This is a genomic window from Mesorhizobium carmichaelinearum, from assembly GCF_900199455.1.
GTDB lineage: Bacteria > Pseudomonadota > Alphaproteobacteria > Rhizobiales > Rhizobiaceae > Mesorhizobium > Mesorhizobium carmichaelinearum.
Genome location: NZ_FZQR01000003.1, coordinates 228,074 through 283,977, shown reverse-complemented (window position 1 = coordinate 283,977; position 55,904 = coordinate 228,074). Strand labels below are relative to the sequence as shown.

The 55,904-nt window shown below is 63.5% G+C and carries 54 protein-coding genes (1 of these 54 cut by a window edge); 19 read left to right on the top strand and 35 right to left on the bottom strand.

The genetic code is table 11. The features are described 5' to 3' along the window. Positions 1-1,215 carry the 3' portion of a glutamate synthase subunit beta gene (locus CKW40_RS07980; protein ID WP_095199402.1) on the top strand. It extends 240 nt beyond the left edge of the window, so 1,215 of the gene's 1,455 nt are visible here — the last part of the coding sequence; its start codon lies off the left edge, out of view; it ends in the stop codon at positions 1,213-1,215. On the opposite strand, the gene CKW40_RS07975 is transcribed toward CKW40_RS07980, so the two are convergent. Next, positions 1,212-2,441: an SGNH/GDSL hydrolase family protein gene (locus CKW40_RS07975; protein WP_095199401.1), complete on the bottom strand. Its 1,230-nt coding sequence runs from the start codon at positions 2,439-2,441 to the stop codon at positions 1,212-1,214. The two genes, CKW40_RS07980 and CKW40_RS07975, sit on opposite strands and share 4 nt — an antisense overlap. Positions 2,442-2,565: 124 nt before the next feature. Next, a complete protein-coding gene (locus CKW40_RS07970; protein WP_095199721.1) occupies positions 2,566-3,789 on the bottom strand; it encodes a lytic murein transglycosylase in 1,224 nt (407 codons plus the stop codon). A gap of 212 nt (positions 3,790-4,001) precedes the next feature. Between CKW40_RS07970 and galU the strand changes: the two genes are divergently transcribed. After that, complete coding sequence (gene galU / locus CKW40_RS07965) at positions 4,002-4,907, top strand: UTP--glucose-1-phosphate uridylyltransferase GalU (protein WP_095199400.1); 906 nt, start codon at positions 4,002-4,004, stop codon at positions 4,905-4,907. A gap of 22 nt (positions 4,908-4,929) precedes the next feature. Here the strand turns inward: galU and CKW40_RS07960 are convergent, their stop codons facing one another. Beyond that, entirely contained in the window at positions 4,930-6,726 is a 1,797-nt protein-coding gene (locus tag CKW40_RS07960; RefSeq protein ID WP_179297877.1) for an outer membrane beta-barrel protein, read from the bottom strand. 208 nt (positions 6,727-6,934) lie between these two features. Between CKW40_RS07960 and CKW40_RS07955 the strand changes: the two genes are divergently transcribed. Further along, on the top strand, positions 6,935-7,936 hold the full coding sequence (locus CKW40_RS07955; RefSeq protein WP_095199399.1) for a KpsF/GutQ family sugar-phosphate isomerase: 1,002 nt from the start codon (positions 6,935-6,937) through the stop codon (positions 7,934-7,936). A gap of 189 nt (positions 7,937-8,125) precedes the next feature. Here CKW40_RS07955 and CKW40_RS07950 read toward each other — a convergent pair whose 3' ends face one another. The 13 genes from CKW40_RS07950 to CKW40_RS07890 form a co-directional block, all read right to left on the bottom strand. Then, the gene (locus tag CKW40_RS07950) at positions 8,126-8,590 is read right to left on the bottom strand and encodes an NfeD family protein (RefSeq protein WP_095199398.1); all 465 of its coding nucleotides are present in this window, start codon (positions 8,588-8,590) and stop codon (positions 8,126-8,128) included. Between the two features lie 23 nt (positions 8,591-8,613). Further along, positions 8,614-9,564 (bottom strand): SPFH domain-containing protein, encoded by a 951-nt coding sequence (locus CKW40_RS07945; protein WP_095199397.1) that lies wholly within the window; start codon positions 9,562-9,564, stop codon positions 8,614-8,616. A gap of 121 nt (positions 9,565-9,685) precedes the next feature. Then, positions 9,686-10,897 (bottom strand): NAD(P)/FAD-dependent oxidoreductase, encoded by a 1,212-nt coding sequence (locus CKW40_RS07940; protein ID WP_095199396.1) that lies wholly within the window; start codon positions 10,895-10,897, stop codon positions 9,686-9,688. A gap of 54 nt (positions 10,898-10,951) precedes the next feature. Continuing rightward, positions 10,952-12,016, bottom strand: coding sequence for a ferrochelatase (hemH, locus tag CKW40_RS07935; RefSeq protein ID WP_095199395.1), 1,065 nt, complete (start codon positions 12,014-12,016; stop codon positions 10,952-10,954). A 137-nt stretch (positions 12,017-12,153) separates the two neighbouring features. After that, positions 12,154-14,241: a bifunctional metallophosphatase/5'-nucleotidase gene (locus tag CKW40_RS07930; RefSeq protein ID WP_095199394.1), complete on the bottom strand. Its 2,088-nt coding sequence runs from the start codon at positions 14,239-14,241 to the stop codon at positions 12,154-12,156. 188 nt (positions 14,242-14,429) lie between these two features. Next, on the bottom strand, positions 14,430-14,807 hold the full coding sequence (omp10, locus tag CKW40_RS07925; protein WP_095199393.1) for an outer membrane lipoprotein Omp10: 378 nt from the start codon (positions 14,805-14,807) through the stop codon (positions 14,430-14,432). 182 nt (positions 14,808-14,989) lie between these two features. After that, positions 14,990-16,435 carry a homospermidine synthase gene (locus CKW40_RS07920; RefSeq protein WP_095199719.1) on the bottom strand — a complete coding sequence of 482 codons (1,446 nt, stop codon included), beginning with the start codon at positions 16,433-16,435 and terminating at the stop codon, positions 14,990-14,992. A gap of 131 nt (positions 16,436-16,566) precedes the next feature. Then, positions 16,567-17,505: a heme-dependent oxidative N-demethylase family protein gene (locus CKW40_RS07915; RefSeq protein WP_095199392.1), complete on the bottom strand. Its 939-nt coding sequence runs from the start codon at positions 17,503-17,505 to the stop codon at positions 16,567-16,569. After that, on the bottom strand, positions 17,502-17,789 hold the full coding sequence (locus CKW40_RS07910) for a YciI family protein (protein WP_095199391.1): 288 nt from the start codon (positions 17,787-17,789) through the stop codon (positions 17,502-17,504). Before CKW40_RS07910 ends, CKW40_RS07915 begins: the two co-directional genes overlap by 4 nt. A gap of 14 nt (positions 17,790-17,803) precedes the next feature. Continuing rightward, positions 17,804-18,466 (bottom strand): aminotransferase class IV family protein, encoded by a 663-nt coding sequence (locus CKW40_RS07905; RefSeq protein ID WP_095199390.1) that lies wholly within the window; start codon positions 18,464-18,466, stop codon positions 17,804-17,806. Next, on the bottom strand, positions 18,415-19,572 hold the full coding sequence (locus CKW40_RS07900; protein WP_439330974.1) for an aminodeoxychorismate synthase component I: 1,158 nt from the start codon (positions 19,570-19,572) through the stop codon (positions 18,415-18,417). Before CKW40_RS07900 ends, CKW40_RS07905 begins: the two co-directional genes overlap by 52 nt. Positions 19,573-19,743: 171 nt before the next feature. Next, entirely contained in the window at positions 19,744-20,523 is a 780-nt protein-coding gene (locus CKW40_RS07895; protein WP_095199388.1) for a helix-hairpin-helix domain-containing protein, read from the bottom strand. A 361-nt stretch (positions 20,524-20,884) separates the two neighbouring features. After that, a complete protein-coding gene (locus CKW40_RS07890; protein ID WP_179297876.1) occupies positions 20,885-22,723 on the bottom strand; it encodes a M3 family oligoendopeptidase in 1,839 nt (612 codons plus the stop codon). A 172-nt stretch (positions 22,724-22,895) separates the two neighbouring features. Here CKW40_RS07890 and CKW40_RS07885 point away from each other — a divergent pair, with 172 nt between their 5' ends. The 3 genes from CKW40_RS07885 (at position 22,896) to CKW40_RS43690 (ending at position 27,121) form a co-directional block, all read left to right on the top strand. Beyond that, a complete protein-coding gene (locus CKW40_RS07885; RefSeq protein ID WP_095199717.1) occupies positions 22,896-24,428 on the top strand; it encodes a sigma-54-dependent transcriptional regulator in 1,533 nt (510 codons plus the stop codon). 501 nt (positions 24,429-24,929) lie between these two features. Then, the gene (locus tag CKW40_RS07880) at positions 24,930-26,765 is read left to right on the top strand and encodes a peptidoglycan L,D-endopeptidase MepK (RefSeq protein WP_179297875.1); all 1,836 of its coding nucleotides are present in this window, start codon (positions 24,930-24,932) and stop codon (positions 26,763-26,765) included. 179 nt (positions 26,766-26,944) lie between these two features. Continuing rightward, positions 26,945-27,121 carry a hypothetical protein gene (locus CKW40_RS43690; protein ID WP_095199386.1) on the top strand — a complete coding sequence of 59 codons (177 nt, stop codon included), beginning with the start codon at positions 26,945-26,947 and terminating at the stop codon, positions 27,119-27,121. Positions 27,122-27,213: 92 nt separating this feature from the next. Here CKW40_RS43690 and CKW40_RS07870 read toward each other — a convergent pair whose 3' ends face one another. Continuing rightward, positions 27,214-28,107, bottom strand: coding sequence for an AraC family transcriptional regulator N-terminal domain-containing protein (locus tag CKW40_RS07870; protein ID WP_095199385.1), 894 nt, complete (start codon positions 28,105-28,107; stop codon positions 27,214-27,216). A 130-nt stretch (positions 28,108-28,237) separates the two neighbouring features. Between CKW40_RS07870 and CKW40_RS07865 the strand changes: the two genes are divergently transcribed. Next, positions 28,238-28,987, top strand: a complete 750-nt coding sequence (locus CKW40_RS07865) for an SDR family NAD(P)-dependent oxidoreductase (RefSeq protein WP_095199384.1) — start codon at positions 28,238-28,240, stop codon at positions 28,985-28,987. Between the two features lie 12 nt (positions 28,988-28,999). Here CKW40_RS07865 and CKW40_RS07860 read toward each other — a convergent pair whose 3' ends face one another. Next, positions 29,000-29,638: a 2-dehydro-3-deoxy-phosphogluconate aldolase gene (locus tag CKW40_RS07860; RefSeq protein WP_095199383.1), complete on the bottom strand. Its 639-nt coding sequence runs from the start codon at positions 29,636-29,638 to the stop codon at positions 29,000-29,002. A 231-nt stretch (positions 29,639-29,869) separates the two neighbouring features. Between CKW40_RS07860 and trhO the strand changes: the two genes are divergently transcribed. Both trhO and CKW40_RS07850 read left to right on the top strand, forming a co-directional pair. Next, positions 29,870-30,799, top strand: a complete 930-nt coding sequence (gene trhO / locus CKW40_RS07855) for an oxygen-dependent tRNA uridine(34) hydroxylase TrhO (RefSeq protein WP_095199382.1) — start codon at positions 29,870-29,872, stop codon at positions 30,797-30,799. Between the two features lie 118 nt (positions 30,800-30,917). Continuing rightward, positions 30,918-31,655 carry a tellurite resistance TerB family protein gene (locus CKW40_RS07850; protein ID WP_095199381.1) on the top strand — a complete coding sequence of 246 codons (738 nt, stop codon included), beginning with the start codon at positions 30,918-30,920 and terminating at the stop codon, positions 31,653-31,655. 42 nt (positions 31,656-31,697) lie between these two features. On the opposite strand, the gene CKW40_RS07845 is transcribed toward CKW40_RS07850, so the two are convergent. Further along, complete coding sequence (locus tag CKW40_RS07845; protein ID WP_095199380.1) at positions 31,698-31,958, bottom strand: hypothetical protein; 261 nt, start codon at positions 31,956-31,958, stop codon at positions 31,698-31,700. Here CKW40_RS07845 and CKW40_RS07840 point away from each other — a divergent pair. Further along, the gene (locus CKW40_RS07840) at positions 31,957-32,712 is read left to right on the top strand and encodes an SDR family oxidoreductase (protein ID WP_095199379.1); all 756 of its coding nucleotides are present in this window, start codon (positions 31,957-31,959) and stop codon (positions 32,710-32,712) included. The genes CKW40_RS07845 and CKW40_RS07840 overlap by 2 nt on opposite strands. A 33-nt stretch (positions 32,713-32,745) precedes the next feature. On the opposite strand, the gene CKW40_RS07835 is transcribed toward CKW40_RS07840, so the two are convergent. Beyond that, on the bottom strand, positions 32,746-33,120 hold the full coding sequence (locus CKW40_RS07835; protein ID WP_095199378.1) for a YciI family protein: 375 nt from the start codon (positions 33,118-33,120) through the stop codon (positions 32,746-32,748). A gap of 150 nt (positions 33,121-33,270) precedes the next feature. Continuing rightward, complete coding sequence (locus CKW40_RS07830) at positions 33,271-34,455, bottom strand: pyridoxal phosphate-dependent aminotransferase (RefSeq protein WP_095199377.1); 1,185 nt, start codon at positions 34,453-34,455, stop codon at positions 33,271-33,273. A gap of 83 nt (positions 34,456-34,538) precedes the next feature. On the opposite strand from CKW40_RS07830, the gene CKW40_RS07825 reads away from it, so the two are divergent. The 4 genes from CKW40_RS07825 (at position 34,539) to denD (ending at position 37,529) form a co-directional block, all read left to right on the top strand. Continuing rightward, the gene (locus tag CKW40_RS07825; protein ID WP_095199376.1) at positions 34,539-35,225 is read left to right on the top strand and encodes a GNAT family N-acetyltransferase; all 687 of its coding nucleotides are present in this window, start codon (positions 34,539-34,541) and stop codon (positions 35,223-35,225) included. A 25-nt stretch (positions 35,226-35,250) separates the two neighbouring features. Further along, the gene (locus CKW40_RS07820; protein WP_439330973.1) at positions 35,251-36,237 is read left to right on the top strand and encodes a cation diffusion facilitator family transporter; all 987 of its coding nucleotides are present in this window, start codon (positions 35,251-35,253) and stop codon (positions 36,235-36,237) included. Between the two features lie 89 nt (positions 36,238-36,326). Next, positions 36,327-36,539, top strand: a complete 213-nt coding sequence (locus CKW40_RS07815; protein WP_095199374.1) for a hypothetical protein — start codon at positions 36,327-36,329, stop codon at positions 36,537-36,539. A gap of 12 nt (positions 36,540-36,551) precedes the next feature. Next, positions 36,552-37,529, top strand: coding sequence for a D-erythronate dehydrogenase (denD, locus tag CKW40_RS07810; RefSeq protein ID WP_095199373.1), 978 nt, complete (start codon positions 36,552-36,554; stop codon positions 37,527-37,529). A gap of 14 nt (positions 37,530-37,543) precedes the next feature. On the opposite strand, the gene CKW40_RS44565 is transcribed toward denD, so the two are convergent. The 5 genes from CKW40_RS44565 to CKW40_RS07785 all read right to left on the bottom strand — a co-directional run bounded on the left by CKW40_RS44565 (position 37,544) and on the right by CKW40_RS07785 (position 42,231). Then, complete coding sequence (locus CKW40_RS44565; protein ID WP_244571128.1) at positions 37,544-37,897, bottom strand: hypothetical protein; 354 nt, start codon at positions 37,895-37,897, stop codon at positions 37,544-37,546. Positions 37,898-38,037: 140 nt separating this feature from the next. Next, on the bottom strand, positions 38,038-39,267 hold the full coding sequence (locus CKW40_RS07800; protein ID WP_095199372.1) for a nickel/cobalt transporter: 1,230 nt from the start codon (positions 39,265-39,267) through the stop codon (positions 38,038-38,040). Then, the gene (locus CKW40_RS07795; RefSeq protein WP_095199371.1) at positions 39,264-39,932 is read right to left on the bottom strand and encodes a DUF1007 family protein; all 669 of its coding nucleotides are present in this window, start codon (positions 39,930-39,932) and stop codon (positions 39,264-39,266) included. Before CKW40_RS07795 ends, CKW40_RS07800 begins: the two co-directional genes overlap by 4 nt. A gap of 199 nt (positions 39,933-40,131) precedes the next feature. Then, complete coding sequence (locus CKW40_RS07790; RefSeq protein ID WP_095199370.1) at positions 40,132-41,031, bottom strand: LysR family transcriptional regulator; 900 nt, start codon at positions 41,029-41,031, stop codon at positions 40,132-40,134. A gap of 3 nt (positions 41,032-41,034) precedes the next feature. Next, the gene (locus CKW40_RS07785; RefSeq protein ID WP_095199369.1) at positions 41,035-42,231 is read right to left on the bottom strand and encodes an amidase; all 1,197 of its coding nucleotides are present in this window, start codon (positions 42,229-42,231) and stop codon (positions 41,035-41,037) included. A gap of 542 nt (positions 42,232-42,773) precedes the next feature. Between CKW40_RS07785 and odc2 the strand changes: the two genes are divergently transcribed. Beyond that, the gene (gene odc2, locus CKW40_RS07780; protein WP_010911321.1) at positions 42,774-43,907 is read left to right on the top strand and encodes an ornithine/lysine decarboxylase; all 1,134 of its coding nucleotides are present in this window, start codon (positions 42,774-42,776) and stop codon (positions 43,905-43,907) included. 99 nt (positions 43,908-44,006) lie between these two features. Next, positions 44,007-44,579, top strand: a complete 573-nt coding sequence (locus tag CKW40_RS07775; RefSeq protein ID WP_095199368.1) for a GNAT family N-acetyltransferase — start codon at positions 44,007-44,009, stop codon at positions 44,577-44,579. On the opposite strand, the gene CKW40_RS07770 is transcribed toward CKW40_RS07775, so the two are convergent. The 5 genes from CKW40_RS07770 to CKW40_RS07750 all read right to left on the bottom strand — a co-directional run bounded on the left by CKW40_RS07770 (position 44,547) and on the right by CKW40_RS07750 (position 47,852). Next, on the bottom strand, positions 44,547-45,386 hold the full coding sequence (locus CKW40_RS07770; protein WP_244571127.1) for a hypothetical protein: 840 nt from the start codon (positions 45,384-45,386) through the stop codon (positions 44,547-44,549). The genes CKW40_RS07775 and CKW40_RS07770 overlap by 33 nt on opposite strands. A 260-nt stretch (positions 45,387-45,646) precedes the next feature. Then, a complete protein-coding gene (locus tag CKW40_RS07765; protein WP_013529756.1) occupies positions 45,647-45,931 on the bottom strand; it encodes an SCP2 sterol-binding domain-containing protein in 285 nt (94 codons plus the stop codon). A 203-nt stretch (positions 45,932-46,134) separates the two neighbouring features. After that, positions 46,135-46,671 (bottom strand): hypothetical protein, encoded by a 537-nt coding sequence (locus CKW40_RS07760; protein WP_095199367.1) that lies wholly within the window; start codon positions 46,669-46,671, stop codon positions 46,135-46,137. Between the two features lie 130 nt (positions 46,672-46,801). Continuing rightward, complete coding sequence (locus tag CKW40_RS07755; protein WP_095199366.1) at positions 46,802-47,227, bottom strand: hypothetical protein; 426 nt, start codon at positions 47,225-47,227, stop codon at positions 46,802-46,804. 13 nt (positions 47,228-47,240) lie between these two features. After that, positions 47,241-47,852, bottom strand: coding sequence for a rod-binding protein (locus CKW40_RS07750; RefSeq protein ID WP_179297874.1), 612 nt, complete (start codon positions 47,850-47,852; stop codon positions 47,241-47,243). 438 nt (positions 47,853-48,290) lie between these two features. Here CKW40_RS07750 and CKW40_RS07745 point away from each other — a divergent pair, with 438 nt between their 5' ends. Beyond that, positions 48,291-48,962 (top strand): ankyrin repeat domain-containing protein, encoded by a 672-nt coding sequence (locus CKW40_RS07745; protein WP_244571126.1) that lies wholly within the window; start codon positions 48,291-48,293, stop codon positions 48,960-48,962. A gap of 26 nt (positions 48,963-48,988) precedes the next feature. Further along, the gene (locus tag CKW40_RS07740; protein ID WP_095199363.1) at positions 48,989-49,501 is read left to right on the top strand and encodes a YHS domain-containing (seleno)protein; all 513 of its coding nucleotides are present in this window, start codon (positions 48,989-48,991) and stop codon (positions 49,499-49,501) included. A 31-nt stretch (positions 49,502-49,532) separates the two neighbouring features. Here the strand turns inward: CKW40_RS07740 and CKW40_RS07735 are convergent, their stop codons facing one another. From CKW40_RS07735 to flhA, 4 genes are all read right to left on the bottom strand, one after another. Beyond that, entirely contained in the window at positions 49,533-51,716 is a 2,184-nt protein-coding gene (locus tag CKW40_RS07735) for an adenylate/guanylate cyclase domain-containing protein (protein ID WP_244571125.1), read from the bottom strand. 337 nt (positions 51,717-52,053) lie between these two features. Next, entirely contained in the window at positions 52,054-52,437 is a 384-nt protein-coding gene (locus CKW40_RS07730) for a hypothetical protein (protein WP_095199362.1), read from the bottom strand. Between the two features lie 2 nt (positions 52,438-52,439). Next, positions 52,440-53,192 (bottom strand): flagellar biosynthetic protein FliR, encoded by a 753-nt coding sequence (gene fliR, locus CKW40_RS07725; protein WP_095199361.1) that lies wholly within the window; start codon positions 53,190-53,192, stop codon positions 52,440-52,442. Beyond that, positions 53,189-55,276, bottom strand: coding sequence for a flagellar biosynthesis protein FlhA (gene flhA, locus CKW40_RS07720; protein WP_095199360.1), 2,088 nt, complete (start codon positions 55,274-55,276; stop codon positions 53,189-53,191). Before flhA ends, fliR begins: the two co-directional genes overlap by 4 nt. 172 nt (positions 55,277-55,448) lie before the next feature. Here flhA and CKW40_RS07715 point away from each other — a divergent pair, with 172 nt between their 5' ends. Then, on the top strand, positions 55,449-55,748 hold the full coding sequence (locus CKW40_RS07715; RefSeq protein WP_095199359.1) for a putative quinol monooxygenase: 300 nt from the start codon (positions 55,449-55,451) through the stop codon (positions 55,746-55,748). Positions 55,749-55,904: the final 156 nt, after the last annotated feature.

Below are 55,904 nucleotides of genomic sequence, written 5' to 3'. Positions count from 1 at the left end.
GCGATCCGCAACCTGCATTCGACCAACAATTTCCCGGAATTCACCGGCCGCATCTGCCCCGCACCTTGCGAGGAAGCCTGCACGCTGAACCTCGAGGACATTCCGGTCGCCATCAAGACGGTCGAGCAGGCGATCGCCGACAAAGCCTACGAGACCGGCCATATCCGGCCCTATCCGCCGGAGAAGAAGACCGGCAAGCGGGTCGCCATCATCGGCTCCGGCCCGGCCGGCATGGCCGCTGCCCAGCAGCTCGGCCGCGCCGGCCATGACGTCCATGTCTACGAGCGCGAAAGCCGCCCGGGCGGGCTGATGCGCTACGGCATTCCCGACTTCAAGATCGAAAAGCACTATATCGACCGGCGCATCGAACAGATGCAGGGCGAGGGCGTGACCTTCCATTGCGGCGTCAATGTCGGTGTCGACAAGCCCGTCGCCGAACTGCTCGCCGAACATGATGCCGTGCTCTATTGCGGCGGCTCGGAGACGCCCCGCGCGGCCAACATTCCGGGCGACGATCTCGGCGGCGTGCATGACGCCATGCCGTATCTGGTGCAGCAGAACCGCCGCGTCGGCGGCGAGCCGATCCAGTCGGTGGCGTGGCCATCGCACCCGATCATCGCCGGCGGGCAGCATGTCGTCGTCGTCGGCGGCGGCGATACCGCCTCCGACTGCGTCGGCACCGCTTTCCGCCAGGGTGCGGTGCGCGTCACCCAACTCGACATCCGCCCGCAGCCGCCCGAGAAGGAAGACAAGCTCGCCGTCTGGCCCTATTGGGCGACCAAGATGCGCACCTCGTCCTCGCAGGCCGAGGGTGCGGAGCGCGAGTTCCAGGTGGCGACGCTCGAATTCATCGGCGAAGAAGGCCAGCTGACCGGCGTCAAGTGCTGTGAAGTCGACGAGAAGCGCAAGCCGATCGCCGGCACCGAATTCGTCATCCGCGCCGATCTCGCCTTCATCGCCATCGGCTTTGCCGGGCCGGCCGCAGCCGGCGTGGCGAAGGAACTTGAGGGTGAGATGAAAATCACCACCGACAGCCGCCGCTCCCGGAATGTCGAGGCCAATGATCGCGACTACAGGACCAGCGTCGACCGGCTCTATGCGGCGGGCGATGTGCGCCGTGGCCAGTCGCTGGTTGTCTGGGCGATCCGCGAGGGCCGCCAGGCGGCACGCTCGATCGACGAGGCGTTGATGGGGTCGAGCGTCCTGCCGCGTTAAGGGGTGATCGCTGTCGTCGTGTCGGCGGCCGCGGCTGTCGCCGGCGGCTCGGCCTTCGGTGGCCAGGAGAAATCGTCGGCGCGTCCGGGCGAAGCCTCCGGCGCCTTGCCTTCGATCACCAGTTTTTCCCCAGGGAGAGCCGGATTGGCTTTTGCCGGCGGGGCGGCGCCGAGCAGTTCGGTGCCACCGTCGAGTGCCGGATCGCTGAGCAGCATCGGTACGGTGCGGTCGATGACAATGGGTGCGGCGGCCGGCGCCGGTGCCTCGACCGGCGCGCCTGCCGGTGCTGTGGCCGGGGCCACGCTGCCGGGCGCGGCGAGACCCAAGATCTTCATCAGCGGCTTTTCGGTATAGAAGGCGAGTTTGCGCTTGCCGGCCTTGGAGACGTTGATGCCGTCATCGGCGCGCAGCCGCACCGGCTGGCCGTTCATGTCGGGGCCGGTGGTGATGAAGGCGCCGTTCTCGTCGACGAAGCCGTCCCAGACATCGACGAATTCGCCGCCATGGCTTTCGGCGGCTTTGTGGTAGATGTCGTTGAAGGCCAGCATGTCGGACGTCATCTTCGGCACCCGGAATGCCGGCATGCCGACCCACAGGAAAGGTACCTTGGCGGTGGCGATGGCCTTGCCGAGTTCGTCGGTGCGGCGCTCATATTCCTTGGTCCAATTCTCCGACCGGGGCTGCTCGCGCACATCGCCCACTTTCATCTGCTGGCGATCGTTGGAGCCCAGCATGACGACCACCGCGGCCGGTTTCTCGGTCTCGATCAGCGATTTGATCTGTTCTGGCCAGTTGTAGAAATCATCGCGCACAAAGCCGGATGAACCATTGGAGCGGACGACGATCCTGACGGCTGGGTTGTCGGCAAAGGCGGTGTCCAGGCCTTCGGCGAGACCGGACGCCATGAAGTCGCCGACCACCAGGACAGTACGGGCGTCCGGCGCCTTCTCAACTATCGGCACTTGTGGTTCGACCGACGCACGTGGCACCCGGGGTTTGCGAGGCTTCGGCTTTGCCTTCTGAGTGTCGAGCGGCGGCTCAACGCGTTCGCTGCGGCGCGGGAATAGAAGATCGCGCAACGACCAGCCACGATTTTGCTGCGGCTGCTCCTGCGCCATGGCCGGCACATGGAAGGCACCGGCGGTGCCAATCGCCAACAGGACGATCGCCAGAAAAAGGATCGGCGTGCGACGAACAAGCAACGCGATGCGCGCGGCCGAAACCAATCACTCCTCCATCCCCTTGTGCCTGGTCCCGCAAACCGGAGCCGGTTTTGCGGCCGGGCGCAAGTTCAAAGTGCCATCGCGCCTGATATGTGCGCTAGAAATGCGCGCGGCGCCGTGGTCGGCTCTATTTTTGTCTGAGCCATTTGAGCACTTCCATGCTCGGATAGCCGTCCTGGGTCAAGCCGACCTTCGCCTGATAGGTCATGATGGCCGTCTTCGTGCCGTCACCGATCTTGCCGTCGAACTTGCCGTCATAAAGCCCGTGCTGAGAAAGCCGCTTCTGCAGCTCCTGCCTTTCCTCGAAGGAGAGCTTGGTGAAAGGCCGCTGCCAGTCCTGAACCAGACCGTTGCCACCGGCGATCTCGTCGGCGAGAAGGCCAACGGCAAGGGCATATTTGTCGGCATTGTTGTAGGCTTTGATGACCGAAAAATTCCTGATCATCAGGAAGGCCGGCCCGCCACGGCCGTCCGGCACTTTCAGCGTCGCCTTGTCGGTGAGGGTCTTGAACGGCTTGCCGCTGGCCCTGACGACGCCGAGCGCCTGCCATTGTGCCAGCGTCTTCGAGCCGGCGGGCAGTTTGCCGGCCGGCAGCGTGACTTCGTAGCCCCAGGTCTTGCCGGCCTGCCAGCCATTCTTCTTCAACAGATTGGCTGATGTCGCCAGCGCATCGGGAATGGAATTCCAGATGTCGCGCTTGCCATTGCCGTCCATGTCGACGGCATAGTGCTGGTAGCTTGTGGGGATGAACTGGGTCTGGCCCATGGCGCCGGCCCAGGAGCCCATCAGGTGGCTTTCATCGATGTCGCCGGTCTGCAGAATCTTCAGGGCCGCGACCAACTGGGTGCGGGCATATTTGGATCGCTTCGGGTCGCCATAGCCCAAAGTCGCCAGCGAACGAATGACGTTGCGCATGATGTCGTCGCGCTTGAGGATCTCGCCATAGTTCGATTCCATCGACCAGATGGCGAGCAGAATATAGCGGTCGACGCCGAACCGCGCCTCGATCTTGTCCAGCCATGGCTTCCACTTTTTCGCCATCTGCTGGCCGACGGCGACCGACTGGTCATGGACGCGGTTGTCGAAATAATCCCAGGCGGGTGCGGTGAATTCGGGCTGCGTGCGGGCCTTTTCCAGCACCACCGGATCGGGCTCCTTGATGTCCCTAAAAGCCTGGTCGTAGACAGCGCCGGAAACGCCGCCCGCGACGGCGGTGGCGCGGAAGCCGGCGACCCATTGCCGGAAACCGGCGTCGGCGAAGGCGGGTCCGGCGGGCATCAGCAGAGCGAGTGAGAGGCTGGCGACCGTCATGACGCTGGTGAAACGTTTTGCGGCATTGCGAACGGACATGTTTTCCTCCTTCTCTGTCTCAGGAAAGACCATTCATCGCCGAACCGGGTTAGGAATTAGTTTACCATAGGTGTCGCCTGGAACGAAAAGACACCCTCGATGCTTTAACCGGTGGAAGTTTCCCTCGCCCGCCCCAGTAATCTTCAATTCCGGCGTGAAAATGTCGCGAGACGGGGATTGCGGAGCCGGCCAGCAAACGGATAATTGAAAGTATGAAGAGAGTTCGCAAAGCAGTTTTCCCGGTCGCCGGTCTCGGCACGCGGTTCCTCCCGGCCACCAAGGCTGTTCCCAAGGAGATGCTGACGGTCGTCGACCGGCCAGTCATCCAGTATGTGGTGGATGAGGCGCGCGAGGCCGGCATCGAGCATTTCATCTTCGTGACCGGCCGCAACAAGGCGGTCATCGAGGATCATTTCGATATCCAGTTCGAGCTCTATGACACGCTGGCCCAGCGCGGCAAGGACGAGCAGCTTGCCCGCCTGCAGCGGCTGCAGCCGGCGCCGGGGCAGACCAGCTTCACCCGCCAGCAGGTGCCGATGGGGCTCGGCCATGCCGTCTGGTGCGCGCGCGAACTGGTCGGCGACGAGCCGTTCGCGCTGCTGCTGCCCGATATGATCATGCAGTCGGAAAAGAGCTGCATGAAGTCGATGGTCGAGCTCTACGAGGAAACCGGCAACAACATCATTGCCGTGCAGGAATGCGACCCGGCGGAGGCCCACAAATACGGCATTGTCGGCCGCGGCGAAGACACGCATCACGGCTTCCGCATCACCGAGATGGTGGAGAAGCCGAAGACCGGCACCGCGCCATCCAACCTCTACATCAACGGCCGCTACATCCTGCAGCCTGAGATCTTCAAGATCCTCGAAGGCCAGGAAAAGGGCGCCGGCAACGAGATCCAGCTGACCGACGCGATGCTGAAGCTGGAGAAGCAGCAGGCTTTTTACGGCTACCACTATCAGGGCCGCACATTCGACTGCGGTTCGCCCGAAGGCTTCGTCGAGGCCAATGTCGCCTTCGCGCTGTGGCGCAGCGACATGAACGAGAACATGGCCGGCGTCATCCGCACGCTTCTTGATGAAATGAAGCCGTCACAGCGGCGCGGGGCCGCGTTCTAGGCCCTACGCCGATCAGACGTCCTCAGCGTTGCACTTTCACGCCGAGGTAGAGGCTGTTGGCGGTGTAGTCGCGGCCGGGCAGGTTGCTGGTCAGCTTCTCGGTTCTCAACCGGGTGGTGAGGCCGGCATAGCGGTTCAGCCACCAAGTCAGCCCGGTCTCGGCGCTCAAGATCCTGTCATGGCCATCGATGCCGACATAGTGGCGCCAGTCGAGGCCCAAAGCCGCATTCGCGGTGAGATTGGCGCGGATCTGGCGTTCGGCGGTCAGGCGGCCGGAGTAGAGGATGTCGCCGCTTTCCCCTGATGTGGTCGTGGTCTCGACGGTCGTCTTGCCGGTCAGGCCGATCGTGGTGCCGCGTTCCGGCGACCATTTGAGGTCGGCGTTGACGGTGGCGCCCGAAATCGCCTCCAGGCTCTTGTCGTCGATCGCTTCCCTCAGCCAGCCCGCCGAGAATTCACCGGACAGTTTCTCGCCCATGTCGAGTTGCAGGCCGGCGCGAGCGCCGAGCCGCGTCGAGGAACGCTCGAAGCCTTCATTGTCGATGCGCTGATCGTAGGCCCGGCGACCGACCTCGACTTCGGTGAACGGGGTGAGGGCCGGGGAGATTTCGTAGCCGGTGCGCAGGGTCGCCGTGTAGAGCGTGTTGTCCTGATCCTTCTGCGACAGCGACGTGCCGTCCGAAAGCTTGGCGTCGCCATAGAAGTCGTGCGAGACCGCGCCGGTCAGCGTGTACTGCATCTTGCCGATGTGCTTTTCGACTCCAAGGCTGCCGTCGATTGTCTGTCGCAGCGGCTGGGTGCTGACGCCGGCAATGGCATCGGGCGAAGAGGCGGATTCCGGCACGGCTTCATAGCCGAGCTTGGCGATGGCGCGCAGTTCGTTGTCGAGGTCGACATTGAGCTGGCCTTCGATGCGGCCCTGCGCATTGTGAACTGGGTAGCCCGACACCGTCTCGCGGAACAGGCCGTAGCCGTCGATGGTGGCGGAGTTCTCACGCCAGTCGGAAACGGCGGTAAAGCGCAACGCCGTCTCCGACAGAAGCGCCGACGTGCCGGCACTGCTCGAATCGCCGTTCGTGGTGGCGGTCAGGCCCTGTTCGATCGACGGGCGGATGACGAAGGAACCCCATTTGACGCCGGTAGGGGCGAACGGATCCTCTTCGGCTTTCTTGTTCTGGCCTTCAATGGCGGCGGTGCGCTCGGCGCCTGGGTCGAGCTTCTGCCTGTCGGTGCTGTCGACGGTGAGCGCGCGGCGGTTGGCCGTCTCCTCATCCTTGTCGGTCGTGCCGGCAGCGCCCGTCGCGGAGGCGGTCGTTGAAGCGGTGGTGTCGGTGGTTGCAGCCGTCGTTTTTTTCTTCTTTTTCAGCTTGTCGGCCGTCTTGGTGCCCGCTTTGGTCTTGTCCTGATCCGCCGCGTTCTGCCCGGCGCTCGATGGCCGGCGGCGGGGCTTGGGCGGCGTTGCATTGTCGCTGGACGTGTCGTCGGTCGCCTGCAGCGGATCGAAAATGCTGCCGGTGGCGGCATCGGCGTTCGTGTCGTCGGGGACGGCGCCGGCGCTGGCCGGCAAATAGGTGCGCGGCGGCGTATCGTCCTGCGCGCTGCCCGGCGCCTGCTGGCCCTGGGCGGCAAGGGCGAGCTGCCTTGCCTTGCGCTGCTGGTCGGACAGGATCGCCGATTCGGAAACCTCGCCGCGCAGCTCGGTTTCCTGGGCGTGAAGGGCGCTCGGGCGCAGCAAGGCAAGCATGCTGGTCGCCAGCAGCAGGGCGCAGACCGCCTTGCCCTGTCGTCCTCTCGATTTTTCTGGCTGGGCCCCGGACATCGCCACCACTGCTTGCGCGGCGCTGTGCGCGCCATACTTACCGAACCGTAAATGGGGATGGTTAACGGAGGGTTGAGGCGACGATCGTTCGCCCGGTTAAAGTGCCGCTGTTTGCGGGGTCGTGTGACCTGTCCGAAGCCTCCGCCGCCTGGGCATCGGCGCCATTTCTGTTGGACAGGCGGGCGGCAACGCGCTAATCGCATCATCCATGCATGCGAGATCCCTCGATAAGAAGCCCCTGGACAGGCAAGCGTCGATTGATTCGGCACTGAGAACGGTGGCAACCGAGCAGGCCGGAATCGCCGCCCTTGCCGAAGCGCTCGAGAACGGACTGGCCGCGCCTTTCGCGCAGGCCGTCGACATGATCTCGAAGATCGAAGGCCGGCTGATCGTCACCGGCGTCGGCAAAAGCGGCCATATCGGCTCGAAGATCGCGGCGACGCTGGCTTCGACCGGCACACCGGCTTTCTTCGTTCATCCCGTCGAGGCCAACCATGGCGATCTCGGCATGATCGCCAAGGACGATGCCATCATCGCCATCTCATGGTCCGGCGAGAGCAAGGAGATGCTTGGTATCGTCGCCTATTCCAGGCGTTTTTCCATTCCGCTCATCGCCGTCACATCGGGCGAGACATCGGCACTGGCGCGCGCGGCCGACGTTGTGCTGCTTTTGCCGCGCACCCCGGAGGCCTGTCCGCACGGCCTGGCGCCGACGACGTCGACGCTGCTTCAACTGGTCATCGGCGATGCGCTGGCGATCGCGCTGCTCGAGGCGCGCGGCTTCACGCCGGACCATTTCCGCACCTTCCATCCCGGCGGCCAGCTCGGCGCCAATCTGACCATGGTTTCCGAGATCATGCGGGTCGGCGACCAGATGCCACTCGCCGTGCTCGGCACCAAGATGCCGGAAGCGGTGATGACCCTGTCGCAGAAGAAGGTCGGCTGTGTCCTGATCGTCGACACCAATGGCGAATTGGCCGGGATCATCACCGACGGCGATGTCGCGCGCAACCTGCACCGCAATCTGGCCGACGTCATCGTCGACGAGGTGATGACCCGCACGCCCAAGACGGTCGACCCGCAGACGCTTGCCGGCACGGCGATCGCGCTGCTCAACGAGCACAATATCGGCGCGCTGGTGGTGACCAGGAACAACATGCCGCTCGGCGTGGTGCATTTCCATGACCTGCTGCGCATCGGCGCAGCCTGAGGTGCATTCATATTCAGGTGAGGCCGGCCTGCGAACGGCAGCTTTCTGCGCTTCCCCGTTCTATTGCGTCGCAATAGAACTGTGCTCACGTACCTAAGTACGCTCCGCTCCGGTTCTTGAAAGCCATCGTTCTCGGCTCGGCCTGACCTGAATCTCAATACACCTTGCGCGTCGGCGCTGTCTGAAAATTCAGACCCGTTCCACCGTCAGTTCCAGGTCCGTATCCGCGGCGCTCGTCACACGCACCTGCGTGCCGGCCGGCAGGTCCGGGCCGGAGACGCGCCACAGCGTGTCGCCGAGCTTGATGCGGCCGCGACCGTCCTTGATTGGTTCGGCAAGTGTCGCCATGCGGCCGACCATCTGGGCGCCGCGGCGGTTGAGCAGTGGCTGGTCCGTCGGATCATGGCGTCCGCCGACCAATCTCTTGCCGACATAGGCCGAGACCAGCGACAGCGCCAGGAAGGCGAGGACCTGGATCTGCCAGGTCCAAATAGCCGCATCCCAGATCAGCAGTGACACCGCGCCGATGATGAGCGCGGCGATGCCGATCCACAGCATGAAGATGCCGGGCGCGATGATTTCCATCACCAGCAGGACGAAGCCCAGAACCATCCAGCTCCACGGGCCGAGTTCGGAAATGACACGATCGATCATGGTGTTCTCCTATGTTGGAGACTTTAATTATCGGTCGGACGAACGACTGGCGGGCGGGCGGCCTGCCTTTGCGCGCCGCTCGTGCCTTCGGTGCGGAAGACTTCTTTGGCGATTTCGCCAATGCCGCCGAGCGAGCCGATTAGCGACGATGCCTCGAAGGGCATCAGCACGATCTTGCTGTTGGTGGCGGTGCCGATCCTGCCAAGAGCTTCGGTGTATTTCAGCGCGACGAAGTAGTTCAGCGCCTGCACGTCGCCCTTGGAAATCGCTTCCGACACCACCTGGGTGGCGCGGGCTTCGGCCTCGGCTGAGCGCTCGCGGGCCTCGGCGTCGCGGAAGGCGGCTTCCTTGCGGCCCTCGGCTTCGAGGATCTGCGACTGCTTGAGGCCTTCGGCGGCGAGGATCTGCGCACGCTTGTTGCGCTCGGCGGTCATCTGGCGGCCCATCGATTCGATAAGATTGGCCGGCGGGTTGATGTCCTTGATCTCGACGCGGGTGATCTTGATGCCCCACGGATGCGCCGCCTCGTCGACGACGCGCAGCAGACGCTCATTGATGGCGTCGCGGTTGGATAACAGCTCATCGAGGTCCATCGAACCCATGACGGTACGGATGTTGGTCATCGTCAGGTTGAGGATGGCGTTCTGCAGGCCGGCAACCTGATAGGCGGCCTGTGCCGCATTGAGGATCTGGTAGAAGGCGATGCCGTCGACACCGACGATGGCGTTGTCGCGGGTGATGATCTCCTGGCTCGGAACGTCGAGCACCTGCTCCATCATGTTCATCTTGGCGCCGATGCGGTCGACGAAGGGTGTAATGATGTTGAGGCCGGGGCTCAGTGTCCTGGTGTAACGACCAAAGCGTTCGACCGTATAGTTGTAGCCTTGCGGAACTGTCTTGATGCCTTTGAAAAGCACCAGTACGACAAGCGCGACAAGAACAATGACCGCAATATCGAAACCACTGAAATCCATTTGGCTCTCCCTCAGAAGCAGGCCGCGAGAGCCATTCCCGCGCAGCCGACTTCACCAAAGACTTAAGTGTGTTTCAGATACGTTACAATCAGGTGATGAAGGATTGTTTGTAGATCTGCTATCACCGGTTGAAGGCAAACAGGCTTGCATCCGCGTCGGCGAGTCCTTTGATCGAAGCCGAAATAATTTCGGAAGCGATCCGCGAGAAGGTGATGCCATTACCACCGTAACCCATGATCGCATGGATGCGCGGTCGCCTGGGGATGGCGCCGATATAGGGCAGGCCGGTGGATGTGGTACCGAACGAGCCGGTCCAGGCGAACTCAGGCTTGACGTCGAGATGCGGGAATAACCGGCCGAGTTTTTCGGCAATAGGGGCACTCTTGTCGGGGATCAGTTCGTCGCGCCGCGTCTCGTCGACAAAATCCTCGTCCTCGCCGCCGCAGATGACGCGGCCGTCGGCCGTCGCCCTGATATAGAGATAGGGATCCGACGCTTCCCAAATGAACGCCGGACCCGGCCACAGCTTTCGCGGTTGCGGGCGTGTCGCGATCGCCCAGGTCGAGATGATCCGGTGGGCGGTGGCCGGCACGATATCGACCAGCTCGTAGCCGGTGGCCAGGACAACATGCCGTGCTGTGATGGTGGGGCCGTCTTTCGTGGCCACGGTCACCTCGTCGGTACTGTCCGTGATCGCCGTCGCTTCAACGGGCGTGTAGAAACGTGCCTTGCGCTCCAGCGCCTTCAACAGCAACCCGGCAGTCAGCTTGCGCGGGTCGAGCGCGATGTTACCGTGGCTGAGGATGGCGCCGCCGCGGTCGATGCCGAATGTCTCCGCCAGCGGCTGCGGCGTCAGATAGGTGGCGGCAATGCCCGCTTGACGCCGCGCTTCGGCTTCATCGCGCAGTTCCGACGGGCCAAGCACCGTGCCGGCCAGATATAGCGACTGGGTGCGGCTCAGGCGACAGTCGATTGCGAGATGCTCGATACGGCCAGCCAGGTTGGAAACAGCGAGCCGTGAGCGTCGCCAGGCCTGCTGTGCCTTGGCCTTGCCGATCATTTTCGAGAGTGTTGAAAGCGGCTGGTCGATTTCGAATTGCACCAGCGCCGTGGTCGCGGCGGTCGAGCCTTTCAGCGGTCCGCGCCGGTCGATGCAGATGACCTGATGGCCGTCCGCCGTCAGCGCCTCGGCCATCATGGCGCCGCTGATGCCCATGCCGATGACCAGCACGTCGGTCTTGGCGTCGCGGGTCAGCCCCGATGTCGGCACGGCAGGTGCGCGATAGGCGGACCAGACGGGCCGGCCGGTTCTGAGGTCGAGTTTGCGGGGCATTCAATTCTCCGGAAGGTGCGCCTCAACGCTCCGGAGTGGCCGTTGTTCCGGGTGCTAGATCCAGCCGGACAGTTCGCGCCGCACCATCGCCTCGATCACCGCCATGCCTTCGGCGCTGTCGTTGAGGCAAGGAATGTGGGCGAAGTTCTTGCCGCCGGCGTGATGAAAAGTCTCGGCCGCCTCGCGGCCGATCTCGTCCAGCGTCTCGATGCAGTCGACGGAAAAGCCGGGATTGACGATGGCGATCGATTTCACCCCGTCCTTGCCGAGTTTCTCCACGGTCTTGTCGGTGTAGGGCTGCAGCCATTCCTGCGCGCCGAAGCGCGACTGGAAGGTGGTGATCAGCTTCTTATCGTCCCAGCCGAGCCTGTCGCGCAACAGCCGCGTCGTCTTCAGGCAGTGGCAATGGTAGGGATCGCCCTTTTCGAAGTAGGGTTTTGGGATGCCGTGGTATGAGGCGATGACCACTTCCGGCTCGAAATCCAGCGTCGCGAGGTTCTGCTCGATCGAACGCGCCAGCGCCTCGATATAGACAGGCTCGTCATAGTAAGGCGGCACGCTGCGGATGGCGGGGGCTGCGCGCATCTTCATCAAGGCGCGAAACAGCTGGTCGTTGGCGGTTGCCGTCGTGGTCGCCGAATATTGGGGATAGAGAGGGAACGAAAGAATGCGGTCGCAGCCTTTGTCGACCAGTCCCTGAGCCACGCTAGCGGTCGAAGGATTGCCATACCGCATCGCCCAGTCGACGACGACTTCGGGCAAATCGCGCAGCGCCTCGGCCAGCTTTTCGCTCTGGGCGCGGGTATAGGTGCGCAGTGGCGACTCGTTCCTTTCCCGGTTCCAGATACGGGCATAGTTGGCTCCCGACTTCTTCGGCCGCGTGGTGAGCACGAGACCGTAGAGGATCGGATACCAGATCGCCCTGTTGAGCTCGATGACGCGCGGATCGGACAGGAATTCCCTGAGATACCGCCACATCGGCTTGAAGTCGGTGCCGTCAGGCGTGCCGAGATTGACCAGCATGACACCGACCTTGCCGGTCTTGACCGGCGGATGCCCGGCCGGCCGTGGGCCGAGGGCCTTCGCGGCTTTGGGATCGACAGGAATGGAAAGCGTCATAAGGGTTCTCCGGACACGGCGTGAAACTAGCGATGGCGCGCCGGTTTTCAATGCAACGTCTGGCCGCACCTTAGCAGAGAACGAAAAGCCCGCCCGGTTTCCCGGACGGGCTTGGCGTCGGAACAGGCGAAGTGACTTTACTTCGCCGGGATGGTCAGCGTCGCGCCGGGCATAAGCCGATGCGGCCGTTGACCCTTGTTGGCTTCATAGATCAGCTTCCACTTGGTCGCGTCGCCATAGGCCTTCTTGGCCAGATCCCAGTAGGTATCGCCGGTGACGATGACATGACTGCCCGTGGCGGGCGCGGTTTCAGCGGGCTTTGCCGGTTCGGCAGGCTTGGCGGGTTCTGCCGGCGCAGGTGCCGCTTCCGCGGGCTTTGCCGGTTCGGCAGGCTTGGCGGGTTCTGCCGGTGCAGGTGCTGCTTCGGCGGGCTTTGCCGGTTCTGCAGGCTTCGCGGGTTCGGCTGGTGCAGGTGCTGCTTCAGCGGGCTTCGCCGGTTCAGCTGGTTTGGCTGCCTCGGCCGGTGCGGGCGCCGGGGTTGCCGGCGCTGCCTCGGCCGGCTTTGCCGGTTCGGCTGGCTTGGCAGGCTCGGCGGCGGGGGCCGCCGCTACAGTCGCGGCGATCTCGGTGATGCGGCCGTCGAGCTTGGGCGTGTAGGGCCGGTGGGCGCCGAGATAGTCGGCAACCACCTGTTCGAGGCCAGGGCCGTAATCATAGGCGTTCTTGGCCTTTTCGGCGAAGACCTTGTAGCCGTCACCGCCCTGGCGGACATAATTGTTGGTGGCGACGAGATAGTCCTTGTCGGGCTTGATCGGCGCCCAGGCGCCGTTCTCCATCACCTCGACCGACTTGACGCGGCCGGCATTGGGCGCGACCGACTTGTCGAAGGAATATTTGAGGCCCGCCACCTGCGGGAAGCGGCCGGCGCCGTCCTCGATCTGGCTGAGACCGCCTTCGAGACCGGCGACCAGGTCCTTGCCGGAAATCTGGAAGGTCGCCAGCGTGTTCTGGAACGGCAGCACGGTCAGCACCTCACCCATGGTGACGGTGCCCTTGTCGATCGAGGCGCGCAGGCCGCCGCCATTGGAGATGACGATCTCGACGCCCTGTCCCTTGACGCGGTCGAGTATAGCGTCGGAGACGAGGTTGCCCATCGCGCATTCCCTGGCGCGGCAATTGTCGCGGCTACCGTCGATGACATCGGTGGTCTCGGCCACTTCCTTGTTCTTCAGGGCCTCGATCGGCGCGCCGAGTTCCTTGATGCGGGCGAGCACGGCGGGATCGGGCGTGATCGACTTGTCGAGAAAGATCGGGTCGCCGCTCGCCGATTTGACGACGCCATTGTCGTCGAACACCACCTTGAACTCGCCGAGATATTTCGAATAGGAGGCCGCCTGCACCACCGGCACCTTGTAGCCGTCCGGGTTGTCGACCATCGTCGGATAGGGGCCTGCCGCCTTCGGATCGGTGTTCGACAAGAGCGTATGGCTGTGGCCGCCGACAACGACGTCGATGCCCGGGATCTTGGCGATGATATCGCGCTCCCTGTTATAGCCGATATGGGTCACGGCGATGATCTTGTTGACGCCTTGCGCCTTGAGCTTCTCGACTTCCGCGGTGATCGACTTGACGTCGTCCGCGATCGCGATGTTGGGGCCGGGGGAGGCGAGTTCAGGCGTGTCGTTGGTGACGGCGCCGACGATGCCGATCTTCTGTCCGCCGACTTCGACGACGATCGACGGCTTGATCTTGCCTGCTGCGCCGGACTTGTCGTTGGGCACGACATTGGCGCTGACGACCGGGAACTTCGCCTTGTCGAGGTAAGGCACCAGCGCGCTCTCGCCGTCGTCGAATTCGTGGTTGCCGAGCGTCACCGCGTCGGGCTTGATCTGATTGAGGAATTCCTCTTCCACGGCGCCCTTGTAGGTGGTGTAGAACAGCGATCCCTGGAAGCTGTCGCCTGCATTGAGCAGCAGCACGTTCTGCCCTTCGAGCTTCTTGCGTTCCTGGGCAATCGCCGTGATCAGCCGGCCGGCGCCGCCAATGCATTCGCCCTTGGTCTCCTCGTCGGCTGAACAGGTCGACTCGTATTTGTTGTTGCCTTCGATGCGGCTGTGCCAATCGTTGAAATGCAAAATGTTCAATGTGTAGTCGGCAAAGGATGCGCCGGCCGACAGGCCAAGCGTCGATACGGACAAGGCGGCAATAGCGGCAAGCTTCTTCATCTTCGTCTCCCGGTAGGCTGATCAGAGGCGTTTAATGCCTGTGCTTGACTGGGATATAACAGCCAGCGTTTTGACCATGTTCCCATCGCGTTCCGGCTGACGCAAGCGGAAATGCCAGCTGTGTTTGCAAGCGCAAAAAAGAACGGCGGCCTGTGGCCGCCGTCCCGATGAGTCCGATGTTTGCCGGTTCAGGCGCGTCGCGTCAGGACAAAATTCTGGCCGGACGAACTGGTGCAGTTCAGCTGGCTGGTGGAGATCAGCAGGCAGTTGAAGCTGACCGGTGTCTGCCGGATCAGCGACGTCCCGTTGATCTCGACCGATGTGGCGCCGGTCATCGTGTAGCTTCCATCGGCAAGCTTCTGGCCGGTGTCGGTGGCGACGGTCGTGAACTTGCCACCGGTGAAGGTCGACAGGCCGGTGCCCTTGGCATCGATCCACGAGCCCTCGACGCCTTTCGGCGCGGCTGCCATCGGCGGCTGGTCAGGGCCGCTGGTCGTGCAGGCAGCGAGCATCATGGCAAAGGAACCCGCCACGCCCATCGAAAGAACTTTGCGCGCAATAGTCATCTGAAATCCTCTCCAAACGCATCGGCCCAAAAATCGGTTTCGATTTTGGCAGGCACGAGGCGAACGTCCAAAGTGCTGGAGCGGGCGCGCGTCCCGCAAGACGCACGCTGCCCCAGGCCGCATCTCTTCAATCGCCCGATTTCCGGGCGATTGCAAGGCAATGGCGTATGGTGCGCAGGGTGCTATCGGACGAGGATGTTGCGGAATTGCCACGGGTCGCTGCGGTCGAGGTCCTCCGGGAAGAGGCCCGGGCGCCTGTCGAGCGGCGTCCAGTCGGTGTAATGGCCTTCGATCGGTCCAAGATAGGGCGACTGCACTTCCAGGCAGCGCTTGTAGTCCATCTCGTCGGCCTCGACGATGCCGGCATCCGGGTTTTCCAGAGCCCAGACCATGCCGGCCAGAACCGCCGAGGTGACCTGCATACCGGTGGCGTTCTGATAGGGCGCCAGCTTGCGCGCCTCGGCGAGCGAGAGGTGCGAACCGTACCAGTAGGCATTCTTGTCGTGGCCGTAGAGCAGGACGCCGAGCTCGTCGACGCCGTCGACGAGTTCATTTTCGTCGAGCACGTGGTGCACCGGCTGAGGCTTGCCGGCGGCGCCGAACATCTCGTCCAGCGACAGCATCGCGTCGTTGCAGGGATGGTAGGCATAGTGGCAGGTTGGCCGGTACTGCACCTTGCCCTTCTTGGAGCGCACTGTGAAGAAATCGGCGATCGAGATCGCCTCATTATGCGTCACCAGCAGGCCGTATTGCGGGCCCGGTGTCGGGCACCACGAGCGCACGCGGGTGTTGGCGCCGGGCTGCTCAAGATAGATCGCGGCCTTGGAGCCGTGCTTGTGCTTCTTGGCGTTCTTCGGCATCCACTTCTCATGCGTGCCCCAGCCGAGTTCGGCCGGCTGCAGGCCCTCGGAGATGAAGCCCTCGACCGACCAGGTGTTCCAGAACACATCCATCGGCTTCGGCTTCTTGGTGCGCTGGGTGTCGCGTTCGGCGATGTGAATGCCCTTGACGCCGGCCTTCTTCATCAGCTTCGCCCAGCCCTCGCGGTCCTCCTGCGCCGGCTCCAAAAACTCAAGGCCAAGATCGGTGGCGAGGTTGACCAGTGCCTGCTTGACGAACCATGAGACCATGCCGGGATTGGCACCGCAGGTGGAGACGGCGGTAGCACCACCGGGCTTGTCCTGCTTCTCCTGGATCATCGCCTCGCGCAGCGCATAGTTGGTGCGGCTGGCATTGTCGGCCTTGGCGTCGAAATAGAAGCCGAGCCACGGCTCGACGACGGTGTCGATGTAAAGCACGCCGAGCTTGCGGCAGAGCCGCATCAGGTCAACCGAGCCGGTATCGACCGACAGGTTGACGCAGAAGCCCTGGCCGCCGCCATTGGTCAAAAGCGGCGTCAGAAGCTTCTTGTAGTTCTTCTCGGTCACCGCTTCCTGGACGAAGGCGATGCCGCGCTCGTCGAGCAGCTTGCGGTCGGTGTCGCGTGGGTCGAGGACCGTCATGCGCGACTTGTCGAACTTGAAATGGCGTTCGATGAGCGGCAGCGTTCCCCGTCCGATCGAGCCGAAGCCGATCATCACCACAGGGCCGGTGATCTCACCGTAAACGGGCCAGTTTTCATTCGCCATTTTATCGAGCACTCCTTCAAACATCTGCAAAAGCCAGGCAAACACCCGCAAAACCCGGGCATTTTCGCCCGACGGTCATGCGCTACATCACAGATCATTGTCATAAACCAGCGAAAAGCGCCAACCCGCGGCTAGCCGCCCTTGGCCATGTGGTTAAGGACGGCGATCAGCCGGTCGCGGTCCGATGTCAGGCCCTTGTAGTCGAGCTGGTCGAGGTCGAGCGTTTCGAGCTGGGCGGCAAAGGACAGTGCCAGCGTCGCCCGGTCCGGATGCCGCGCCAGCACGGCGAGCGGGTCGAGATGGATGCGGATGGTGAACAGGATGTCGCGCGAGGACGGCAGCTTGCGCAGCGTCTGACGCTCGACGCGGATGAAGGCGTGCGCCTTGACGTCGCCGTCGGGGAAGCGTGTCGGGCGGTTGGTGGCGCGGTCGATGCGTTCGATGTTGGACAGCGGATGGTAGAGCGCATTGTCGGCCTGGATCGACCAGTTGAAGCGCTCGACCGCCTGGCCCTGCAGGCCATCGAACATGCGGTTGATCAATGCAGCGGGACGCGTGCCCGGGCCGAAGCCCGGCACGGGCTCGTGGATCCGCTGCAGCGGCTTGCCGAACTTTTCGAGCAGCGACCAGGACGAGGGAAAACACAGCGAGCCTGCGGCCAGCCGCCAGCCGCTGTCGTCGCGACGCATCAGGATCAGGTCTTCCTGGACCAGCAGCGAGGCCGCAACCAGCGGCGCGTCGGCAAGACCCGGAGGCAAAGCTGGGTGGTTCGCCGCACCCACCACCGCGATGCCCGCATCGGTGCGGCGATGGGTGTCCGGAAATCGCTCCGGCAGATACGCACCGAGCAAGTCGAGCACTTCCTGCTGAGCGCCCCGTGTGCCGTCCTCCTCGACGAAAACCCGCTCCGGGATCTCGCCGTAGAGTCGACGCTTCTCGACCAGATAGGGCAGGAGATGGCCGTCGACCTCGATCCAGTTTGCCGGCTCAAGCGGTTTCAGCCCGATGTTGAACAGCTTCGACGAGCCATCATAAGGGGTGTGGGTGGGCAGGGCCTCGACCAAGCTCATGCTTCCTTGAAAGCGTCGAGACCGGGGGCGGTCATCCTGGCCAGGAATTCGGTGACCTCGTAGTCCGCGGCGCCTGCATTGGCGAAGGGGTCGGCAGCCAGCCTGGCGTCGAGGACCTCGCGCGGACATTGCGCGATGATGAGGCCGCCGGTCCGCGGTTTCTTCGGCCCGGAGGCGATGAAGACGCCCTCCGCATAGCAGGCCTTCAGCCATTCGATATGCGCCGCCTGCAGGCGGTCGATCTCGGTCAGAGGCACCTTGTAATTCAGCGAAACGACGAACATGGCGTTCTCCCTGGTCACACCTGCCTTGCGGGAATCAAGCCGCGCAGCGAATTGCCGACAAAGAGTGCCTTGGCCGACTTCAGATCGTCGTAGCTGTAGATCGCTTCTTCAGCCCGGCCTTCATCCAGAAGCTCGGCGCGCAATACGCCAGGCAGCAGGCCGCAATCGAGCCGGGGCGTTGCCAGCACGCCGTTGCCGAAATCGGCGAAGACATTGGTGATGGTGCCTTCGCAGATTTCGCCGCGCTCATTGGCCAGGATCACCTCGTCGGCCTGAGTGACGAGATATTCGGAGCGGGCATGGGTGTAGAGCTGGCGCCGGCTGGTCTTGTGGCGCAGCAGCGTGTTTTGCGAATCGAGCCTCGTCCGCGCCAGCTGCAGCGTCCAGACCTTGTCGGCGGCGAGCGGTTCGTAGGGTTGCGCCGAAGCTGTCGCTTCGCCGTTGCGCGCCAAAGCGAGCCGCGTGCGCATGGCGGTTCGGGAGCCGTCGACCGCCTTGCCCAGCACGGCGCCTATTCCCTGCGGATCGCAGGCAAAGCCAAGCTCCGCCGCCGAGCCATAGAGGCGCGCAAGGTGGCGATCGAAGCGCAGGAAGCCCGTCTCCGGCTGCCAGCGCATGGTCTCGATCAGCTCGAAATCGGCGGTGTCCCCGTCGCGAAGCGGGCTTTGAGCAGACACTCCTGATACTCCTCCTCAGGCGTCGAATCGAAGACGATGCCGCCGCCGACATTGTAGACGGCCTCGCCACTGGCAAAGAGCGAGATGGTGCGGATCGCCACGGAAAAGCGCATCGTGCCGCCGGGCGCGATCCAGCCGATGGCGCCGCAATAGACGTCGCGCGGCGTGCCTTCCAGATCGTGCAGGATCTCCATGGCGCGGATCTTTGGCGCGCCGGTGATCGAGCCGCAGGGAAACAGTGCGGCAAAGACCTGGCGGATAGTGAGGCCCGGCAGCAGCTTCGCCCTGACGTCGCTCACCATCTGGTGGACGGTCGGGTAGCTCTCGATGCGGAACAGTTCCGGCACTTCCAGCGTGCCGACCTCGCTGATCAGCGAGATGTCGTTGCGCAGGAGGTCGACGATCATCCGGTTCTCAGCCTGGTTCTTCTCGTCATTGCGCAGGAAATTCTTCTGCCGCTCGTCGTCGGCCTTGGTCGCGCCGCGCGGGGCCGTGCCTTTCATCGGATGCGTCTCGATCATTCCAGCCGCATCGATCTCGAAGAACAGTTCGGGCGAGCGCGACAGCACGATCGGGTCACCCAGCGCGACCAGCGCGCCATACTTCACCGGCTGGCGCTCGGTCAGCGCGTCGAAGGCGACCAGTGGATCGCCGGACCATTGCGCATTCACCGGAAAGGTCAGGTTGCCTTGGTAGCAATCGCCTTGCCTGATGTGCTGGTGCAGCCGCGAGAAGCGTTTCTCGTAGTCCTCGAATGACCAGGCCGCCCTGGCATCGAAGATCGGGCCGTTCGGAGTTGCCGCATTGCGCGGCGGTACCGCTTCTTCGGCCGGAGCATCGAAGACACCAAGGCAGACCAGCGGCGCGCGACGTCCCTTCGGCAGCAAGGGAACGAGTTTCGGTTCGAGCAGGTAGCCGGCCTCGTAGGAAAAATAGCCGGCCAGCCATTTGCCGGCGTCGTGGGCGGCCTGCGCTGCCTCCAGCGCCGGCAAGAAATCCCGGGCCTCATGCGCCACGATGATGTCGGCCGGCCGGTCGAAAACGAGCTGGCGCGCGCTTTCGTCGTTGCGGAAAATGGCGGCGGGCAGGGACATGGGGACCGGGATCGATGAAGCCGTCGATCGCTCTATATGGGGGGCCGTCCGCGCGCAATCGAGGGAACGGCACCTTGCCCCTCAAAGCCGACCTTTTGGGTCGACCTCTGGGCTGACCTTGCCGGCAAAACAAATCGGCGGCGCCATGGCGCCGCCGGTCGTAATTTGTCCTGCCTCAGCCGATCAGGTGTTGCTGGCGGTTCCGGCTGTCGGAAACTGCTTGGCGAATTCCTTCTCGTCACCGGCGGCGAGCAGCTTGGCCTGCTCGATCCAGCGTTCGCGCGCGATGCGGCCATCGAAGTTCATCACGTCCTCGATCCGCTTGATGTCGGCTGCGGTCCAGGCGGCGATCTGGGCGTAAGTGGTAACGCCTTGCGCCTTGAGCAACCTCTCGTTGACCGGGCCGATACCGATCAGCCGGCGCAGATTGTCGGGTTTGGCCGCGGCTGGCTTGGCCGCCGCCGGTGCAGCCTTCTTGGTGGCTGCCGGCTTGGGCGCGGGCGAACTCTTTGCCGCCGAAGCCGTGGAGGCTGCTGCGGGTTTGCTCGCGGCGGGTTTGGCGGCCGCTGGCTTCGGTGCTGCCGACTTGGCGGCGGTGGCTTTCGCTGGCGCGGCCTTCGCAGCGGGTTTGGCCGGCGCAGCCTTGGCCGCCGCCGGTGCGGATTTGGCCGCGGCCGGCGTCGACACCAGGGCTGCCGCCGGTTGGCTTGACGCCTTTGCGCCGCCACCCGTTGATGCTTGCGCGTCGCGCAACTGGCGCTCGAGGTCGGCGCGGGTCTTGCCGCATGCATTGAGCTCGCCGGTCAGGCGGTCGCTGTCGGCACGCAGCCGGTCGCGCTCGCTGCGGGTGCGGTCGAGGTCGCCGCGCAGACTGTCGAGCTCACCGCGCAGGCGACCCCAGATGAACCAGCCAACCAACACGCCTACCAGGAACGCCAGGACCACGTAGAAAAAAGTGCCCATTGTCTCTCTCCAGTCAGATCCGTCTGCCGTGGGTCATGGCCTTCGGCGATGGACTACTCGATGATGGTTCCGCGGGTTCGCAGAACAGCCGGCTTCGGTTCGAGCAGTCGGCGATCGGCTTTGCTTGCCCATGGCCAACGGCCGTTGTCGCGTTCGCCTGAGCGTCACGGCCGGCTGAGATTTTCCCTCGCCGATCCGCATGCGCTCCGGCTGAGCTTGGAGCGAAGGCTATCATAGAGCTTGTGGAAAGCTATGGGAAAAACTTCTGCCGAGAGTTCTTCAAGAACAAATATTTAGCGCAATAATAGTGCGATCCCGACATGCATTCCGGCTAAACTGTTCTGTCCATGCGAGAGGCATCTCAGCTGTCGAGGGATTCCAGCTCGTCGATGAGGCCACTGATCACGCCAAGCCCGATCTGCCAGAAGGCGGGATCGGTGGCGTCGAGGCCGAAGGGCGCCAGAAGCTGCGAATGATGCTTGGTGCCGCCGGCGCGCAGCATCTCGAAATACTTGTCCTGGAAGCCGCGCTCGGCGTTCTGGTAGACGGCGTAGAGCGAGTTCACCAGGCAGTCGCCGAAAGCATAGGCGTAGACATAGAAGGGCGAGTGGATGAAGTGCGGGATGTAGGTCCAGAACACTTCGTAGCCCTCGCGCAATTTGATCGCGGGGCCGAGGCTTTCGGCCTGCACTTCCAGCCAGAACTGGCCGAGCCTGTCGGATGTCAGTTCGCCGTTGCGGCGCTCGGCATGCACCTTGCGCTCGAATTCGTAGAAGGCGATCTGGCGGACCACCGTGTTGATCATGTCCTCGACCTTCTGGGCGAGCATGGCCTTGCGCTCACGCTTGTCGGTGGTCTGCTCGAGCAGCGAGCGGAAGGTCAGCATCTCGCCGAAGACGGATGCCGTCTCGGCCAGAGTCAGCGGCGTCGAGGCCATCAGCGCGCCCTGGCCGGCGGCCAGCACCTGGTGCACGCCGTGGCCGAGCTCATGTGCCAGCGTCATCACGTCGCGCGGCTTGCCCATGTAGTTGAGCAGCACATAGGGGTGGGCCGACGGCACGGTCGGATGGGCAAAGGCGCCGGGCGACTTGCCCGGGCGCACCGGCGCGTCGATCCAGTTGCGGTCGAAGAAGGTGCGCGCGATCTCGGCCATCTCGGGCGAGAAGCGCTGATAGGCGGACAGCACGGTGTTCCTGGCTTCGTCCCAGCCGATCACTGCTTGCGGCGTCTCCGGCAATGGCGCGTTGCGGTCCCAGTGGTTCATCACCTCCATGCCGAGCCAGCGCGCCTTCATCGCGTAGTAGCGATGCGACAGGCGCGGATAGGCCTCGCGCACCGCGGTGGCGAGCGCATCGACCACGCCGCGCTCGACGCGGTTGGCGAGATGGCGGGAATCGGCAATGTCCTCGAAGCCGCGCCAGCGGTCGGAAATTTCCTTGTCCTTGGCCAGCGTGTTGGTGATCAGCGTGAAGGTGCGCAGGCTCTTGCGGAAGGTCGCGGCCAGCGCCTCGGAGGCGCGGCGGCGCACCTCGCTGTCGGCATCCTGCAGGCGGTTGAGCGCCGGCTCCAGCGTCAATTCCTCGCCATCGACGTCGAAGCGCAGGTCGGTCATCGTCTCGTCGAACAGGCGGTTCCAGGCGCCGCGTCCGGTGATAGACTTCTCGTGGAAAAGCTGCTCGACGCGGTCCTCGAGCTGGTATGGCTTGTCCATTCTGAGGTCGAGCACCCAGGGCCGGTAGTGGCCGAAAGCGGAATCGGCGGCTAGCGCGCTTTCGATCGCGGCGTCCTCGATCAGGTTAAGTTCGAGCGCGAAGAACAGAAGATGTGCACTGGCGTCGGTCATCTTCTCCTGGATATCGCCATAGAGCTTGGCGCGCTGCGGGTCGGCAGTGTTGCCGGCATAGACCAGGCCGGCATAGGAGACGATGCGGCCGATCAATTCCTCCAGCGCCTCGTAAGCGACCAGCGCCTCGCCCAGCCTGCCAGCGTCGCCGCGCCCAGCTTCGGCTGCGAGCGTGCCCTTCCAACGGGTCTCGAAAGCGATCGCGTCAGCGGCGGCCTTGGCGATGTCACGCTTCAGTTCCGGGGCTTCCATGCCGGCATAGAGGTCGGCAAGGTTCCATTCCGGCAGATCGCCAAGCTCGGCCGCGCCCTGACCGGACGCCGGTGCCGCAAGCCGCCGACCAAACATCATGCGCATCGACAATACCTTCTGTGAATTATGGGGTCAGAATCAAGCAGCAGAATCAGGGGGAACAGGGAAGCCGGTCAAATCCTAAGGAATTCGTTCACCGGGTTTTTTGAAACCTTATTTAGAACCCTGTGCCAAGATGATCCATGGGGATTTCGAGCGCGGGCAGTTCAAGACAGTCATGACAGGTTCCATACTCATAGTCGATGACGATCCCGTGCAGCGCCGGCTGCTCGAGGCGGCGGTGACGCGGTTCGGCCACACGGCAATCGTCGTCGACGGCGGCGCCGCCGGCCTCGAAGTGCTCGACGGGACTGGTGCCCGCGACGTCTGCGTGGTCATCCTCGACCTCGTGATGCCCGGTCTCGACGGCATCGGCGTGCTGAAGGCGATGCGTGAACGCAACATCACCGTTCCGGTCATCGTCCAGACCGCCCAGGGTGGCATCGAAACCGTCGTTTCGGCAATGCGCCACGGCGCTTTCGATTTCGTCGTCAAGCCGGCTTCGCCCGACAGGCTGCAGGCGTCGATCGCCAATGCGCTCAAGGTCGAGGCGGTCGAGGGCGAGGTCAAGCGCACGTCGCGCAAGCGCGGCGGCCTTTTGACCTTCAAGGATATGATCACCCACAGTCCGGCCATGGACAGGGTGATCCGCCTTGGCCAGAAGGCGGCCGGATCCAACATCCCGATCCTGATCGAAGGCGAATCCGGCGTCGGCAAGGAACTGGTGGCGCGCGCCATCCAGGGCAGTGGCGACCGCCGCTCGAAACCCTTCGTCACCGTCAATTGCGGCGCCATTCCCGACAATCTGGTCGAATCGATCCTGTTCGGCCATGAGAGAGGCTCGTTCACCGGCGCCACCGACAAGCACACCGGCAAGTTCGTCGAAGCGCATTCGGGCACGTTGTTCCTCGACGAGATCGGCGACCTGCCGCTGGATGTGCAGGTCAAGCTGTTGCGCGCCGTGCAGGAGGGTGAGGTCGATCCGGTCGGCGGCCGCTCGACCGTCAAGGTCGACATCAGGCTGATTTCGGCGACGCACCGCAACCTCTTGCAGCAGGTCAAGGACGGCAAGTTCCGCGAGGATTTGTTCTACCGGCTCAACGTCTATCCGATCTTCGTGCCGCCGCTGCGCGACCGCCGCGACGACATTCCGCATCTGGTCACGCATTTCATGGAGAAGGTGGCGCCAGCCGATCCGCGCCGTCGCCTGCACGGCATTTCGGCGGCAGCGCTTGGCGTGCTGCAGGCCTATGACTGGCCCGGCAACATAAGGCAGCTCGAAAACGCCGTCTTCCGCGCCTCGGTGCTGTGCGACGGCGACGTGCTCGACGTCGATGACTTTCCGCAGATCCGGGCGCAGGTGGAAGGCACCGTCAATCTCGAAACGGACGACACGGCACCTCATTTCACATCGCCGCCGGGGCTCCGCGATGAGGAGGTCCCGGCCGGCGATACCGCGGTGGCCGAGCCGGATCGGCCGGCCGTGCTCCAGCCCAGATTCGGCACGCTGCGGGCGCTCGACGAACGCGGCAATGTGCGGGCGCTGGCCGATGTCGAACTCGAGATGATCAAGCTCGCCATCGACCATTACAACGGCCAGATGAGCGAAGTCGCGCGCCGCCTCGGCATCGGCCGCTCGACGCTTTACCGCAAGCTCAAGGAATACGGCATCGACCCCGAAACCGGTCGTGTCGATCGCCTCGCATCCTGAAGCGCGTCACGTCGAAACGGAACCATGCGACGCGTTCCAGGTCCTCGGCTTTCATGCGTATCGTTCGCCCAAGACCCGGCGTCTTTTGGGTGACATGCATTGGATGCAAGGCCGGGACCAGCTTGCAATGGCAGAATTGGCCCTGTATCGGGGGTTTCGGCTGGAATATGGCGAGCCTGTGGACAGCTCTGTTCACGCATTAAGGCTAACGGTAACAGATCGTGTTCGGCCAAAGCCGGAATCCTGATCTAAACCAGCGGTTTACCAAGAAGTCTTGTGAACAATTTTTGACGGGATATCGCCATGGTGTTACCGCATTTCGGCTTCAATAAGCGATGATTAACCATTAGGATCGATATTCGGATGTGAAAACGACACATCCGTTTGGGCAAATCCGGGGACAAACGGCAGCCTGCAAGGCCTTTTGATTTGAACAGAATCGAACGACTCAGAAACGGGCGTCATGATCATTTGAGCGTCTGGCCGAGATGGCTGGCAGCGATGATTGTCGCTTTTGGTTTTGTTGCCGCGGCCGCCACCGGCGCCCAGGCCGAAGTTCGTTCGCTGAAGCTCTACCACCTCCACACGCATGAGAAGGCGGAGATCGTCTACAAGCGCAATGGCCGCTACGATCCCGAGGGCCTGCGCAAGATCAACATCATCCTGCGTGACTGGCGCCGCAACGAGCCGACCAAGATGGATCCGCGCCTGCTGGACCTGGTCTGGGAGGCCTATCGTGAAAGCGGCGCCACCGACTATATCCAGGTCGTCTGCGGTTACCGTTCGCCGGCGACCAACTCGATGCTGCGCAGCCGCAGCCGGGGCGTCGCCGAGAAGAGCCAGCATATGCTCGGCAAGGCGATGGATTTCTATATTCCCGGCGTGCCGCTGAAGAAGCTGCGCAACATAGGCCTGAAGATGCAGGGCGGTGGCGTCGGTTACTATCCGACCTCCGGTTCGCCTTTCGTCCATATGGATGTTGGCAATGTGCGCCATTGGCCCGGCATCAGCCGCCAGGAACTGGTCAGCCTGTTCCCCAACGGCAAGACGCTGCATGTGCCGAGCGACGGCCGGCCGCTGCCCGGCTATGAACAGGCAATGGCGGCCTACAAGGCACGCAAGGGTTCGGGTACGCCCAATGTCGAGATGGCCAGTGTCGGCGGCGGTAAGAAGTCGGGTGGGTTCCTGTCTGCTCTCTTTGGTGGCGGCGGTTCCGACGAAGCCGACGACAGCGCCGATGTCGAGACGGCTTCGGCAGAGCCCGCGCCCAAGGCTCGGAACCTGAAGCCGACTGCTGCCGCCAAGAGCAGCAACCTGCCGGGCATCGCCATCGTCGCGCCCGAGAAGGCGCAGCGCGCCAACATTCCGCAGATTGCCGACGAGCAGGCTCCGGAGCCGGAAAAGGATACGCCGGAGACGATCATCGCTGCGCTGCCGGCCAAGGAGATTCCGCTGCCCGATTTCGCGCCGCGGCCGAAGGTCGATGTCGGCGCGCAGCCTGAGAATGTTCCGTTCGCCACGGCGGACGCGACGTCGACCACCGAACAGGCCGTGGCGACCGCGCAGGCGCCGGCGAACATGCCTTTCGGCAAGGCTGACCCCGTGGCGGTCACGGCGGCTGCCGCGGCCGATCCGGCACAGGTTGCCGTCAACAACATCCCCGTGCCGACATGGCGTCCCGAACGCACGCTGCCGGCGGAACTCGCCCCGCCGCCCAGCAAGGATGTGCTGATGGCGCTGGCGGATACGGCCGACCAGGGCAAGACCGCGACCGATGCGTTCTCGGTGCTGCCTTCGGCGCGGCCCGAGCCGGCCAAGCCGGACGCCGTCAAGGCCGTGCTCGACGAGGCCAACGCCCAGGTCGGCAATGCCGTCGAATACAAGCAGGTCGGCAATGCCGACGAATACAAGGTTGCGTCGCTGGCCGAAGAGCCGCGCTCGGCCTTCAACGACCCGTCTGATGTCAATGCCGCATCGCCGCGCCAGGCGGTTGCCGCCCGTCCGGCCGGTTCCGATCCGGCCGCCGCGATCGGCGCCGGCGTGAAGACGACCCGCAAGGAAGCCAGGGCGACCGCCCGTGACCAGAAACCCGGCCCCAGGGCCATGGTGGTGGCCGCGGCACCCCAGGCCGCCCGCTGGGCGCTGACCAGCGGCGATAACGTCGCCACCGTTTCGAGCGCGACGACGGCGCCGGGCTACGCCTACAATATCGTGCATACGCCGCCGAGCGAGGTCTATACGGCCGGTTTCCAGACCGACGCCCAGGCGCCAGATCCCAGCCGCTTCACCGGCAACGCCGTCAAGTTCCTGTCGGTTGCCCGCTTCCAGACGAAGTAGCCGGCTGTCCAGATAAAGCGGAAGCCGCGCAGGGCAACCGGCGCGGCTTTTTGCTTTTCAGGGTGCGGCAGATGCGATGCCGCGATCCTGCGGATCACACGCGGCTGAACTTCTCGTGAAGCCGGAACGGCTCCCTCATTTCCGGGTTAGTGTGCGTACGTTCCAACCTGGGGATATTCATGAAGAAGATTCTACTGGCATCCGTTCTGGCATTGGTTGCAGCATCGGCCGCGATCGCTCCATCGCAAGCCGAAACCGTGATCATCAAGAATGGCCGGCATCACTGCAGGACCAAGCTGGTCACGCATTGGGTTCACCATCACAGGGTGACCGAGACGGTCAAGGTCTGCCACTGATCCGGAACCGATGGATCCGGAGAATTGGCCCGGTCGGCGCGAGCCGGCCGGGCTTTTCATTGGTAGCGTGTAGTCACTTTGGGCGAGATGAATCAGTCGATTTCCAGCGTGGCGGCTTCGCCCCTGGCCAGAAGCCGCGCGGCGTCACGCGCCGGCGGCAGTCCGAAATGGCGGGCATATTCCCGGCTGAACTGGGATGCGCTTTCATAGCCGACGGCAAACGCGACGCGCGCGGCGCTGCCTGGCTCCACGATCAGCAGATGACGCGCCTCCAGCAGACGGACCTGCTTCTGGTACTGGATCGGGCTCATGGCGGTCGCCGCCTTGAAGTGGCGGTGAAACGAAGCGTTGCTCATATGCGCGAGCTTGGCCAGTTCCGTCACATCGATGGGTTCGTTGTAGTGCGATCGTATCCATCCGGTGGCGCGGCGGATCTGTGACAGGCGGCCGTCAGCGCGCGCCAGCTGGCGCAGCTTCCCGCCTTGCGGACCTTGCAGCAAACGGAATGCGATCTCGCGTTCGAGCATGGGCGCCAGCACCGGAATCTCGGCCGGACGGTCGAGCAGCCGCAGCATGCGGCGCCATGCATCGACCAATTCGTCATCAGCCCGGTTGGTCACGAAGCTGTCGCCGTCGACTACCGGCTTGTGGTCGATAAGCAGGCTGGCGATCAGCTCGATATCGAGGGCGAAGGCGATGGCCATGTAAGGGCAGGTGCTGCTCGCCTCGATCAGCTGGCTGGTGGCGGGCGTCTCCACCGCATAGACGAAATAGCTGCCGGCGCCATAGCGCAGCGTGCGGTCGCCGATCAGCACTGTCTTCGTCCCTTGAAGCACGAACAGCGCCGTCGGTTGGCAAAGCTCGGGCAATGGCGGGGTCGCAACCTCGCTGCGGCCGATGGTAACGCGCGGGATGGCCGTTTTGGTGCGCCGCCCATGCGCATGGCGGCCGGCGATGGTGATCAATTCCTGCAAGGCTTCTTCCATGTCTTCAGTATTGCCGATCCATGCAGGCCGCGCAACCTGTTGAGAGGATTAGGCAAGAGGACGCGAGTATCCGGCGCGCGAAATTGGCCGGCGCACGTCATATCCAGATCACCAAGAAGGAGACACGGACATGACGACGAAAATGAATGCGCTGGTCACCGGCGCCAACAAGGGCATCGGCCTTGAGACGGCTCGCCGGCTGGCGGCCATGGAGTTCAAGGTCTGGCTCGGCGCCCGCGATGCCGAGCGCGGGGAGGCCGCGGCGCAGACACTTCGCGATGAAGGGCTCGATGTCGAATGGCTCGAGCTCGACGTCACCCGCGACGACAGCGTGGCGGCCGCGGCGAGAACCATGGCTGCGCGTGTGTCCGGTCTCGATGCCCTGGTCAACAATGCCGGCGTTGCCCTTGGCTATGTCGACGCGCTCGGCCCGGACGGTCGCTACGAACGGCAGCCAAGCCGGGAAAGTGTTGCTGATATGAAGGAGACCTATGATGTCAACGTCTTCGGCCCGGTTCGCGTCACCCAGGCTTTCCTGCCGCTGCTCCTGGCGGCGCCCGCCGCCCGCATCGTCATGGTCAGCAGCTATATCGGTTCGATTGCGCGTGCGGCCGGCGACAGCCAGTCACCGCTTCTCTTGAGTTATGGCAGCTCCAAGACGGCGCTCAATGCCGTTACGGTGGCCTTTGCCAGGGAACTCGCGCCGCGCGGCATCGCGGTCAACGCCGCTGCTCCTGGCTACACCGCGACGGATCTCAACGCCGGCAAAGGTCGTCGCACCGTCCAGCAGGCCGCCGGCATCATCGTGCAATTAGCGACGCTGAAGGCCGGCGGCCCCACGGGCGGGTATTTCGATGAAAACGGTCCGTTGCCGTGGTGAGCGAAGACCCGATTATTTCCGGAGCTGGCTGGCAGCGCGTGCGAGCGCTTCGATCTCGTCCCACTTGCCGGCCTTGACCATGTCGTCGGGCGCAACCCAGGAACCGCCGACGCAGATGACGTTGGGCAGGCTGAGGTAGTCGGCGGCGTTCTTGCCGGTGATGCCGCCGGTCGGGCAGAATTTGACATCGGCCAGCGGCGAGGCGAAGGCCTTCAGCGAGGCGATGCCGCCCGACTGCTCGGCCGGGAAGAATTTCAGGAAGCGCAGCCCGGCCTCGCGCGCGGCCATGATCTCGCCGGGCGTGATGGCACCGGGCAACAGCGGAACCTCGCTGTCGGCGGCTGCCGCCAGAAGCTCGCGCGTGATGCCGGGACTGACGATGAAGCGCGAACCGGCGCTGGTTGCCTCGTCGAACTGCTTGCTGTCCAGAATGGTGCCGGCGCCGACGATGGCTTCCTCGACCTCGGCCGCCACCCGCCGGATTGCTTCCAGCGCGTCGGCGGTCCGCAGCGTGATCTCGATCGCCGGCAGGCCGCCGCGCGCCAGGGCACGGGCCAGCGGCACCGCGTTGGCGACATCATCGATCTTCAGCACCGGAATGACCGGCTGGCCGTTGAGGAGCGACAGGAGTTTTTCGGTCTTGCTGGGCATCTGTCTCTCCATCCTGATACATGGCGCCCAGAAGTGACCTCGGTCGCGCGACGGGCTCTAGGGCATTTCAACCGATTAGCAGACGGGTGTTTGCCTGTCCACGAAACCGGTCGCGTCGCGATGTCACGCGCCGCCGGACAGTTTTACGCGGCCTTCCCCGACAGCACCATGACATCCGCCAACCCCGTTTCGCCTTGAATCGGCTTCTACGAGCGTCTAGTTGCTCTGACAATGACACTGTCCGCGCCATCAGAGCCTGTCCGCGTCGCCGCGCTTTACCGGTTTGCCCGGCTCGATGCCTTTGACGAATTGCGCGCGCCGCTTGCGGCCTTCTGCTGCGGACGCGGCATCAAGGGCACGCTGCTTCTGGCGCATGAAGGCATCAACGGCACCGTCGCCGGCAGCGAAGCAGCGATCGCCGAACTGATCTGTTATATCGAGACCATCGACGGGCTGGCGGGCCTCGAAGTCAAGTACAGCACAGCCGCGGACATGCCGTTCCACCGCATGAAGGTGCGGCTGAAACGCGAGATCGTCACCATGGGCGTCGGGGACATCGACCCGGTGGCGAGCGCCGGCACCTATGTCGTGCCTGCGGATTGGAACGCGCTGATCTCGCAGCCCGATACGATCGTCATCGACACGCGCAACGCTTACGAGGTCTCGATCGGCACGTTCAAGGGCGCGGTCGATCCGGCGACGGCGAGCTTTCGCGAATTCCCGGCCTGGGTGGAAGCGCACCGGGCGGAGCTCGAAGGCCGCAAGGTGGCGATGTTCTGCACCGGCGGCATTCGCTGCGAAAAGGCGACCGCCTATGTCAAGTCGCTCGGCTTCGAGGATGTGTTCCACCTCAAGGGCGGCATCCTCAAATATCTCGAAGAGGTCCCGGCCGAGCAAAGCCTGTGGCAAGGTGAGTGCTTCGTCTTCGACGAGCGGGTTTCGGTGTCGCACGGTCTCGCCGAAGGCGATGCGGAACTGTGCCGTGCCTGCCGCCATCCGCTGACGCCCAGCGAGCTGGCGTCGCCGAAATATGCCGCCGGCGTCTCTTGCCCGCATTGTTTCGACGCTCGTACCGACGAAGACCGTCAGCGTTATGCCGAGCGCCAGCGGCAGGTCAAGCTCGCTGAGGCGCGGGGTAAGGGACCGCATATCGGGTCCTGATGCGGGCACCAGAACCCCGGCAAAGCGGCGTCCCGTCATTGCAATGTCAAGTTTCGGGACCTACGTCTTCGGCGTTCGAAACCTGCCCGTTCGGCCGGGCAAAAGCTGGAGGCACTGAATGTTCGATCCCAAGAAGCTTCTCGACGATCTGCTCGGCTCGCAAATTCCCGGCACCAGCGGCACGGTCCGCGACAAGGCGGGCCAGGCCGTGCAGATGGCCAAGGACAATCCGCTGGCCGCCGGTGCGCTGGCGGCGGTGCTGCTTGGAACAGGGGCTGGCCGCGAAGTGACCGGTGCAGCGGTGAAGCTTGGCGGATTGGCCGCGATCGGCGGCCTCGCCTATAAGGCCTACCAGAACTACAAGGCCGGCAACGCGCCGGAGCAGGCGCCCGTCGCCGGCGAACCGGAATTGCTGCCGCCGCCCAAGGACACCGCCTTCCACCCGTCGCAGGCGCCGCAGGGCGAGGACGAGTTCACGCTGACCCTGGTGCGGGCAATGATCTCGGCGGCCAAGGCCGACGGCCATGTCGACGACGAGGAGCGCAAGAAGATTGCCGGCAAGCTCAGCCTTGCGGGGATTGGTGCCGATGCCGAGAAATTTCTGATGGCGGAGCTGGAAAGCCCGCTCGATCTCGACACGCTGGTGGCGGAGGCCAAGACCGACGCGCAGAAGCTCGAACTCTACACGGCGTCGCGCCTCACCATCGATCCCGACACGCGCGCCGAGCGCGGCTATCTCGACCTGCTTGCCGGCCGGCTTGGCCTGCCGGACGCGCTGGTCGACCATGTCGAGGCGACGGTTTCGGCGGCCAAGGTGCCGGCCAAAGCAGGGACCTCGCCCAATCCGCGCTGGTAGGGTCAGATCGGGACAGGCCGCTATTCCGGCGTTAACCCCGCGTTAACTCAGGAAGCGCATGATTCTATACAGTCGGATCGGCTTTTCCTCCTCCCAAGCCCGGTTCAGATCAGGGCGGTCGCCAATGACCGCCCTTTTTGTCGGCCCTTGCTGGGGCTTTATCCGAAAACCGGATTCCACTTTTTGGGGCATGCCCTGGCGGCTAAGCTTGCCATCGCTGCCGTCATTTGCGATGCCTTCTGCCGAGCCAAATCCCTGAAAATCAGTCGGGCACGCGCGGCGCTGCCGGAGGATACCTGCCATGACCGAGGAAAGAACCGCCATCGTCACCGGGGCCGGCACGGGTATCGGCAAGAGCGTTGCCACGGCGCTGCTCAAGGCCGGCTGGAACACGGTGTTCTGCGGCCGCCGCAAATCGGTACTGGACGCCGCGGTCGCCGAGACGGGGCCGACCGAGGCCAAGGCATTGGCGGTGGCCTGCGACATCAGCAAGGCCGGCGAGGTCGACGATCTGTTCGAGACGGTGGCGGAGGCCTTTGGCCGTGTCGACCTGCTCTTCAACAATGCCGGCATGGGCTACAAATCGACGCCGATCGACGAGATCCCGGTCGAGGTGTGGAACGATATTGTCGGCGTCAATCTCACCGGTTCGTTCCTGTGCGCCCGGGCCGCCTTCGGCGCCATGCGCAAGCAGCGGCCGATGGGCGGCCGCATCATCAACAACGGTTCGGTGTCGGCCTATGCGCCGCGCCCGGGCTCGGTGCCCTATACGGCGACCAAGCATGCCATTACCGGGCTGACCAAGACGCTGGCGCTCGACGGCCGCCCCTACGACATCGCCTGCGGCCAGATCGACATCGGCAACGCGCTGACCGACATGGCGCAGCCGATGACCGTCGGCGTGCCGCAAGCCAACGGCTCGATCGCCGCAGAAGCGGTGATGGACGTCCAGCGCGTTGCCGACGCCGTCGTCCACATGGCCAGCCTGCCGCTCGACGCCAATGTGCTGTTCATGACCGTCATGGCGACCAAGATGCCGTTCGTCGGGCGTGGGTGAGCGGTGGGCGCGGGCAGGGCTACTGCCGCTGGCTCACTTTTCCGCCAGCGGTACGCCGGGCTTGAACAGCACAATGGGCCTGATCTCGTAAACAGCGGTCGGATTGACGCGGCGAAGGTCGCGGGCGATGGCGATGGCCTCGTCCCGCGCGGCGCAGTCGACGACATAGAGGCCGAGCAATTGTTCCTTGGTCTCGGCGAAAGGGCCGTCGATGATCACGCCGTCGCCCGGGCCGCGCAGCGTGAAGGCATCCTGCGTCGCCCCCAGACGCGCGGACGGTCCAAGCGTGCCTTCCTCACGAAGCTGGGTGGTGATCCCGAGCAACTCGGCCATCAGTGCCGCATCTTCCTGCGGCGTCAGCGCCTTGATCGCTTCTTCCACATGATAGGCAAGGATTGCATAGAACATCTAGGGCACCCCGGTTCGATCCTGATCTCAGGACCGTAACCGTTCCCGACATGCGCGCACAGTCTTGGCCGCGAGCCTCCGGACGGCTCATGACATCGACATGGCAGCCGGTCGCAAACCATCCGGAAGGGTTCCGGCCTGCTTTGAGGTCTACTTCGCCAGGAACGCTCCGATCCGCTCCAGCGCGCGCAAGATGTTTTCCTCGGAGTTGGCGTAGGAGAGCCTGACATAGCCTTCGCCGAGAATACCGAAATCGGGGCCGCCGATCAGCGCGACGCCGGCCTCGTCGAGCAAAGCGGAGGCGAGCTTCTTTGCCTTCCAGCCGGTCTTCGAGACATTGGGGAAGGCATAGAACGCGCCCTTGGGCGTGATGCAGGAAATATTGGGCAGAGCGTTCAGGCCCTCGACGACGACCTTCCTGCGGCGGTCGAAGGCGCGCATCATGATGTCGACGTCGTCCTGCGGGCCGTCGATGGCCGCGATGCCGGCGAACTGGCTCGGCGCGTTGACGCAGGACCAGCAATTGACCGCCAGCTTGCGCACCTTGTCATAGAGATGCGCGCCCTTGTCGCCGTTCGGCCAGATCGACCAGCCCATGCGCCAGCCGGTCATCGCCCAGGTCTTGGACCAGCCATTGAGCACGATCAGCCGGTCGCGGATTTCGGGGTAGGCGAGCAGCGAGCAATGCGTTTCGCCGTCATAGGTCATGACGTCGTAGATCTCGTCGGAGAGGATGGCGACATCAGGGTGCTTCTTCAGGCCCTTGACCAGCTTCTCGATCTCGGCGCGTGGCGTCACACCGCCGGTCGGGTTGGCCGGCGAGTTGAGGATCAAGAGCCTGGTCTTCGGGGTGATCAGCGCCAGCGTCTCCTCGGCCGAGAAGGCAAAGCCGTTCTCCTCGCGCATCGGCACCGGAATGGGCGCCGCACCGGTGAACTCGATCATCGAGCGGTAGATGGGAAAGCCGGGGTCCGGATAAAGGATCTCGGCGCCGGGCTCGCCGAACATCAGGATCGCCGCGAACATGGTCGGCTTGCCGCCGGGCAGGATCATCACCGTCTCGGGCGACACCTCGACGCCGGTGGTGGTCAACGTGCGCCGAACCACCGCTTCGCGCGTTGCCAGCAGCCCGTTGGCGGGCGTGTAGCCGTGGTGGCCGTCACGAAGCGCCTTGATGGCCGCCTCGACAATGTGCTGCGGCGTCTTGAAGTCGGGTTGGCCGATGCCGAGATTGACGATGTCGCGGCCCTGTTGGGCGAGCGCCGTCGCCCTCGCCAACACCGCGAAGGCGTTTTCCTCGCCGAGACGGTCGAAGGCCGAAATCGTGTGGAGCATTTTTCCCGTCCGTGTGGTTCTTACTGTGGGGTTGCGTTTTTGTGAGCTTCGGCCCGCAAAAGTCAAACGGATTGGAGTGTCTGGTGTCGGAAAATCTCGCGAATTGGCAGCCACGCCCGCGTCCGGAGCGCAAGGCGATCGACGGCCGCTATATCAGGCTTGAACCGCTGAGCGCCGCAAAACACGGTGATGGGCTCTATGAGGTGTCTTCCGTCTCCGATGTCGGCGGCCGCTTCGCCTGGCTGCCCGACTATCCGCCGGAAACCCGCGCCGCCTTCCAGCCCTGGCTGGACAAGGTCGAGGCCAGCGAGGATCCGCTGTTCTTTGCCATCATCGACAAGGCGAGCGGCAAGGTCGCCGGACGCCAGACGCTGATGCGCATCGATCCGGCTTACGGCGTCATCGAGATCGGCAACATCTATTGGGGGCCGCTCATCTCGCGCAAGCCGGCGGCGACTGAAGCGCAGTTCCTGTTCATGAAATACATCTTCGACGAACTGGGTTACCGCCGCTACGAATGGAAGTGCAACAACCGCAACGAGCCGTCGAAGCGGGCCGCGGAACGGTTCGGCTTCAAGTTCGAGGGCATTTTCCGCCAGCACCTCATCGTCAAGGGTGAAAACCGCGACACCGCATGGTATTCGATCATCGACAAGGAATGGCCGGCCTTGCGCCAGGCCTATGAAGCGTGGCTCGATCCGGCCAATTTCGACGGCGCCGGCCAGCAGAAACGACGGCTCGAGGATTGTCGCGCGGAGTTCGGGGCGTAAGCTTCGGCGCGTAAGGGAGTTTGCCATTTTGGCGCATACGCATTCCCACGACCATAGCGGACACGATCACGCTGGACACGACCATGGGGTCGGCCATGTGCATGGCTCGACCGACAAGAAGCGTGTGCTGATCGCGGCCGGCCTGACGGCAGGGTTCATGGTGGCGGAGGCGCTTGGCGGGCTCTTCACCGGGTCGCTGGCGTTGCTTGCCGATGCCGGTCACATGCTTGCCGATGCCATCGCGCTCGGCCTTGCATGGTATGCCTTCCATCTTGCGGGGCGGCCGGCGACGGGCCAGCTCACCTATGGCTTCGGCCGGGTCAAGACGCTGGTCGCCTACACCAATGGCATTGCCATCTTCGTCATCGCGCTGTGGATCGTCTACGAGGCGTGGGATCGCTTGCTCACACCGGCGCCGGTGCTGGGCGGACCGATGCTGGTGGTGGCGATCCTCGGCCTGCTGGTCAATATCGGCTCCTTCCTGGTGCTGCATGGTGGCGACCGCGAAAGCCTCAACATGCGTGGCGCCATCCTGCATGTGCTGGGCGACCTGCTCGGCTCGGCGGCGGCGATCGTGGCGGCAGTGGTCATCCTTACCACCGGCTGGACGCCGATCGACCCGATCCTGTCAGTGCTGGTCTCGCTGCTGATCCTGTCGACGGCCTGGTCGCTGATGCGCGCCGCCGCCCATGTGCTGCTCGAAGGCGTGCCGCCAAGCCTCGACCGGGATCTGGTTGCCAAGGACCTGGAGACGACGATCCCAGGCGTGCGCGAGGTGCACCATATGCATGTCTGGTCGATCGATGGGTCAAGCAACATGGCGACGCTGCATGCCTGCCTCGACGAGGGCGTCGATGCACATCAGGCGGTCAGCACCATCAAGAAGCGGCTTGCCAGCGAGCACGGCATCAGCCATGCCACCGTGGAACCGGAATTCGGCCAATGCGCCGACGAGGGCGACGACCACGAGCATGAGCATGATGCGGCCCCGCATCACAGCCACTACCATTAGGTTCGGTCCATTGACATCGACCGGCCTTGCCTCAGGAGTTCCACAGCTTTGAAAGCCAGCCTGACGAATGCCCGCTGCCCCGGAGCTGCATGATGGACCGCGACACCAGGAATGCCGCCATCGCGGCGCTGTGGATCATGCTTTTGTTCGGCATTGCCGCCTTCTACCTGCCGACCGTGATGCTGGCACTCGGCAGTCTTTCGACCGTGCTCGCCGGCATTTTCGGCATTGTCTTCGTGCTGGCGTTTTTCCTCGTGTTCTGGCTGCGCGCGCGCACCCAGCGCAAAAATCAGGGCAAGTAAGGGAATTTTGACATGCGCATTCTGATCACCGGCGCCGCAGGCATGGTCGGCCGCAAACTTATCGCCCGGTTGGCAAAGGACGGCACGCTGCGCGGCAAAAAGATCACCGCGCTCGATCTGCACGACATCGTGCCGCCGCAGGCGCCGGCGATGGATGGCGTCAGCATCAGCACCCATACCGGCGACCTTGCCGAGGCAGGTGCCGCCGAAAGCCTGGTCGCGTCGCGCCCCGATGTCGTCTTCCATCTCGCGGGCATCGTGTCGGGCGAGGCGGAAGCGAATTTCGATCTTGGCTATCGCGTCAATCTCGACGGCACGCGGGCGTTGTTCGATGCCATTCGCCTGGCGGGCTTTGCGCCGCGCGTCGTCTTCACCTCGTCGATCGCCGTGTTCGGCGCGCCGTTCCCGGATGTCATCCCGGACGAATTCCATCCAACGCCATTGACCTCCTACGGCACGCAGAAGCAGATGAGCGAGGCGCTGCTCGCCGACTATTCCAGGCGCGGATTCTTCGACGGCATCGGAATCCGCCTGCCGACGATCTGTGTGCGGCCCGGCAAGCCGAACAAGGCGGCTTCCGGCTTCTTCTCCGGCATTATCCGCGAGCCGCTGAGCGGGCAAGAGGCGATCCTGCCGGTGCCGCGCTCTGTCGTGCACACCCATGCCAGCCCGCGCTCAGCGGTGAATTTCCTGATCCATGCGGCCGGGATCGACGGTGCTGCCGTCGGTCCGCGCCGCAATCTGACGATGCCGGGTGTTGCCGTCACCGTCGGCGAGCAGATCGAGGCGCTGGAGCGCATCGCCGGATCGAAGACGGCGGGACTGATCCGCGAGGTGCCGGACGAAACGATCTGGGCTATCGTGAAGGGCTGGCCGACCCGGTTCGAGGCGCGGCGGTCGAGGGAGCTCGGCTTCAGCGCCGAGAGAAGCTTTGACGAGATCATCCGCGCGCATATCGAGGATGAACTAGGCGGCAAGGATGGCGTTTGAAATCTGCTGCCGCCCTATTTTTTCGGACGAAAATTTGCTTCTTCGATCCACCGCGCGAAGAATTTCGTCTTTGCTCCCACGTAAAGCAAAGCCAGCAATAACCCTATTCCGACAAGTGCGCTGTTGGTAAGAGCTACCGCAACAAGAGACAATGCAAAAATGCTCCCTACGATGATCCCGAAAAAGAAGGAATGTCGGGTCCCTTTTCCCATCCAAATTATTGCTATTGACGTTGCGACCCAGATGAGAAAAACAAATGTGGGTAGTCCCCAGGCAGATCGCCAAAAGGGGCGAAATACCACTCCTGCAACGACGGCCGGGATGACGAGCGTCATACGCAACAAAAACATCCTGAAGAATTTGTTCATTGCGAGATACCGCACGAGCCTGACACGCTTACACGAAAGACGACAACTCGTTAAAATAGTCTCTTCGCCATTCTGAGAAATGGCAAGTTGGAGAGCCTGACAGACGGAATCAGGAGCTCAGAGCAGACACTTGACGCTACTCAGGCGCCGGTCAGGCTCGCCGACAGCAGCAGCAGTCCGAACAGGAAGACGAAGGCGGCGCCGCCGATCTCGACGATTGAGTGGATGCGGTTGCCCATGCGGCCGTCGCCGGCGAAATACACCGCCCAGTTCTTGGCGGTCACGGCAAGTGTTGCCAGCGCCGAGACGGTGATCGCGGTGCCGAGCGACATCGCCAGCACCGACAGCAGGCCGCCGAGCCAGAGCCCGTTGAGCAGGGCGAAGCTCAGCACGATCAGCGCGCCGGAGCAGGGGCGTATGCCGACGGCGGCCACCGCCGACCAGGCGGTGCGCCAGTCGAAGCGGTCGCCCGACAGCAGTGCCGGATCGGGCGCGTGCGAGTGGCCGCAGCTTTCGCAGACCTCGCCGGCCGCGTGATCGTGATGTGCATGGTCATGATGCGCATGATCGTGCGCGCCATGGTCGTGATGGTGGTCATGCGCGGCGTGATCATGATGGTCATGCGCATGGTCATGATCGTCATGGACCTGGAGCGCTTGCGAATGGGCATGCGCCGAATGGCTGTGCGCGGCATGTGAGTGGCCGGCGTGGGAATGACCGGCGTGAGAATGGCCTGCATGCGAATGGCCACCGTGCGAATGGCCGGCATGCGCCGCCGACAGGCTGTAGGCGGGCGCCCTGCCGAACAGGCGCAGGATGGACGGGCCGAGCTTGCGCCACAGCAGCCAGGCGCCGAACAGGGTGACGAGGGCAAAGCTCATGATCTCCATGAACCAGGCCGCGTCGGTCATCGAGATGGTGGTGCCGCGCAGGACGAAATAGGCGAGCAGCATGACGGCGATCGCCGTCAGGCCCTGCAGCAGCGCCGAGACGAAGGACAACAGGACGCCGCGCCGCAGCGCCACTTCATTGGCGACCATGTAGGACGAGATCACCGCCTTGCCGTGGCCGGGGCCGGCGGCATGGAAAATGCCATAGGCGAAGGACAGGCCGATGAGCACCCAGAGCTTGCTGTTGTCCTGGCGCATCGCCTTCATGGCTGTCGCCAGCGCGCGGTAGAATTCCTGCTGCCGCAGATTGATCCACATCAGGATGTGGGCGAACGGACCGGTGGTCGGCGCCATGCCGTCATTGACGCCGATGCCGAGCGAACTCTGGGCGTGCGCGGCGTTGGCGAAATGCATCGACACAAAGGCGAGGGCCAACAGGCCGAATGCCAAACGCAGGGACGGTTTCGTCACCGGCTTCATCCTTCTGGCTGACAGGTCAGTTCAAGCTTGGTGGCAAAGATCTTGCTCATGTCGGTGCCTGTCGGATCGTTGAAGAAGGCATCCGTCAAGGTTTTCTGGTTTTCTTTGATGGCCTCATCCGGATCCGGACGGATCACTTTGCTGGTGCAATTCGACGGCAGGCCTGCAACCGTGATGTTGGAATCCTCGGTGAAGTCTATCGCCGTGTAGAAAGTCGGATCGTAGACACCGATGTCGATCGTGCCGGTCAGCTTGATCGGCACTTTGGGCTCGGACTCGAACAGGATGATCAGCTGGTCGTTGTCGAAATTGGCCATCAGATGTGGCGGCGGCACCATCGTCACGTCCTTGCCGTTCTGCGTGACGAGCTGGAAATAGTTGAATTCGGCCAGCGAGGCATGAACGGTGTCGGCGACCTCCTTCAGCTCCTTGTCGTCAAGCTTCAGGTCGGAGTTCTTGTCGAACTCCATCATCACCGTACTCGAAAACAGGTCGTCGAAGCGCCAGAGATGACGCAGCGCTTTCACACTTTGGTGATCCGGGGACAGGATCACGTCTAGGCGTGCCTCGGCGAAGACGTGCGGATGCACGTAAGCCGGTCCCGTAGCGGCAAAGGTCGCCGTCAAGGCCGAAGCCAGTATGATTGCGTGCCGTTTGAGTTGCATTCCCGGTCGCGATTCCCTTGGCTTTGGAGAGGAACCGAAGGTTACCAGAAAGGGGGCGAAATTGGGACCGCCCGCGCGTGTCACCCAAAAGTGCGCAGCGGTTTTGGGATTATGACACGCACAAACTCAAAGCATGTCATCCAAAAGTGCGCAGCGGTTGTGAGGCCGCGATATGCACGCGACAAGAGCCCGATGCAGGTCAAGCGGCCTCACGCGTCCTGAACCATTGCACCAGGAAGTCGACGAAAACGCGGACCTTGGCCGGCAGATAGCGGCGATGCGGGTAGACGGCGAAGATGCCGCCGCCAGACAGGATGCGGTCGTCGAGCACCGTCACCAACTGGCCACTCTTGAGGTCGGGCGCGGCAATGAAATCCGGCAGGATGCAAAATCCGAGTCCTGACAAGGCGGCGGCTCGCGCCGCCATCGGGCTGTTGACCTCGATCGGGCCGGACACGGCGACGCTCAGCTGATCGTTGTTGTCGCCCTTGAACGCCCAGTTGTTCAGCCCGCGGCCATTGGTGTCGACGATGCAGGGCATGTGGCCGAGATCCTGCGGCCGCGTCGGCATGCCATGCTTGGCGATCAGTTCGGGCGAGGCGCAGAGCTTTATCGAAAACGGCGCCAGCCGTCTCGCGATCAGCGACGAATTCTCCAGGCGCGAGATGCGCACCGCGAGGTCGAAACCTTCCTCGACCAGGTCGACGAAGCGATCGTCGAGCTGGATGTCGAGCACGATGTCGGGGTGCTGCTTGGCGAAGTCGATCAGCGACTGGCCGATCGGCGCATCGGCGAAAGTGCGCGGCGCCGACAGTTTGATCCTGCCTCGCACGTCGCCGGAGGATTCGCGCACGGCGTCCGCCAGGCTGTCGACCTCGCGCACGATCTCCGAGGCGCGCCGGTAATAGGTGTGGCCCGCCTCGGTCATCGAGAACTGGCGCGTGGTGCGGTTCAGCAGCAGCGCGCCAAGTTCGTCCTCCAGTTCGCGCACATATTTCGAAAGCAGCGCCTTGGAACGGCCGATCTTGCGCGCTGCCGCCGAAAAGCCTTCGGCCTCGACGACGTCGATGAAGGCGCGCATGCGGGTCAGTGTGTCCATGGTTCAGGCCCTTTGTGCTGCGTCGAGAAGTTTTCGGCCGAGCCGTATCAGGGCAATGTCGCTGCCGGAAGGGCCAAGCAGCGACAGGCCGAACGGTGCGCCGGCGACCGAGCCGATGGGCAAGGTGATCTGTGGAAAGCCGGAGAGCCCGGCGAGGCACAGAAGATGCAGGGCCCGCTCGCGATAGGCCTGGAAGTGCTCCGGCGTCGAGTCGATATAGGGCGCCGGGCCCGGCACCGTCGGCAGGACGAGGAAACCATCCTTGCCGAGCAGGGCGCTGAGTTCGCCGCGGAAGGTCAGCCGGCGCACTTTCTCGGCCTGCACTGTCCGGTCATCGACGGCACGGCCAAAGCCGAAACGCTCCTCGACGCCGGGGCCGAGGTCGCGCTCGCCGCTGATGATCCAGTCGCCATGCACGCCCCAGGCTTCCCTGGCCTGCAGCCGGCGAAAGCACCAGTAGAGGTCGTCAAGGGAAGAGCTGAAACGCGTCGTCGGCGTCGCCGGCGCGCCAAACACTGCGCTTGCCAGTGCCTTCATCCTCGCATACTCGGCAAGGGCGGGGCGGGCGACCATCTCGTCCAGCCAGGGGAGCGACAGCGGGCGGTCCAGGGAATGCTGGTGCGGTTCGCGGCCAAGCAGCAGCTTGCCGACCGTTTCATAAGTCTCGATGTCGTCGGCGAACCAGCCGAACGTGTCGAAGCTCGGCGCCAGCTTCATCGTGCCATCGAGCGAGATGCGTCCATGCGTGGTGCGCAGACCGATCAGCCCGCAAAAACTCGCCGGCGCGCGGATCGAGCCGCCGGTGTCGGAGCCGGTGGCGATGTCGGCCAGCCTGCCCGCCACCGCCGCCGCCGATCCCGACGACGAGCCGCCGGTGACGCGGTCGGGGGCCGCAGGGTTCACCGGAAACGGAAAATGCGCGTTCTGGCCAAACAGCGCGAAGGCGAGTTCGTCGGTCTGCGTCTTGCCGGCGAAGCGCGCGCCGGCATCGAGAATCGTCTGCACGGCAGGCGCCGTGCGAGAGGCGGCATGGCTTTCGGCGAATTTCCTGGAATTGCCGCAGCCGGTGCGGTAGCCGGCGACATCATAGATATCCTTAACGGCCAGCCGCAGGCCGGCGAGCGGACCGAGCTCGGCATGAGCCACCGGCATCTGGCGAAGATCGAGGAAGGCGTTGTAGGGGCCGTGCGTGCCTGTCATCGTTCGATATCCGGATACGGTCCTCCCAACATTGTTCGATGCCAGAAATTTTACAACCTTGGATACGATTTTTATTGATTGTGACGGCAACCAGCCATATATCGCGCTTGCCCAAAGTCGCACGTGCCTGTGGGTGTCCGCCGATCCTCGAATGGTGAGGGAAATCGGTAAGGTAACTGGAGCCAACCCCTCCAGTCGGTCTAGCGGCCAACCGCCAGCCCGAGGACACCTTGAAGCAACGACGGTGCGGGCCTTTCTGGTTCTCTGCCGGTTGTCCAAAGACCGGGGTTACTGAAGAGGCACACCTTCATTGCCGGTAGTGCGGAACGGGGTTCTCCCAATCCAAGCCAAGGCAGACAAAGCGGACCGAAGCCGGGCAAGGCCGAGGTTCATCGCCGCGAGACGGCGTTTCATGGTTCCGGGGTCTCCACCGGCTGGTTCCATGGAATTTCCGTCCCGCCTTTGTCCACCGCGTGTTCGCGAGGCCGACAGCCCGCGTCCGCACCCTTGTGCGCGCCGAAAGGCGTGTTTGGAGAAACCCGATGGCTACCCAGCGCATCCTCGACTTCCTCGCCACCCGACGCCCGTCCGGCCCCTGCCTCGTCGTCGACCTCGATGTCGTGCGCGACAATTTCCGCGCCTTCGAGAAGGCGTTGCCCGATTCCAAGATCTACTATGCGGTGAAAGCAAACCCGGCGCCGGAAATCCTGCGCCTCCTTGCTGCGATGGGCTCGTCCTTCGACACCGCTTCCGTTGCCGAAGTCGAGATGGCGATGGACGCGGGTGCGCCCGCGGACCGCATCTCCTTCGGCAACACCATCAAGAAGGAGCGTGACATCGCACGCGCCTATCAGCTGGGCATCCGGCTGTTCGCCGTCGACTGCGTCGAGGAGGTCGAGAAGATCGCCCGCGTCGCTCCCGGCGCCCGCGTGTTCTGCCGTGTGCTGACCGATGGCGAAGGCGCCGAATGGCCGCTGTCGCGCAAGTTCGGCTGCGTGCCTGCGATGGCCGTCGACGTGCTGCGCCATGCCAAGGGCCTTGGCCTCGACGCCTATGGCGTGTCGTTCCATGTCGGCTCGCAACAGACCGACCTGACCGCCTGGGACCGTGCGCTCGCCGACGCCAAGAAGGTGTTCGCGACGCTCGCCGAGGAAGGCATCGTCTTGAAGATGGTCAATATGGGTGGCGGTTTCCCGACGCGCTATTTGCGTGACGTGCCGGCGGCCCAGGCCTATGGCCAGGCGATCTTCTCGGCGTTGCGCAAGCATTTCGGCAATGCCATTCCGGAAACCATCATCGAGCCGGGCCGTGGCATGGTCGGCAATGCCGGCGTCATCAAGTCGGAAGTCGTGCTGATCTCGAAGAAGGCCGACAACGACAATGTGCGCTGGGTGTTCCTCGACATCGGCAAGTTCGGCGGTCTGGCCGAAACCATGGACGAGGCGATCCGCTATCCCCTGGTTACCCGCCATGATGGCTCGGAGACCGCGCCTTGCGTGCTCGCCGGCCCGACCTGCGATTCGGCCGACGTGATGTACGAGAAGACGCCGTATCCGCTGCCTCTGTCGCTGACGATCGGCGACGAGGTGCTGATCGAAGGCACCGGCGCCTACACGACCACCTACTCGGCGGTCGCGTTCAACGGCTTCGAGCCTCTCCGATCCTACGTGATCTGACGGTTCGAAAGAACCGATCAGATCATCCCAGGTGGGCGCTTGGCGTCCACCCGGGTCTCGCTTGTGGAACAGATCTCCGCTCGTGAAGGGATCGTGGAAATGGAAATGTCAGTTGAAATCGTAGCTCATGCGCCGGCCTTCGCAATGGTCGCCGAAACCGTTGTCGACATAGCTGCGCGCGAAGCCTTGCTCGATCGCGCCATGGGGCCGATGCGGCGGAAAAAATCGTCGGAGAAGCTGCGGCGCGGCCGCCGGCCCTCGGAAGGCCTGGCCTTCGTCGCGCGCGATACGTCGGGCGGCGTCGCCGGCACGGTGCGGCTGTGGGATGTCAGGCTGGGCGAGGGCGGTCCGGCAGCGCTGCTGCTTGGCCCGCTCGCCGTCGATCCGTCGCTCAAGAATGCCGGCATCGGCTCGGCGCTGATGCGCCACGCCATCGCTGAGGCGGCGCGTCTCGGCCACGCGGCAATCCTGCTGGTCGGCGATGCGCCCTATTACGGACGCTTCGGCTTCTCGGCCGACAAGACAGGCCGGCTGGCGATGCCAGGCCCCTATGAGCGGCACCGCCTGCTGGCGCTGGAACTGGTGGACGGCGCGCTGGATGGCGTGCACGGCACGCTGAAGGCTTCCGGCCGCAAGCTGTCAGTTCCAGCCGAAGTGCAACGCGCTGGCTGAAACCAGCGCGGCATATTCGGTCGCGACGGCATCCAGGCCGGTCACCGCCGGTGAACCGACGCCCCCGAGACGGGCCAGATAGTCCTCGCCTTTGGGGGCCTTGTCCCAGTCGTTGCCGATGAACCGGGCCGCCGCCGTGCCGGAGTCCGAGACTTCCGGAGCCGGCGGCCCGAACGCGGCCGCTGTCCGCTTGAGCCCATCCAGAAACGCGGCATTGTCGAGGCCGCTATAGGGCTTGCCGTTGCCGTCCACGACATTGAGGAAAATCTGCTCGTCGCCAAAGGCAGTGTAGCCACCGCCCAGGCCTTTTTCCACGGCATCGGCCTTTTCGAAGAAACGCTGTGCCACGGTGGCGTCGAGCGTATCCTTGGGGAAGCGCACGGTGACGAAGCCCGTGCTGCCGCTGCTGTCGTCCAGTCGAGAGACGAGCACGCTGTGCTGGTGGAAAATGTAGCCGAAGGCGGCGGCCAGACGATCGGCGGTCGCGTCGTCGAGCGCGGCCTCGGTCTGCAGCGAGGCGTTGGTCTTGAGGAGGTAGCCACCCGGCGTGACTTCCGTCTCGATCACGGCCGGATCGACGCCTATGCTGGCGACAATCTTTGGCACGATTTTCTCAAGCACCTCAGCCGAAAAGGCAGCCCGGTCGGCATAGCCGGCCGTCTTCAGGTTTGGCAGGTCGAAGACGAGGGAAGGTGTGGCCTCGTAGGAAATCAGGACACGTTCGTCGGCGGCCGCGGCCGCCGTCACCGAAACCAGGGCAGCGATCAGCACCGCCCGCGCCACTGCTCGAACACTATGGAAATTCATTACCGACCTCGCTGCTTTGCCGCTCTTCTGGAGCCGAGGTCAGACTAAATGGATGATGTCACAATCAAAGGTATGAGCGGCTTGCGGTTCTCTGCCGCGTGAAGGTTTCGTGCCAAGATTGCCGAAGCCCGTGGAACGAAAGTGCCGTCCTGAAGACGGTGTCCCGACAAGGCCCAAAGCGCGTCCAAATGATCATGCGGCGCGCTCGGCCCTGTCTGATTTCATGTCTGTCCAAGCCGCCATACGGCTTGCGACAGCCGTCAGCCGATCAACTGGCTGAGCGCCATGGCCACCGTCATGTCGCCTTCGACTTTGATCTTGCCGGTCATAAACGCCATGGTCGGGTTCAGGTCGCCAGCGATCAGCGAATCCAGATCGTCGAGCGAGAGCTTGATGGTGCAGTCGGTGGGGGCATCGGTGTTCGAAACGGTTGCGCCGTCGATGACGATGACGCCGTCGCTGCCGGTGTCGAATTTCACGGAACGATCAAACCCGCTGCTGGCCACGCGCGACTTGATCTTCTCGGCAATCTCCTGAACGCTCACGCTGTTCTCCCTGTCTGGTTGCATCTACTTGTCTGGTTGCATCTGTCGCGCGACGGTGCTTCGGTCCGACCGAAGCCCATGCTGCCTCTGAGGCGATTACAATCGCTGCCGCATATAGCGGCGGGTTGACGTTTACGTCAACGCGAATCCTGGAGGCTGGTTCCTATCGCCGCACCAGGCAATCTGTCGGGCGGCACCGGTGGTCAGTGGGCAGGCGGCGCATCCGCTTCGGCCGGCTTGGCCGTCTCGGGCGCTGCGGTGGGGGCATCCTGCCGCCGGCGCAGCCAGTTGTCGCGGATCTCGTCCTTGCTCAGGAAATTGACCTGATCGATCAGAACCTCATGCACCAGGGTTGAGCCGACGCGGGCGTTTACGGTGTCGCGGATCGCGGCGCGGAAGGCATCGAGGTCGATCGTCGCCTTCTTGGTGAAGTCGATCTGGGGATTGGAATAGAGGTAGCTGTAAACCTGGTCAGTGATCAGCGCCTCGGCCGGAATCGACAGTTTCTTTATCTGCTCCGGCTCGACGGTGTAGACGAGCTTGGCCAGGAAATAGCCACCGATCTTGGAGTCGCGGATCAGCGGCACCGAAATGACGTCGGTCTTGACGTAGTCCAGCCCGCCCAGCATCGGCTTGGGTTTCTCGCCGACGCCGCTTTCGCCGGCGGCCTGGAACGAATAGAACACCGCGCCGAGCGTGGCGGCGCAGACCCAGACCGCGATGGCGATGACCTTGATCATTCAGAGCCCGAGCCCGACATCATCGCGCGCTAGAGCCTGTTCCATCCCGATTCAATCGGGATGGGGCTCTATCTCTTTGTTTGGGCATGATCTTTTCCAAAAACCGGCATCCACTTTTCGGGATCATGCTCTAGCCTTTCATCCGGCCGAATTCGCCGGCGGAGTAGGTGCCGTCGGTTTCAGCGCGCTGGATGGCACTGCGCAACAGGTTGGCGACCTCGTTGACGGCGCTCAGATGCGCCAGGATCGCCGCCTCGTTCTTCGCCAGTTTCTGGCGCAGCCGGGTCAGCCCCTCACGGTGCTGTTCGAGGAACTCGGCTTCGCTGCCGCCCTTCATGGCGCGGGTCAGTTCGTAGAGATAGCGGCTCTTGCGGGCGTTCGACGCCTTGAGGTCGTAGCCGGTATCGCGGCGGATGCCGGCGGTCTCTTCCTCGACCACCTCCTCGATGCGGCCGATGATGGCGGCAAGGTTTCCCGGCCGCGCGAACGGTATAGGAGCTTCCGACGCGGTCGTGCGCGCCGGCAGGTTGGCGGTGAATTCGGAAGAGTCGGCCATGGCGTTTCCCAGTCTAGATCTTGATGTCTGTTTTTATGGTTGTCTCGTCGCCGGTCATCGACCTGGCGGCCTTGCGCTGCAATTCCTGGACGAGCGAGGTGGACAGACGGGTTTGCTGATCGATCTCGGTCTTTTCCGGTCCGTTCGAGACCGGGCCGATCGGCACCTTGCGCTTGCCGTCCATATAGTGGTCGGCGAGCAGCGACTTGGCGATGCCGATGCCGCCGCGCTCGGCCATGACGTCGGCGACGCGCTCGGCGAGCTGCGATTTCCACATGTCGCCGGCGAGACCCGTGCCGTAGACGCCCTCGGTGTCCTTGGGCAGCATGTTCTGGATGAAGGTCTGCAGGACCATCGCCTCGAACTTCTTGAATTTCTTGGCCGGATCGGCTGTCGCGGCGGCCTTGTCAGCCGTGGCGCGCGACAGGATCGAGCCGGCATCGACGGACGCCGCGGTGTCGACCGAGAACGTGCCCGCGGCACCACCCGCGCGCTTGGTCAGCGCGGCGCGGGCAGCCTCGATATCCATCGGACCGGCAGCTCGGGCGACATCCATAACAATGTCGCTGGGTGGAGAAATCGCCAAGAAAGTCCGCCTTTTGCCGGTTTTCCTTAGCCAGATCATGCCTCAACAAGCTTGTGGCAGGCTTGCGGGGGAGAGGGGTGCGGGGAGGCGGAATGTGGGGATCAGGCGGCTGCTTCGGGCTGGAGCGGGCATCCGCCACCCATTCTCGAATGACCGCAGTGCGCCGACAGCGGACTGGCAGCTTCAGGCTGCGAATCTTCAAGAGCGGACATTATGCTCGGCGTTAGCAGCGTCATGACCTGACCCAATCCGGACATTGCTATGGCGCATGAAAGCGGCGCGCGGACGTAATGCGCTGGGTTCAGAAGCAGAAGCAGAAGCGGGCGAGGCTGCCTTTCCCATCTAGAGCAAAGAATCTCCTAGAGCGCATCGCCGTTACCCCTTGGTGAAATGACGCAATCCATAGCCTCCGGGCGCCGAAAGGAGTAGACTGCCTCATAAATCGGTCTGCGAGCGAACGTCGCTCGGAGGTTTGTCGTGACCGTCACCAAGCGAATCCGGTTGCCGATGGCCTCGCTGAGGGTCACGCCCCTCGGAATAGGCTCGGATCCGCTCGTCTGCTTTGCTGCGTTCGTTGCGTGCATTTTCTGGCTCGGAATTTCTGGTGGTGCGGCGACTGGCGGGCCGCTCCACGACGCTGCGCGGGAGGGCGATGCGGGCAAGGTCGCCGCGCTCCTGGCAGACGGCGCCGATGTGAATGATCGCAATGAGAGTCGCGAGACCCCGCTGATCGATGCGGCGCTTGCCGGCAAGACCGATGTCGCCGTTGCGTTGATCGAGGCCAAGGCCGACATAGAAGCCCGTAACGATCGCGGCTTCACCGCGCTGCATGCGGCAGCCTATTCAGGAAGCCTGGACATCGCAAAATTGCTGCTCGACCACGGGGCCGAGGTCGACGCGTTGAGCACGCACAAGATCACGCCGCTGCATGTGGCAGCAGAAGAGAACCAGTCGGCCATCGCGGAGCTGTTGATCTCGCGCGGCGCACAGGTCGAGGCAATCCAGGAATACGGGTACACGCCTCTCAGCCGCGCGACATTCTTTCAGAGCACCGACGTGATGGTTTTGCTCAAGAAGCACGGCGCAAAATGCCAACCCAAGGAAACGATGGGGTCGTCGTACAAGGTGTGCATCGCCCTCGGCAACTGACATCGAGAAAGGTACTGGAGGAGAACATGACAGAGAACCGTTCCAGAACGTTTGACGGTTTGCTTTGCGCCGGAGTCGCCACCGCGTCTCTCCTGCTCTTCGGCGTTGACGCATCCTACGCGGGCGACGGGGTGAACACTGGATATTTCGGCGACGTCGCCATACAGGGCTACGATCCGGTGGCGTATTTCACCGACGGTCGTGCGACCATGGGTTCGCCGAATATCTCGAAGAAGTGGCTCGGCGCGACATGGTATTTCGCCAGCGTCCAGCACCGCGATGCCTTCATTTCCGAGCCGGTGCGCTACGCCCCCCAGTTCGGAGGCTTCTGCACAGGAGGAATGTCAGCAAAGGAGGCATCCGCGAACCTTGACCCGGCAGCCTTCCGCATCGTCGATGGCAAGCTCTTCCTTTTCTCGGGAAGGGAGGGCCTGGAGGAAGACTTCGATGCCAACCCGGCCCCTGTCATTGCGAAGGCCAATGCCGAATGGCCCGCAGTCGAAGCGAAAGAATTCGAGGCCCGATCGCATGCCAACTGAAGTCGCGAGCCGGCGAGTTGAACGGCGGTTCTCACTGAGACGCCGAGAAATACCAGACGGTGACAGAGTCCGGCCAAGCGTACTCGTCCTGCGTATCTCTGCTCCCTTGGGGATTGCGATAGACCGGGGCGCAGAACTTGCGGCCGAGCAAGGTCGCGGCGGATTGTGTGCAGAAGAGGTTGTCCTCGACAGTGAACGTACCTGCGATCATGCCGTTTTGCGAGCTCACGGCGAAATCTCCTTTTGCGCTCAGCTCCATGACGAACGGCGCACCATTGTGTTGATGTCCGACCCACGTCTGATCGCCCGTTAGGGCTCGGATCGCGGCAGCGCCCAGCCGGTCCTCCTCCCGCCCGCGAAAATCGAAGCTCCGCTCGGGAATCCCAGCGGCGCGAAGGGCGCCCAGCCGGTGATCGAGGTCCTCTTGCCGCCGATGGTGGGCGTAAACGACACGATAACCAGCGAGGTTCTGTTCGGGTATCTTTTTCAGGATTGCTGCGGCCGCATCGTGCGCCTCGGCCGTGCGGCCAAGCCGCGCATTTGCCATGGCCAGCGTTTCGAGACCAAGGTCGCTGCGCTCTTGCGGCTGGACCGCGCTCAGCGCCTGCAAAGCCTTCTCGTACTGATGGTTCATGTAGAGCACGAAGCCGTAATAGTCGAAGACCTGGGCGCGCGGCTTGGGATCGAGCTGCAGCACGCGTTCCATCGCCGCCAGCGCCTCCGGGTTCTGTCCTGCGTAGGTGAGCACGATCGCCTGATTGAGCTCCGCCTCCGCCCCGTTCGGGTCCAGCGCGACGGCCTTTTGGACCGACGCGATCGCCTGGTCCCATTCGCTATCCAGCATCTGCAGAATGCCGAGCACAGCAAAGGCGCGCGAGGACTGGGGATTGAGCTCCAGCGCTCGCCCTGCCGCTTCATAGGCGCGCTGCCGTGCCACGGCGCTTAGCATGAGGGGCTGGAAGTCGAACCCAAGCACGTCCACCGTGGCCCGGGCATAGCCCGAATAGGCGTCCGCGAAAGCAGGATCGAGCTTGATGGCCTTTTGATACAGGGACAGAGCTTCCCCGATAGACCTGAAGTCGACCGCATACGCTTTCTGCTCGGCGCGGGTATAGAAATCGTATGCTTCGAGATTCCGGGTCGGGAGGCGAGCAATCTGTGCTCGTTCACCTTCCGTCAGGCGCACCGACAGAGCCTCGACGATGCGCCCGATCAATTCGTCCTGAAGCGCGAATATCCTGGAATAGTCGCGGTCGTAGCGCTCGGCCCAGATGTTGCGTCCCGTTTTAGCGTCGCTGAGCTGGACATTAATCCGTACTAAATCTCCCTCCCGACGGACGCTGCCCTCGACCACGTAACGGACGTTCAACTGCTCCGCGATCTTGTCGATTTCGAGGGATTGATCCTTGAACGAGAACGAGGAGTTGCGGGCGATCACGAGCAGCCCCGAAATCTTCGCGAGGTCGGTGATGAGATCGTCTGTGAGCCCCTCAGCAAAATAATCCTGTCCCGCCTTCTCGCCGAGATCGGTAAACGGCAACACGGCGATGGAAGGCTTGCCCGCCGCCGAATCGGCTAAGTTGGAACGGTGGCCAGCCAGGAGGGCAACCGCCTGCGGCCAAAATATGCCCGCTATCAGCGCCAGAAAGAGCGCCGCAGCGCCGATACTCGCAGGCCATCGCCGAGAGCGCGACTTCCTGGTCCCTCCCGTCTGTTCCAGCAGCACGCGATACGCGCGGACCCGTTCTGGAATGTTCTTGAGGCGCTGTTCGCCGAGCGACTTGAAAGTCAGGCCGAGCTTGTTGTGGGCCTGGTCATAGGCCGTTCCCGAGATGACGATGCCGCCCGGATCGCTCAATCCTTCCAGGCGGGCCGCGATGTTGACGCCGTCGCCGTAGAAGTCATCCTTGTCGATGATGACGTCACCAAGGTTGATCCCGATACGGAACACTAGCTGGGTATCTTCGGGAAGACCGAGGTTCTGCTGCGCGGCGACCCGTTGGATTTCGACGGCGCAGGCTACCGCATCGACGACGCTCTCGAACGCGACCAGAGCACCGTCGCCCATGAGCTTTACGATGCGGCCATGGTACCCTTCGATCGACGGTTCGATGAGTTCGCGCCGGAGCGCCTTGAGCCGCGAGAGTGTGCCCGTCTCGTCCAGCCCCATCAGCCGGCTGTACCCCACCACGTCGGCGGCGAGGATAGCGACCAACTTCCGTTCCAGATGTTGAGCCTGTTCCACTGGGTAGAATTATAAGGAAAGCCCAATCACAAGACCATACACACCGGCCCTACGAGAGCTAGCGGCAAACAGTCCCTTCTCCGATGAGGCACGTTACAAAATCGGCTGCGAGCGTTTGCCTTGAATTCCGAAAAGGTGATGTTCGACGGAAAGTCGGCTCCTGGCGCAACCGCGACCTCCGTCATGGTCACCCGCGATGTCTGCTTCCGGGCGCGGCGAGGTTTGCCTCTATGGCCGACATGAGGCGCAAGGCTGCCGTGTCGTGGAGGGCATGCGTCCGCTTCCGGTCATAACCAAACTCCCGCCGCTACTCCTCCCCCCGCTTCTGCGCGATCAGATCCAGCCGCTCGCGGTCGGAGCGTTCGCGTTCGTCGCGGTTGCGTACGTCCTTGTAGGCGCGCTCGACCATGTTGGTGCGCGCGTTCGCGGTGGCGATGAGGCCGGCCTCTTGCCTGGCGCTTTCCAGGCTCTTCTCCTGACGCACCACCGCCTGGGCGATGCGGCGGTGGTAGAGGTCGGGGAACAGGCCGGACAGCGAATTGTCCTGGTCGAAATGGCCGATCAATTCGCGTGCTTCGGCTTCCGCCGCGTTTGCCGCCGCCAGGAAGGTGGCGTGGCGGGTCTCGTGCAGCGCCTTCAGCTGTTCCTGCACCTTGACCAGTTTCTTCAGGCGGTCCTTGCGTGTGGTCATCGCTACCTCGCCAAAGTCAGGTCGACGAAGCCGTCGACGAACAGCGTCAGCATGGTGCCGATGGCGAAATAGAAGATGATCATGCCGCCGGCTATGACGAAGGGCTGGGAGATGAAATAGATCGGGATCTGCGGGGTCAGCTTGTTGACGAAGCCGATCGTCAGATTGACCAGAATGGCATAGGCGACGAACGGGCTGCCGAGGCGGATAACCAGGAAGAACGTGTCCGACACGGTGTCGGTAATGTCGACGAGGGCGGCCTGTGGGTTGAAGAAGACGTTGACCGGCGCCACCGTGTAGGACGCCACGAGGGCACGGACGATCTCGTGGTCGAAATCGAAGACGAACAGCATCAACAGCGCCGAGAACGAGATGATGGCGGCGAGCGCTGCCTGCGGTTCCGGCTCCTCGATCGCCGGTCCGCCCGAGCCGCCATAGCCGATCAGCATGGCGATCGCCGAGCCCATGAAGCGCAGCGCTTCCATGTAGAGCCTGGTCATGGCGCCGATCAGTCCGCCGACCAGAAGTTCCGAAATGATCATCGGCACCAGGATCTGCGGTCGCGGATCAACGAAGGGAATGATGCGGTCCCACAGGAAGGCGAGCAGGCCACCGGTCGCGGCGACCGCCACGAACAGCCTGACCTGCACCGGCACGCGGGCGCTGGACAGGCCCGGCATCAGCATGAAGCAGGCGCCGATGCGGCAGAAGGCGAGGAACGCCGCGATGACGACGCTCTGCGAAAGAACGCTCACGATATGGTCCCGAGCACCCTGATCTCGACGCCCTTGGCGATTTCGACATGGGAGAGCACCGGCAGCGTGGTGAACAGGCGCTCGATGATCATGCGCACATAGGGGCGGGCGTCGGGCGCGGTGACGAGGACGAAACGCTCGCCGGCTTCGAGGAATTTTTTGATCGCCTTGGTGGCGTCCTGGCCGAATTCCTCCAGCTGGCGCGGATCGATGTCGAACTCGCGCACCTCGCCCTTGGCGTCGCGCTTGAGGCTCTGGTGGAAGGCGAGGTCCCAGCGGTTGCCGAGGCGCAGCACCTTGAGCACGCCGCCTTCCGAGAGGTCGCCACAGATCTGCTGGGCCATGCGGATGCGGACATGCTCGACGATCTGCTCGGTGCGGCGCACATGCGGCGCTATCTCGGCGATGGCCTCGATGATCAGGTGCAGATTGCGGATCGACACGCGCTCGGCGAGCAGCAGCTTCAGCACCGCCTGCAGGCCGGGATAGGAGATGTGCGTGGTGCAGATCTCGTCGGCGAGCTTGCGGTATTCCTGGTCCTGGCGTTCGAGCAGCGCCTTCATGTCCTTGTAGGACAAGAGCTGCGGCAGGTTGTTGCGGATGACTTCCGAGAGATGGGTGAGCAGCACCGACATGTTGTCGGCGAAAGTGTAGTTCTCACGCTTCAAATCCTCGGCGAAGGTTTCCATGACGGAATAGGCGCGCATGCCGAAGGCCGGCTCGCGGATCTCTTCGCCCGGGATTTCGGGCACCTCGCGGTTGCCGAGCAGCACCATGATCTCGCCGACGCGCATCGAGTATTCGGCAACCACCGTGCCGTGTACCTTGATCTGGTAGCTCTTCGGCGGGATGGCGAAATCATCGGCAACGCGCACTTCCGGCACGACGAAACCGTATTGCTGGGCGAATTTCTTGCGCATCTTGCCCATACGGAAGACCAGCTCCTGATGCGACACCAGCAGCCGGGTCGACAGTTGCTTGCCGATCAGGAGTTCGATCTCGGCGGTGGCGAGCGAGGCCTTGACCGAGTTCTTCTCTTCCTCGGCCTTGGTCGCCTTTTCCTGGGTCTTCAGCGCCTCGGCCGCGGCGAGGACGCGGTTGGCGCGCATCGGGATGATGTAGCCGAGGCCGGCCATGCCGCCGGCCAGCGCAAAGAAGGGGAACAGCGGCAGGCCGGGCATCAGGCCGAGCAGCACCAGCAGTGCCGCCGCCACGTAAAGCGCGCGCGGATGGGCGCCGAGCTGGCCGAACACGGCCTGGTTGGTCGAGCCGCGGGTGCCGCCCTTGGAAACCAGCAGGCCGGCGGCGAGCGAGACGATCAGCGCCGGGATCTGGGTGACGAGACCGTCGCCGACCGACAGCTTGATGAACACATCGGCGGCCTCGCCCATGCCCATGCCGTGCCTGATATAGCCGATGGCGATGCCGCCGACGATGTTGATGGCGGTGATGATGAGGCCGGCGATGGCGTCGCCGCGCACGAATTTCGAGGCACCGTCCATCGAGCCGAAGAAGGAGCTTTCTTCTTCCAGTTCGCGGCGACGCAGTTGCGCGGTCTTGTCGTCGATCATGCCGGCGGAAAGGTCGGCGTCGATCGACATCTGCTTGCCGGGGATGGCGTCGAGGGTGAAACGGGCGCCGACTTCGGCGATACGCGTGGCGCCCTTGGTGATGACGATGAAGTTCACCACGATCAGGATCATGAAGACGATCAGGCCGATAACGAAGTCGCTGGCCATCACCAGCTTGGAGAAGCCGGCGATGACGTAGCCGGCGGCGTGCGTGCCCTCATTGCCATGCGACAGGATCATGCGCGTGGTGGCGATATTCAGGGATAGCCGCAGCATCGTGGCGATCAGCAGCACGGTCGGGAACGAGGAGAAATCGAGCGGCCGCTGGATCCACAGCGCCACCATCAGGATCAGCACCGAAAGTGCGATCGAGAAGGCGAGGCCGATGTCGATGAGGAAGGCCGGGATCGGCAGGAACAGCACGGCCAGGATGATGACGATGCCGAGCGCGAAAAAGACGTCGCGGCCATTCTTGGCCACCGCGCCGGGCTGGATGCTTTCGCTGATCGCCATTTAAGTCCTCGAACCATAGACTGCCGCGCATAGGACAGCCCGGCGAGGGTAGCTGGCCAAGCTTGCGCGAGGGTGGGAGACTTTGTTTCATGCATGTCGTCCTCCCAAAACCGAGGTTACTTTTGGGCGACATGCAGTAGGCGGACCTGATGTCGCGAAGGAAGGAAAACCCATGCTCCTGATCATCGGCACGATCCGCTTGCCGCCCGACAGGTTCGAGGAGGCAAGGCCGGTGATGGAACGCATGGTTTCAGGCAGCCGCGCCGAGGATGGCTGCCTGGAATATTCCTATGCAAGCGATGTGCTCGATGCCGGGCTGATCCGGGTCACCGAGGTGTGGCGCGACAAAGCGGCGCTCGACGCGCATTTCCGCTCGCCGCACATTGCCGAGTGGCGCGCGAGTTGGCCGGCGCTCGGCATCGGCGAGCGCAATCTTGTGCTCTACGAGACCGGTGAGCCCATGCCGACCTGATCGGTTGACGAAGTCTACACCCGCCGACTTGGTGCGGGGCTCATCAGATCGATCCCGTCGTGCTCCGAAGGCTGAGAAGGCCTAGCAGGCGTTGACCTGTCTGCAGGACCAACCTCCGCCATCGGTATCGTGGCAGTCTTCATAGCTGCCGTAACA

Excerpts from the sequence above, each read along its gene's own strand:
- CKW40_RS07970 (WP_095199721.1), bottom strand. The coding sequence starts at position 3,789 with ATGTCCGTTCGCAATGCCGCAAAACGTTTCACCAGCGTCATGACGGTC.
- galU (WP_095199400.1), top strand. The coding sequence starts at position 4,002 with ATGAAGAGAGTTCGCAAAGCAGTTTTCCCGGTCGCCGGTCTCGGCACG.
- CKW40_RS07960 (WP_179297877.1), bottom strand. The coding sequence starts at position 6,726 with ATGTCCGGGGCCCAGCCAGAAAAATCGAGAGGACGACAGGGCAAGGCG.
- CKW40_RS07955 (WP_095199399.1), top strand. The coding sequence starts at position 6,935 with ATGCATGCGAGATCCCTCGATAAGAAGCCCCTGGACAGGCAAGCGTCG.
- CKW40_RS07950 (WP_095199398.1), bottom strand. The coding sequence starts at position 8,590 with ATGATCGATCGTGTCATTTCCGAACTCGGCCCGTGGAGCTGGATGGTT.
- CKW40_RS07945 (WP_095199397.1), bottom strand. The coding sequence starts at position 9,564 with ATGGATTTCAGTGGTTTCGATATTGCGGTCATTGTTCTTGTCGCGCTT.
- CKW40_RS07940 (WP_095199396.1), bottom strand. The coding sequence starts at position 10,897 with ATGCCCCGCAAACTCGACCTCAGAACCGGCCGGCCCGTCTGGTCCGCC.
- hemH (WP_095199395.1), bottom strand. The coding sequence starts at position 12,016 with ATGACGCTTTCCATTCCTGTCGATCCCAAAGCCGCGAAGGCCCTCGGC.
- CKW40_RS07930 (WP_095199394.1), bottom strand. The coding sequence starts at position 14,241 with ATGAAGAAGCTTGCCGCTATTGCCGCCTTGTCCGTATCGACGCTTGGC.
- omp10 (WP_095199393.1), bottom strand. The coding sequence starts at position 14,807 with ATGACTATTGCGCGCAAAGTTCTTTCGATGGGCGTGGCGGGTTCCTTT.
- CKW40_RS07920 (WP_095199719.1), bottom strand. The coding sequence starts at position 16,435 with ATGGCGAATGAAAACTGGCCCGTTTACGGTGAGATCACCGGCCCTGTG.
- CKW40_RS07915 (WP_095199392.1), bottom strand. The coding sequence starts at position 17,505 with ATGAGCTTGGTCGAGGCCCTGCCCACCCACACCCCTTATGATGGCTCG.
- CKW40_RS07910 (WP_095199391.1), bottom strand. The coding sequence starts at position 17,789 with ATGTTCGTCGTTTCGCTGAATTACAAGGTGCCTCTGACCGAGATCGAC.
- CKW40_RS07895 (WP_095199388.1), bottom strand. The coding sequence starts at position 20,523 with ATGGGCACTTTTTTCTACGTGGTCCTGGCGTTCCTGGTAGGCGTGTTG.
- CKW40_RS07890 (WP_179297876.1), bottom strand. The coding sequence starts at position 22,723 with ATGCGCATGATGTTTGGTCGGCGGCTTGCGGCACCGGCGTCCGGTCAG.
- CKW40_RS07885 (WP_095199717.1), top strand. The coding sequence starts at position 22,896 with ATGACAGGTTCCATACTCATAGTCGATGACGATCCCGTGCAGCGCCGG.
- CKW40_RS07880 (WP_179297875.1), top strand. The coding sequence starts at position 24,930 with ATGATTGTCGCTTTTGGTTTTGTTGCCGCGGCCGCCACCGGCGCCCAG.
- CKW40_RS43690 (WP_095199386.1), top strand. The coding sequence starts at position 26,945 with ATGAAGAAGATTCTACTGGCATCCGTTCTGGCATTGGTTGCAGCATCG.
- CKW40_RS07870 (WP_095199385.1), bottom strand. The coding sequence starts at position 28,107 with ATGGAAGAAGCCTTGCAGGAATTGATCACCATCGCCGGCCGCCATGCG.
- CKW40_RS07865 (WP_095199384.1), top strand. The coding sequence starts at position 28,238 with ATGACGACGAAAATGAATGCGCTGGTCACCGGCGCCAACAAGGGCATC.
- CKW40_RS07860 (WP_095199383.1), bottom strand. The coding sequence starts at position 29,638 with ATGCCCAGCAAGACCGAAAAACTCCTGTCGCTCCTCAACGGCCAGCCG.
- trhO (WP_095199382.1), top strand. The coding sequence starts at position 29,870 with ATGACACTGTCCGCGCCATCAGAGCCTGTCCGCGTCGCCGCGCTTTAC.
- CKW40_RS07850 (WP_095199381.1), top strand. The coding sequence starts at position 30,918 with ATGTTCGATCCCAAGAAGCTTCTCGACGATCTGCTCGGCTCGCAAATT.
- CKW40_RS07840 (WP_095199379.1), top strand. The coding sequence starts at position 31,957 with ATGACCGAGGAAAGAACCGCCATCGTCACCGGGGCCGGCACGGGTATC.
- CKW40_RS07845 (WP_095199380.1), bottom strand. The coding sequence starts at position 31,958 with ATGGCAGGTATCCTCCGGCAGCGCCGCGCGTGCCCGACTGATTTTCAG.
- CKW40_RS07835 (WP_095199378.1), bottom strand. The coding sequence starts at position 33,120 with ATGTTCTATGCAATCCTTGCCTATCATGTGGAAGAAGCGATCAAGGCG.
- CKW40_RS07830 (WP_095199377.1), bottom strand. The coding sequence starts at position 34,455 with ATGCTCCACACGATTTCGGCCTTCGACCGTCTCGGCGAGGAAAACGCC.
- CKW40_RS07815 (WP_095199374.1), top strand. The coding sequence starts at position 36,327 with ATGATGGACCGCGACACCAGGAATGCCGCCATCGCGGCGCTGTGGATC.
- denD (WP_095199373.1), top strand. The coding sequence starts at position 36,552 with ATGCGCATTCTGATCACCGGCGCCGCAGGCATGGTCGGCCGCAAACTT.
- CKW40_RS44565 (WP_244571128.1), bottom strand. The coding sequence starts at position 37,897 with ATGAACAAATTCTTCAGGATGTTTTTGTTGCGTATGACGCTCGTCATC.
- CKW40_RS07800 (WP_095199372.1), bottom strand. The coding sequence starts at position 39,267 with ATGAAGCCGGTGACGAAACCGTCCCTGCGTTTGGCATTCGGCCTGTTG.
- CKW40_RS07795 (WP_095199371.1), bottom strand. The coding sequence starts at position 39,932 with ATGCAACTCAAACGGCACGCAATCATACTGGCTTCGGCCTTGACGGCG.
- CKW40_RS07790 (WP_095199370.1), bottom strand. The coding sequence starts at position 41,031 with ATGGACACACTGACCCGCATGCGCGCCTTCATCGACGTCGTCGAGGCC.
- CKW40_RS07785 (WP_095199369.1), bottom strand. The coding sequence starts at position 42,231 with ATGACAGGCACGCACGGCCCCTACAACGCCTTCCTCGATCTTCGCCAG.
- odc2 (WP_010911321.1), top strand. The coding sequence starts at position 42,774 with ATGGCTACCCAGCGCATCCTCGACTTCCTCGCCACCCGACGCCCGTCC.
- CKW40_RS07775 (WP_095199368.1), top strand. The coding sequence starts at position 44,007 with ATGGAAATGTCAGTTGAAATCGTAGCTCATGCGCCGGCCTTCGCAATG.
- CKW40_RS07770 (WP_244571127.1), bottom strand. The coding sequence starts at position 45,386 with ATGAATTTCCATAGTGTTCGAGCAGTGGCGCGGGCGGTGCTGATCGCT.
- CKW40_RS07760 (WP_095199367.1), bottom strand. The coding sequence starts at position 46,671 with ATGATCAAGGTCATCGCCATCGCGGTCTGGGTCTGCGCCGCCACGCTC.
- CKW40_RS07755 (WP_095199366.1), bottom strand. The coding sequence starts at position 47,227 with ATGGCCGACTCTTCCGAATTCACCGCCAACCTGCCGGCGCGCACGACC.
- CKW40_RS07750 (WP_179297874.1), bottom strand. The coding sequence starts at position 47,852 with ATGATCTGGCTAAGGAAAACCGGCAAAAGGCGGACTTTCTTGGCGATT.
- CKW40_RS07740 (WP_095199363.1), top strand. The coding sequence starts at position 48,989 with ATGACAGAGAACCGTTCCAGAACGTTTGACGGTTTGCTTTGCGCCGGA.
- CKW40_RS07730 (WP_095199362.1), bottom strand. The coding sequence starts at position 52,437 with ATGACCACACGCAAGGACCGCCTGAAGAAACTGGTCAAGGTGCAGGAA.
- flhA (WP_095199360.1), bottom strand. The coding sequence starts at position 55,276 with ATGGCGATCAGCGAAAGCATCCAGCCCGGCGCGGTGGCCAAGAATGGC.
- CKW40_RS07715 (WP_095199359.1), top strand. The coding sequence starts at position 55,449 with ATGCTCCTGATCATCGGCACGATCCGCTTGCCGCCCGACAGGTTCGAG.